Source organism: Nonomuraea sp. NPDC052634 (assembly GCF_040678535.1).
GTDB classification, from domain to species: domain Bacteria; phylum Actinomycetota; class Actinomycetes; order Streptosporangiales; family Streptosporangiaceae; genus Nonomuraea; species Nonomuraea fastidiosa.
The window spans coordinates 446,166-502,518 of the sequence record NZ_JBFATY010000003.1; the positions used below are offsets into that span (position 1 = coordinate 446,166).

General features: G+C 70.3%; 51 protein-coding genes (2 of these 51 only partly in view). 22 read left to right on the forward strand and 29 right to left on the reverse strand.

Annotated features, from left to right (window positions below; genetic code table 11):
* Nucleotides 1–245 carry the 5' portion of an alpha-ketoglutarate-dependent dioxygenase AlkB gene (locus tag AB0K67_RS17985; RefSeq protein ID WP_364060711.1) on the reverse strand. 394 nt of this gene lie to the left of the window's left edge, so only the first 245 of its 639 coding nucleotides appear in the window; it begins with the start codon at nt 243–245; the stop codon falls past the left edge of the window.
* A gap of 204 nt (nt 246–449) precedes the next feature.
* Here AB0K67_RS17985 and AB0K67_RS17990 point away from each other — a divergent pair, with 204 nt between their 5' ends.
* Entirely contained in the window at nt 450–1,268 is an 819-nt protein-coding gene (locus AB0K67_RS17990) for a lysophospholipase (RefSeq protein WP_364060714.1), read from the forward strand.
* 473 nt (nt 1,269–1,741) lie between these two features.
* Here the strand turns inward: AB0K67_RS17990 and AB0K67_RS17995 are convergent, their stop codons facing one another.
* Both AB0K67_RS17995 and AB0K67_RS18000 read right to left on the reverse strand, forming a co-directional pair.
* Nucleotides 1,742–2,152, reverse strand: coding sequence for an SgcJ/EcaC family oxidoreductase (locus tag AB0K67_RS17995; RefSeq protein ID WP_364060717.1), 411 nt, complete (start codon nt 2,150–2,152; stop codon nt 1,742–1,744).
* An 11-nt stretch (nt 2,153–2,163) separates the two neighbouring features.
* Entirely contained in the window at nt 2,164–2,499 is a 336-nt protein-coding gene (locus tag AB0K67_RS18000) for a hypothetical protein (RefSeq protein WP_364060720.1), read from the reverse strand.
* 705 nt (nt 2,500–3,204) lie between these two features.
* Between AB0K67_RS18000 and AB0K67_RS18005 the strand changes: the two genes are divergently transcribed.
* On the forward strand, nt 3,205–4,356 hold the full coding sequence (locus tag AB0K67_RS18005; protein WP_364060723.1) for a maleylpyruvate isomerase N-terminal domain-containing protein: 1,152 nt from the start codon (nt 3,205–3,207) through the stop codon (nt 4,354–4,356).
* Nucleotides 4,357–5,685: 1,329 nt separating this feature from the next.
* Here the strand turns inward: AB0K67_RS18005 and recQ are convergent.
* Nucleotides 5,686–7,512: a DNA helicase RecQ gene (gene recQ, locus AB0K67_RS18010; RefSeq protein WP_364060726.1), complete on the reverse strand. Its 1,827-nt coding sequence runs from the start codon at nt 7,510–7,512 to the stop codon at nt 5,686–5,688.
* A gap of 338 nt (nt 7,513–7,850) precedes the next feature.
* Between recQ and AB0K67_RS18015 the strand changes: the two genes are divergently transcribed.
* Together AB0K67_RS18015 and AB0K67_RS18020 are read left to right on the forward strand one after the other, a co-directional pair.
* Nucleotides 7,851–8,618, forward strand: a complete 768-nt coding sequence (locus tag AB0K67_RS18015; RefSeq protein ID WP_364060729.1) for an SDR family oxidoreductase — start codon at nt 7,851–7,853, stop codon at nt 8,616–8,618.
* 52 nt (nt 8,619–8,670) lie between these two features.
* On the forward strand, nt 8,671–8,922 hold the full coding sequence (locus AB0K67_RS18020) for a type B 50S ribosomal protein L31 (protein WP_364060732.1): 252 nt from the start codon (nt 8,671–8,673) through the stop codon (nt 8,920–8,922).
* A 266-nt stretch (nt 8,923–9,188) separates the two neighbouring features.
* Here AB0K67_RS18020 and AB0K67_RS18025 read toward each other — a convergent pair whose 3' ends face one another.
* The 4 genes from AB0K67_RS18025 to AB0K67_RS18040 form a co-directional block, all read right to left on the reverse strand.
* Entirely contained in the window at nt 9,189–9,452 is a 264-nt protein-coding gene (locus AB0K67_RS18025; RefSeq protein WP_364060735.1) for a DUF6343 family protein, read from the reverse strand.
* 10 nt (nt 9,453–9,462) lie between these two features.
* Nucleotides 9,463–10,167, reverse strand: coding sequence for a maleylpyruvate isomerase family mycothiol-dependent enzyme (locus AB0K67_RS18030; protein ID WP_364060738.1), 705 nt, complete (start codon nt 10,165–10,167; stop codon nt 9,463–9,465).
* Nucleotides 10,168–10,198: 31 nt separating this feature from the next.
* Entirely contained in the window at nt 10,199–10,900 is a 702-nt protein-coding gene (locus AB0K67_RS18035) for a DUF4344 domain-containing metallopeptidase (protein ID WP_364060741.1), read from the reverse strand.
* A gap of 174 nt (nt 10,901–11,074) precedes the next feature.
* A complete protein-coding gene (locus AB0K67_RS18040; RefSeq protein WP_364060744.1) occupies nt 11,075–11,827 on the reverse strand; it encodes a hypothetical protein in 753 nt (250 codons plus the stop codon).
* A gap of 193 nt (nt 11,828–12,020) precedes the next feature.
* Here AB0K67_RS18040 and AB0K67_RS18045 point away from each other — a divergent pair, with 193 nt between their 5' ends.
* Entirely contained in the window at nt 12,021–12,893 is an 873-nt protein-coding gene (locus AB0K67_RS18045; protein WP_364060747.1) for a sugar kinase, read from the forward strand.
* Nucleotides 12,894–12,903: 10 nt separating this feature from the next.
* Here the strand turns inward: AB0K67_RS18045 and AB0K67_RS18050 are convergent, their stop codons facing one another.
* On the reverse strand, nt 12,904–15,765 hold the full coding sequence (locus tag AB0K67_RS18050; RefSeq protein WP_364060750.1) for a CARDB domain-containing protein: 2,862 nt from the start codon (nt 15,763–15,765) through the stop codon (nt 12,904–12,906).
* A gap of 239 nt (nt 15,766–16,004) precedes the next feature.
* Between AB0K67_RS18050 and AB0K67_RS18055 the strand changes: the two genes are divergently transcribed.
* The 6 genes from AB0K67_RS18055 to AB0K67_RS18080 all read left to right on the forward strand — a co-directional run bounded on the left by AB0K67_RS18055 (nt 16,005) and on the right by AB0K67_RS18080 (nt 22,450).
* The gene (locus AB0K67_RS18055; protein WP_364060753.1) at nt 16,005–16,994 is read left to right on the forward strand and encodes a LacI family DNA-binding transcriptional regulator; all 990 of its coding nucleotides are present in this window, start codon (nt 16,005–16,007) and stop codon (nt 16,992–16,994) included.
* A gap of 160 nt (nt 16,995–17,154) precedes the next feature.
* Nucleotides 17,155–18,504, forward strand: coding sequence for an extracellular solute-binding protein (locus AB0K67_RS18060; protein WP_364060756.1), 1,350 nt, complete (start codon nt 17,155–17,157; stop codon nt 18,502–18,504).
* Nucleotides 18,505–18,510: 6 nt separating this feature from the next.
* The gene (locus tag AB0K67_RS18065; protein WP_364060760.1) at nt 18,511–19,377 is read left to right on the forward strand and encodes a sugar ABC transporter permease; all 867 of its coding nucleotides are present in this window, start codon (nt 18,511–18,513) and stop codon (nt 19,375–19,377) included.
* The gene (locus AB0K67_RS18070; RefSeq protein WP_364060763.1) at nt 19,374–20,309 is read left to right on the forward strand and encodes a carbohydrate ABC transporter permease; all 936 of its coding nucleotides are present in this window, start codon (nt 19,374–19,376) and stop codon (nt 20,307–20,309) included. The genes AB0K67_RS18065 and AB0K67_RS18070 overlap by 4 nt, the downstream gene beginning before the upstream one ends.
* Nucleotides 20,310–20,313: 4 nt before the next feature.
* Entirely contained in the window at nt 20,314–21,825 is a 1,512-nt protein-coding gene (locus tag AB0K67_RS18075; protein WP_364060766.1) for an alpha-amylase family glycosyl hydrolase, read from the forward strand.
* A gap of 97 nt (nt 21,826–21,922) precedes the next feature.
* Nucleotides 21,923–22,450 (forward strand): carboxymuconolactone decarboxylase family protein, encoded by a 528-nt coding sequence (locus AB0K67_RS18080; RefSeq protein WP_364060769.1) that lies wholly within the window; start codon nt 21,923–21,925, stop codon nt 22,448–22,450.
* A gap of 135 nt (nt 22,451–22,585) precedes the next feature.
* Here the strand turns inward: AB0K67_RS18080 and AB0K67_RS18085 are convergent, their stop codons facing one another.
* From AB0K67_RS18085 to AB0K67_RS18120, 8 genes are all read right to left on the reverse strand, one after another.
* Nucleotides 22,586–23,509, reverse strand: a complete 924-nt coding sequence (locus AB0K67_RS18085; RefSeq protein ID WP_364060771.1) for a phosphotransferase — start codon at nt 23,507–23,509, stop codon at nt 22,586–22,588.
* Nucleotides 23,510–23,574: 65 nt separating this feature from the next.
* Nucleotides 23,575–24,570: a LacI family DNA-binding transcriptional regulator gene (locus AB0K67_RS18090; protein WP_364060774.1), complete on the reverse strand. Its 996-nt coding sequence runs from the start codon at nt 24,568–24,570 to the stop codon at nt 23,575–23,577.
* A gap of 32 nt (nt 24,571–24,602) precedes the next feature.
* Nucleotides 24,603–25,973 carry a GH1 family beta-glucosidase gene (locus tag AB0K67_RS18095; RefSeq protein ID WP_364060777.1) on the reverse strand — a complete coding sequence of 457 codons (1,371 nt, stop codon included), beginning with the start codon at nt 25,971–25,973 and terminating at the stop codon, nt 24,603–24,605.
* Nucleotides 25,970–26,773: a carbohydrate ABC transporter permease gene (locus tag AB0K67_RS18100; protein WP_364060780.1), complete on the reverse strand. Its 804-nt coding sequence runs from the start codon at nt 26,771–26,773 to the stop codon at nt 25,970–25,972. Before AB0K67_RS18100 ends, AB0K67_RS18095 begins: the two co-directional genes overlap by 4 nt.
* Nucleotides 26,770–27,732: a sugar ABC transporter permease gene (locus tag AB0K67_RS18105; protein WP_364060783.1), complete on the reverse strand. Its 963-nt coding sequence runs from the start codon at nt 27,730–27,732 to the stop codon at nt 26,770–26,772. The genes AB0K67_RS18100 and AB0K67_RS18105 overlap by 4 nt, the downstream gene beginning before the upstream one ends.
* On the reverse strand, nt 27,729–29,024 hold the full coding sequence (locus AB0K67_RS18110) for an extracellular solute-binding protein (protein ID WP_364060786.1): 1,296 nt from the start codon (nt 29,022–29,024) through the stop codon (nt 27,729–27,731). Before AB0K67_RS18110 ends, AB0K67_RS18105 begins: the two co-directional genes overlap by 4 nt.
* Nucleotides 29,025–29,197: 173 nt before the next feature.
* Complete coding sequence (locus AB0K67_RS18115) at nt 29,198–30,088, reverse strand: serine/threonine-protein kinase (RefSeq protein ID WP_364060789.1); 891 nt, start codon at nt 30,086–30,088, stop codon at nt 29,198–29,200.
* Nucleotides 30,089–30,128: 40 nt separating this feature from the next.
* Nucleotides 30,129–31,958 carry an N-6 DNA methylase gene (locus AB0K67_RS18120; protein ID WP_364060792.1) on the reverse strand — a complete coding sequence of 610 codons (1,830 nt, stop codon included), beginning with the start codon at nt 31,956–31,958 and terminating at the stop codon, nt 30,129–30,131.
* Between the two features lie 76 nt (nt 31,959–32,034).
* Here AB0K67_RS18120 and AB0K67_RS18125 point away from each other — a divergent pair, with 76 nt between their 5' ends.
* Nucleotides 32,035–32,805, forward strand: a complete 771-nt coding sequence (locus AB0K67_RS18125; protein ID WP_364060795.1) for a protein phosphatase 2C domain-containing protein — start codon at nt 32,035–32,037, stop codon at nt 32,803–32,805.
* 172 nt (nt 32,806–32,977) lie between these two features.
* Nucleotides 32,978–33,898, forward strand: coding sequence for a CHAP domain-containing protein (locus tag AB0K67_RS18130; protein ID WP_364061376.1), 921 nt, complete (start codon nt 32,978–32,980; stop codon nt 33,896–33,898).
* Nucleotides 33,899–33,920: 22 nt separating this feature from the next.
* Here the strand turns inward: AB0K67_RS18130 and AB0K67_RS18135 are convergent, their stop codons facing one another.
* A complete protein-coding gene (locus tag AB0K67_RS18135; protein WP_364060798.1) occupies nt 33,921–34,970 on the reverse strand; it encodes a glucose 1-dehydrogenase in 1,050 nt (349 codons plus the stop codon).
* A 123-nt stretch (nt 34,971–35,093) separates the two neighbouring features.
* On the opposite strand from AB0K67_RS18135, the gene icmF reads away from it, so the two are divergent.
* Both icmF and tpx read left to right on the forward strand, forming a co-directional pair.
* Nucleotides 35,094–38,306 (forward strand): fused isobutyryl-CoA mutase/GTPase IcmF, encoded by a 3,213-nt coding sequence (gene icmF, locus AB0K67_RS18140; RefSeq protein ID WP_364060801.1) that lies wholly within the window; start codon nt 35,094–35,096, stop codon nt 38,304–38,306.
* Between the two features lie 352 nt (nt 38,307–38,658).
* Nucleotides 38,659–39,159, forward strand: a complete 501-nt coding sequence (tpx, locus tag AB0K67_RS18145; RefSeq protein ID WP_364060804.1) for a thiol peroxidase — start codon at nt 38,659–38,661, stop codon at nt 39,157–39,159.
* Between the two features lie 319 nt (nt 39,160–39,478).
* Here the strand turns inward: tpx and AB0K67_RS18150 are convergent, their stop codons facing one another.
* Together AB0K67_RS18150 and AB0K67_RS18155 are read right to left on the reverse strand one after the other, a co-directional pair.
* The gene (locus AB0K67_RS18150) at nt 39,479–40,384 is read right to left on the reverse strand and encodes a TIGR03619 family F420-dependent LLM class oxidoreductase (RefSeq protein WP_364060807.1); all 906 of its coding nucleotides are present in this window, start codon (nt 40,382–40,384) and stop codon (nt 39,479–39,481) included.
* Between the two features lie 4 nt (nt 40,385–40,388).
* Nucleotides 40,389–41,192, reverse strand: coding sequence for an SAM-dependent methyltransferase (locus tag AB0K67_RS18155; RefSeq protein ID WP_364060810.1), 804 nt, complete (start codon nt 41,190–41,192; stop codon nt 40,389–40,391).
* 98 nt (nt 41,193–41,290) lie between these two features.
* Between AB0K67_RS18155 and AB0K67_RS18160 the strand changes: the two genes are divergently transcribed.
* Nucleotides 41,291–42,043 carry a helical backbone metal receptor gene (locus tag AB0K67_RS18160; protein WP_364060813.1) on the forward strand — a complete coding sequence of 251 codons (753 nt, stop codon included), beginning with the start codon at nt 41,291–41,293 and terminating at the stop codon, nt 42,041–42,043.
* A gap of 79 nt (nt 42,044–42,122) precedes the next feature.
* On the opposite strand, the gene AB0K67_RS18165 is transcribed toward AB0K67_RS18160, so the two are convergent.
* From AB0K67_RS18165 to AB0K67_RS18185, 5 genes are read right to left on the reverse strand one after another with little or no spacing between them, the layout of a single operon-like run.
* Nucleotides 42,123–43,271, reverse strand: a complete 1,149-nt coding sequence (locus tag AB0K67_RS18165) for an ROK family transcriptional regulator (protein ID WP_364060816.1) — start codon at nt 43,269–43,271, stop codon at nt 42,123–42,125.
* Between the two features lie 3 nt (nt 43,272–43,274).
* Entirely contained in the window at nt 43,275–44,120 is an 846-nt protein-coding gene (locus AB0K67_RS18170; protein WP_364060819.1) for a carbohydrate ABC transporter permease, read from the reverse strand.
* A complete protein-coding gene (locus tag AB0K67_RS18175; RefSeq protein WP_364060822.1) occupies nt 44,107–45,066 on the reverse strand; it encodes a sugar ABC transporter permease in 960 nt (319 codons plus the stop codon). The genes AB0K67_RS18170 and AB0K67_RS18175 overlap by 14 nt, the downstream gene beginning before the upstream one ends.
* Complete coding sequence (locus tag AB0K67_RS18180) at nt 45,063–46,430, reverse strand: extracellular solute-binding protein (RefSeq protein WP_364060825.1); 1,368 nt, start codon at nt 46,428–46,430, stop codon at nt 45,063–45,065. Before AB0K67_RS18180 ends, AB0K67_RS18175 begins: the two co-directional genes overlap by 4 nt.
* A 32-nt stretch (nt 46,431–46,462) precedes the next feature.
* Nucleotides 46,463–47,350, reverse strand: coding sequence for a sugar phosphate isomerase/epimerase family protein (locus AB0K67_RS18185; protein WP_364060828.1), 888 nt, complete (start codon nt 47,348–47,350; stop codon nt 46,463–46,465).
* A gap of 114 nt (nt 47,351–47,464) precedes the next feature.
* Here AB0K67_RS18185 and AB0K67_RS18190 point away from each other — a divergent pair, with 114 nt between their 5' ends.
* Together AB0K67_RS18190 and AB0K67_RS18195 are read left to right on the forward strand one after the other, a co-directional pair.
* Nucleotides 47,465–48,493 carry a zinc-binding alcohol dehydrogenase gene (locus AB0K67_RS18190; protein ID WP_364060831.1) on the forward strand — a complete coding sequence of 343 codons (1,029 nt, stop codon included), beginning with the start codon at nt 47,465–47,467 and terminating at the stop codon, nt 48,491–48,493.
* Between the two features lie 2 nt (nt 48,494–48,495).
* The gene (locus AB0K67_RS18195; protein WP_364060834.1) at nt 48,496–49,281 is read left to right on the forward strand and encodes a sugar phosphate isomerase/epimerase family protein; all 786 of its coding nucleotides are present in this window, start codon (nt 48,496–48,498) and stop codon (nt 49,279–49,281) included.
* Nucleotides 49,282–50,465: 1,184 nt separating this feature from the next.
* Here AB0K67_RS18195 and AB0K67_RS18200 read toward each other — a convergent pair.
* Nucleotides 50,466–51,572, reverse strand: coding sequence for a zinc-binding alcohol dehydrogenase (locus AB0K67_RS18200; protein ID WP_364060837.1), 1,107 nt, complete (start codon nt 51,570–51,572; stop codon nt 50,466–50,468).
* Complete coding sequence (locus tag AB0K67_RS18205) at nt 51,562–52,449, reverse strand: Gfo/Idh/MocA family oxidoreductase (RefSeq protein ID WP_364061379.1); 888 nt, start codon at nt 52,447–52,449, stop codon at nt 51,562–51,564. The genes AB0K67_RS18200 and AB0K67_RS18205 overlap by 11 nt, the downstream gene beginning before the upstream one ends.
* Here AB0K67_RS18205 and AB0K67_RS18210 point away from each other — a divergent pair.
* Together AB0K67_RS18210 and AB0K67_RS18215 are read left to right on the forward strand one after the other, a co-directional pair.
* The gene (locus tag AB0K67_RS18210) at nt 52,345–52,599 is read left to right on the forward strand and encodes a hypothetical protein (RefSeq protein ID WP_364061404.1); all 255 of its coding nucleotides are present in this window, start codon (nt 52,345–52,347) and stop codon (nt 52,597–52,599) included. The genes AB0K67_RS18205 and AB0K67_RS18210 overlap by 105 nt on opposite strands.
* 153 nt (nt 52,600–52,752) lie before the next feature.
* Nucleotides 52,753–53,871, forward strand: a complete 1,119-nt coding sequence (locus AB0K67_RS18215; RefSeq protein ID WP_364060840.1) for a glycosyltransferase — start codon at nt 52,753–52,755, stop codon at nt 53,869–53,871.
* Here the strand turns inward: AB0K67_RS18215 and AB0K67_RS18220 are convergent.
* Nucleotides 53,868–54,662 carry a universal stress protein gene (locus AB0K67_RS18220; protein ID WP_364060843.1) on the reverse strand — a complete coding sequence of 265 codons (795 nt, stop codon included), beginning with the start codon at nt 54,660–54,662 and terminating at the stop codon, nt 53,868–53,870. The two genes, AB0K67_RS18215 and AB0K67_RS18220, sit on opposite strands and share 4 nt — an antisense overlap.
* 124 nt (nt 54,663–54,786) lie before the next feature.
* On the opposite strand from AB0K67_RS18220, the gene AB0K67_RS18225 reads away from it, so the two are divergent.
* Nucleotides 54,787–55,044, forward strand: a complete 258-nt coding sequence (locus tag AB0K67_RS18225; RefSeq protein WP_364060846.1) for a hypothetical protein — start codon at nt 54,787–54,789, stop codon at nt 55,042–55,044.
* A gap of 83 nt (nt 55,045–55,127) precedes the next feature.
* Nucleotides 55,128–55,739 (forward strand): phosphatase PAP2 family protein, encoded by a 612-nt coding sequence (locus AB0K67_RS18230; protein WP_364060849.1) that lies wholly within the window; start codon nt 55,128–55,130, stop codon nt 55,737–55,739.
* On the opposite strand, the gene pip is transcribed toward AB0K67_RS18230, so the two are convergent.
* A protein-coding gene (gene pip / locus AB0K67_RS18235; protein WP_364060852.1) for a prolyl aminopeptidase crosses the window boundary here: on the reverse strand, nt 55,670–56,353 show its 3' portion. It continues 282 nt past the right edge of the window; 684 of the gene's 966 nt are visible here — the last part of the coding sequence; its start codon lies off the right edge, out of view; it ends in the stop codon at nt 55,670–55,672. The two genes, AB0K67_RS18230 and pip, sit on opposite strands and share 70 nt — an antisense overlap.

Here is a 56,353-nt window from a genome sequence, read left to right on the forward strand (position 1 = left end):
GCCACCCGCCGGCCGTTCACGTCGTGGGCCAGGCGGGTGTAGCGATACGGCTGCCAGTGCCAGCCCACGCAGACCGTCTGCACCGACATGACGCCGCCGCCCGGCAGCACGGTGTGACGCATCGGCACGGGACCCTTCGCCCATTCCCGGCAGGCTTGGACGAGATGGCGCTGCTGGTCGAGGCTGAGCCAGCCGGGCACGTGCACCGCACCCGGGGCGATCTCCCTGAACGGCAGCGGGATCACGGCAGCTCCCGTTCTGGTGTCGTACGCCGCATCCCCCTATTCTCCCCGCCTGCCCGCCTCACCAGCGCGACTCTTTCGACGCCACGGGAGCGAGCGGAACCCGGGTGCGGTTCCCGGACCTCGCGCCCGCCTATTTGATCGCGAGTGCCGGACGGCGTACGCTCACCGCACTTCGGACCCAGAAGTGAGCATCCAGGAGCGGGCATGGCCACCTCACGCGAGTACACGTTCACCGGCAGCCGAGTCACCAACCACGTCCGCGAATGGCCCAACGACCGGCCGCGCTACGTCGCCATCCTCGTCCACGGGTACGGGGAGCACATCGGCCGGTACGAGTACGTGGCCGACCGGCTCGTCCGCCACGGGGCCGCCGTCTACGGGCTCGACCACATGGGGCACGGCAAGTCCGAGGGCGACCGGGTCCTCATCGCCGACTACGAGGACGTGGTCACCGACGTGCACACCGTCGAGGAGCAGGCCAGGGCCGCGCATCCGGACGTACCGGTCGTGATGATCGGCCACTCGATGGGCGGCCTGATCGCGGCCCGGTACGCCCAGCGCTACGGCACCGGCCTGGCCGCGCTCGTCCTGTCGGGCCCGGTGCTCGGCGAGTGGGCGGTCGTGCCGGAGCTGCTCGCCTACCCCGAGCCGCCCGACACGCCCATCGACCCGTCCACCCTGTCCCGCGACCCGGCGGTGGGGGAGGCGTACGCGGCCGACCCGCTGGTCTGGCACGGGCCGTTCAAGCGGACCACGCTGGAGGCGCTCGCGACCACCCTGGACGTCATCAACAAGACCGGCAGCCTCGGCCCCCTGCCCACGCTCTGGGCGCACGGCGAGGACGATCAGCTCGTTCCCATCACCGGCACCCGCGCCGGCATCGACGCCATCCGCGGGACGGACCTGACCGAGCGCATCTACCCGGGGGCGCGGCACGAGATCTTCAACGAGACGAACAAGGACGAGGTCCTGGACGACGTCACCGCCTTCATCGACCGCGCCCTGAGCGGACGCACGTCGTAACGCGCTTGCGGGTTGGCGTCGGCCGGCACTTCCGGCGGAAGGGGCGATCGGTCGGGAACGACGCGAGTCGCACGTCCGGCATCTGTGCGTGCTGATCCCGTTCGGCATGCACGGGCTCGCCCGCTGTTGGCGCGCTGTCTTCGTCCGCGTCGGTCCCGTCAGTACAGACGGGGTCCGCCTGCCGAACGTCCGCCGCCGCCTTCACCCGCGCGGATCCCGTTCCGGCGCGGACGGAGGCGGCGGGCGCAGATCAAGCGGCCGATGCGCGACGGCGGACGAGCTCCGCGCGGTGGGCTGCGCTGTCCGCCGTACCTCACCCCGGCTCCCCGCTCCTGCACCTGCGCCCGCTCCGCGCCGTCACCCGGCACCCCGTCCACCCGACGTCGTCCGCCCGCACCCGAGCTGTGGCGCGAGCGAACGGGGCCCGCCGTTCGTACCGTCCGAACCGAAGCCGTGGTGTGCCTCCAGACGATTCAGGAGCCCTGGTAGACCTGGGTGTTCTGGGCGGCCGTGATCTTCCAGACACCCTCTTCCTTGGCGAGGATGTAGAAGGGGCGTCCTTCGGGGGTGTCGGCGGGGGTGCCGTCAGGGTTGAAGGGCACCTGGTGGACGTTGACGGCGGCCACGTCCGGGCGGATGAAGAGGATGCGCACGGGGGTGTAGGCGGCGATGCCGTGCTTGGTGGCGCCGGGAAGGGCCTGGGCGGTGAAGTCGTGGATGGTCTGCCAGCCGGACAGCCGCTTGCCGTGTGCGGTCGTCCACACCGGGTCCGCCTTGCGGAACAGGCTCATAAAGGCTTCGACCTGCTCCTTCTTCCAGCGCCCCTCGCCGCACCGAGGCCCGGTAACCCGTGCTGTCCTCGTCGGCCGGGGTGAGCCGGCCATGGGCAGGGCCGTCAATGCACCGGCAGCCAGACGTGGCCCGAGCCGCGCGTACGGGTGAGCTCGATCTTCCAGCAGCCCGCCTTCGGGAACACGAAGCCCGTACCCCACTCCTGGCCGGGCCTGCGCCAACTGGACCCGCCGTGTTCCTCGGGCCCCCAGATCAGCTTGGCGCGGGTGCCGTCGGGCAGGCTTGCCCGGACCTTGAGCGGCCCCTCGCCGGTCATCCGCCACACGATCTTCACCTCGTCCCCGCGCTTCAGCGGAGTCGCCCGTACGAACAGCAACCCCCAAAGCTCGGCCCCCTCGGCCGTCCCCCGCACCTCCGGGAACCCTTCGCCGAGGAACACCGGCGTCCCCTTGCACCCTGCCCCGGCTCGTGTGGGCCTCGCCGTCGCCTGTGCGTCAGTGTCGCTCCCCGTCGCCGTCGGGCCCTCCGTCGCGGTCGCCGTGGCCGTGGCCGTTGTCGTTGGCGTGGCCGTTGGCGTGGTTGTTGGCATGGTCGGTGGCGTCGCGGTCGGCGTCACGGGCGCGTCAGTAGCCGCTTGCACACCATCAGCCGAGTTCGGACCGTCACCCGCCTCCGGGCCGCCGCTCGACTTCGCGCCGGTGCCGGCTTCCACGCCGGTACTTGCCTCGGGGCCGCCACTCGACTTCGCATCGGTGCCGGCTTCGATGCCGGCACCCGCCTTACCGCCGGGGGCCGAACTCGGACCCGCACACCCACCCACCGCCGCCACCATCGCCGCGACAGCGGCCGCGACACGCCACCACGCTTTCACCGGTCCTCCTTCGCCTCGCCCGTCCTCACCCCCACTACTCCGGATCCCGGCAGAAGGTTCCACGGCCATCGCACGAGCGGGATGAGGCACCGGCAGCGCGTGATCGGCAACGCGTGCCCGGAACCGTGTATCACCATGAAGTGCGTGCCCCGGGTCCAGGCCGCCTGCCCGGCCGGCTCCTCCCGTCGGTGACGATCCGCGAGAAGAGGGTGAGCCCCTACCGGCCCGATGAGTTCTCGCCTCCCCACGGGTCTCCATCTATGAGGAGGCGATATGAGTGAGCACGAGAAGGCCCTGAAAGCAGGGGTGGCGCTGCTGGAACGAGCCACCACGTACGCCCTCGGCAGCCTGCGCCTGGTCACCCCGGCCATCCTTCGCCGTCCGACTCCCTGCACCGGCTGGACGCTGCACGACCTGCTGCTCCACCTGAGCGACTCCCTCCAGACCCTCGCCGAAGCCGCCACCCCTGTCTGCACAAACGCGGGCGGTACGGCGAGCGCCGCCGAGAGGGCCGTCGTCTCGCTCGCGTCTCCGATGGACGGCGCCGAGGGGAGCGGTATGCAACGGCAGGTGACCAAGAGAGCCAAGCCGACCGTGATCGCCGCACCCCGGGCGGCCCCACAGCATGACCTCCGCAGCTCCGCCCCGCAACGCGAGTCCCGCGATGCAGCCGCGCAGCAGGACCGACCCACCCCGGCCCCGCAGGATGGGCTTGGCATGCCGGCCCTGCAGCGCGAGTCCCGCGATGCAGCCGCGCAGCAGGCCCGACCCACCCCGGCCCCGCAGGATGGGCTCCGCACCCGGGCTCCGCAGGATGGGCTTGGCACCTCGGCCCCGCAGCGCGAGTCTCGCGATGCAGCCGCGCAGCAGGACCGACCCACCCCGACCCTGCAAGACGGGCTCCGTGACCCGGCCGCGCAGGACAGGCTCCGTGACCCGGCTTTGCGGCACGAGCTCCACAACCTGCCACCGCAGCATGAGCAGTGCAACCCGACCCCGCAGGATGAGTTGTGCACCCCGGCTCCGCAGGATGGGCCGGGCAACTCGACCGGGCACCCCGGGCTTCGCAACCCGGCCCTCCTCCTCAGGGACAGCGCCACAGAGGTGCTCGGTCGGTGGGTGGCTCTCGCAGGGGACGATCTCGTCGCCGTCGGCGACCGGCACCTGACCCGTCCGATGGTGGCCGCGGTGGGGGCGATCGAAGTGGCCGTCCACGGCTGGGACGTCGCCATGGCGTGCGGTGAACGCCGACCATTGCCACCGCTCCTGGCCGAGGAACTGCTCGACCTGGCCCGCCTCTTCGTCACCGCCGAGGAGCGTTTCGTCCGCTTTGCCCCACCCCTCGCCGTCCCGCCGCACGCCCCCGCCCACGATCATCTCCTGGCCTACCTCGGCCGCGACCCCGCATGGACCCCTTTCCGCTGATAGCCGACAGGCCACGGCCCGCCCTGTCGGCGAGCCCTCCGGCCGTTGAGGGGAAGCTCTGAAGATCGTCAAGTGTCCGAGTGGCGGGACCCGGCTGCACATTGACCGCCGGCACGTCGTACGATCACTTCGTACGGAAATGTCAACCGCACACCTTGACGCGGCTCTTGGTAGAACCCGGCGGCGTTCCGACCGATACGGTGAGAAGATCGGTTAGGGTCACTCGGCTGCGGCTGGAATGCCACGTGAGCCACGCCATGCCGAGGAGCGGGTAAGACGTCCGGTCAAGTCCGCGAGACGACCCTTCGTCCAGCGCGGACGGGCCGGCCAACGTGGTGGCGACGACCGTTCTTCGTGCGGCCGTCGCCACCACCATCGTTCAGCACGGCCGGCGCCCCACACCCCATGCTCCTTACGCAGCCGTTCCCACGCCCTTTCGTGATCGCCCCACGCCGCGTTCGCCGTACGTTCCACGCGCGCGGGGGTTACGTCCCGTCAAGTGGTGTAGAACCGGCCCTCATCGGCGCGTCGCCTTCGACGAAAGGGGGCCATCGCGTGAGTCTCTGGGGGAAACCGCCAAGTCACACACCAAGGGAGAACCAACGCGATGGCCCTGGACCAGTCTGCCCTGTGAGAAGTCCTTTCGCTGGTCCACGCCCGTCAGCGGCTCCTCCCGCCGGCCCGTGATCGTCGCGTGCTGCTCCACGGAGGGTCGGGACTGTCCGTGCCTCTGTGATCGTCGTCGCCGCGTCTCTCTCACGAAGGCGCTCTGGTGGTCTCTTCGTGAGGGCGTTCTGGTGGTCTCTTCGTGAGGGCGTTCTGGTGGTTTCTTCGTGAGGGCGTTCTCACGGCCTCTTCGCGAGGGCGCTCTCGCGAGTGTGCGCTCGTCGTCGGCGACCTGTGCGCGCTTAGGCGGGTCGGTCTGTGTCCATACGTAGTCGTCGTCCGTACGTAGTAGTCGGCGTGCGCTTCGCGGACCGCTTGCGTGGCCGCGCGCTCGTTGTCCGCTCTCCCGTCCCTTCGCGAGCGGTCCGCGAGAGGCACGGACCGCTCGCGGACCGCGAGAGGCGCGGGCCCGTTGCGCGCGACCCGGGGGAGGTGGGAGGCAGCGTGCGGCGAGGTGCGGAAGGACGCGGGAGGGATGCTGGGGCCGACCGCGCGATGCGAGGTCGTGCCCAGCCCAGGGTGTGCGGCGGTGTGAGACCGCAAGAGGCCGGGCCGACGCTCCCCACGGTGCACCCACCCCGATACGTTTGGCCCCGGAGCGGCGCGCCCTGGGCGATTCGCCCGGTGCGCCCGGCATGGCCGGTCCGCTGCGCTTCGCCCTGGTTACACCTCCGGCGCGTCTTCGCTCAGCAGCTCCAGGACCTGTTCGCCGTACTTCGCCAGCTTGTTCTCCCCCACGCCGTTCACCCGGCTCAGCTCCTGCAAGGTCGCAGGCCGCGCGGTGGCGATCTCGCGGAGGGTCACGTCGTGGAAGATGACGTAGGCGGGCACCCCCTGCTCCTTCGCGACCGCGGCGCGCCACGCACGCAGGCGTTCGAAGATCGGGGCGGCCTCGGCGGGTAGCTCGGCGGCGGCCTTGGCGGCCTTCGCGGCGGGGGAGGACGTCTTGGCGCGGGCCGGGCGGAGGACGTCGCGGCGCAGCCGCACCTCGCGCTGCCCGCGCAGCACGTCGGCGCTGGCGTCGGTGAGGACGAGGGCGCCGTAGTCGGACTCGACCGCCAGCAGCCCCTGGGCGAGGAGCTGGCGGACGACGCTGTGCCACTCGGCGGTGCCCAGGTCGGCCCCCACGCCGAAGACCTTCAGCGTGTCGTGGTTGTGCTGCAGCACCTTGGCGGTCTTCTTGCCGAGCAGGATGTCGACGATCTGCCCCACCCCGAACTTCTGCCGCCGCTCCCGCGCCAGCCGCAGCACGGTGGACAGCACCTTCTGGGCGGGGATGGTGCCGTCCCACGACTCGGGCGGCGTCTGGCAGGTGTCGCAGTTTCCGCAGGGCTGGGAGCCCTTCTGCCCGAAGTAGTCGAGCAGCATCATGCGGCGGCAGCCGACCGTCTCGCACAGCGCGAGCATCGCGTCGAGGTGGAGCACCTGGCGGCGGCGGTGGGCTTCGTCGCCCTCCATGGCCATGCGCCGGTGCTGGACGACGTCTTGCAGCCCGTACGCCATCCACGCCGTGGCTGGCAGCCCGTCGCGCCCTGCCCGCCCGGTCTCCTGGTAGTAGCCCTCCACCGACTTCGGCAGGTCGAGGTGGGCCACGAAGCGCACGTCGGGCTTGTCGATGCCCATGCCGAACGCGATCGTGGCGACCACCACGAGCCCCTCCTCGCGCAGGAACCGGGCCTGGTGGTGGGCGCGGGTGCGGGCGTCGAGCCCCGCGTGGTAGGGGACGGCGGGGATGCCGTTGCCGACCAGGAACTCGGCGATCTTCTCGACGGACGAGCGGGACAGGCAGTAGACGATGCCGGAGTCGCCGTCGTGCTCGGTGCGCAGGAACTCCAGGAGCTGCCGCTTGGGGTCGCTCTTGGGCGTGATGCGGTAGTGGATGTTGGGACGGTCGAAACTGGCCACGAAGTGGCGGGCCTGCTCGAGGCCGAGCCTGGATGAGATCTCGGCGTGGGTGGCCGGCGTGGCGGTGGCGGTGAGCGCGATGCGCGGAACGTCGGGCCACAGCTCGTGAAGCCGGGACAGCTCGAGGTAGTCGGGGCGGAAGTCGTGACCCCACTGCGACACGCAGTGCGCCTCGTCGATGGCGAACACCGAGATCTCGCCCTTGGACAGCAGCCGCTGCGTCGCCTCGAGCCGCAGCCGCTCGGGGGCGAGATAGAGCAGGTCGAGCTCGCCGGCCAGGAACTCCGCCTCGACGAGCTGGCGTTCGTCGAAGTCCTGCGTGGAGTTGAGGAACCCGGCGCGTACGCCCAGCGCCCTGAGCGCGTCGACCTGGTCCTGCATCAGGGCGATCAGAGGGGAGATGACCACGCCGGCGCCGGGACGCACCAACGCGGGGATCTGGTAGCAGAGCGACTTGCCGCCGCCGGTGGGCATCAGGACGAGCGCGTCACCCCCGGCCACGACGTGTTCGATGATCTCCTGCTGGCCCTCGCGGAAGGAGTCGTAGCCGAACACGCGGTGCAGGACGTCGGTGGGGGTATCCATGCGGCTACCTTACGTGTTCGGCGGCGGGCTGGTGTCCGGTTCCGCCCTGGGCTGACCATGCATTCGGCGGAGGATCGCGGTTGCGGCTCCACCGTACTCAAGTGCTCGAGCCGCCGCCTCGTCCGCGTGCGTGCGGAGCCCGGTCGTCGATGGGGATACGGCGCGAAAAAGCGCGATAAATGGGCGCTCTATCCGGCTGTCCAGGTGATCGCCAATGCGCACATGAAATGCCGGTTCCGCAATCGTGTGATTACGATCTGTCCATTCTCGGGAGAATATGGTGACGCAAGTCACTTTAGCGCCAGCAATGGCGCTAAAGATCGATTAGCATCGAGAATATGCCTATTTCCTACGTGGTTACTGGTGGTGGACGAGGCATCGGCAGAGCGGTGGTGGAGCGGCTGCTACGCGACGATCGGGTCACCGTGGTCGCCCTTGAACGCGACAAGGAGGCTCTGTCCTGGGCGGACGGCCACCGGGTGGTGCCGTTCGTCGGGGACGCCTCCGACGAGGGGGTCGCCGACAGGGCCGCCCGCCTGGCCGGGGAGTCGGGTCGGCTGGCGGGCTGGGTGAACAACGCGGCCGTCTTCCGTGACGCCTCCGTGCACTCCTCGCCGATCGGCGAGGTCAGGGAGCTGATCGCGGCCAACCTCGACCTCGCGCTGGTGGGCTGCGCCACCGCCGTACGTCACTTCCTGGCCGCCGGAAACCCCGGCGCCATCGTGAACGTCACCTCGCACCAGGCCGCGAGGCCCGTGCCCGGCAGCCTGCCGTACGCGACGGCCAAGGCCGCCACGGAGGGTCTGACCAGGGCGTTGGCCGTGGAGTACGGCAAGCGCGGCATCCGGGTCAACGCGGTGGCGCCCGGCTCGGTGGCGACCGAACGGTACGAGCGGTTCCTGGCCGAGCAGAGCCCCGAGGGCGCGGCGGCCGTCGAGGCCGAGCTGGCCAAGCTGCATCCCCTGGGCCGCGTGGCCACGCCGGCGGAGGTGGCGTCCGTCGTGGCGTATCTCCTCTCGGATGAGGCGTCCTTCGTCAACGGGGTCACGGTGCCGGTGGACGGGGGCCGTGCGGTGCTGGGGCTCGACCCCGAAGCGCCGGCGTAAAGGCTCCCGAAAGCTCGGGAATGAAAACCGTTGTCATCCGGTTGCAGAGGGCATGAAGAAGAACCTGCACCCCGCCTACCGTCCCGTCGTCTTCCGCGACCCGAGCGTCGGCTACGCCTTCCTCACCCGCTCCACGCTGACCAGCGACAAGACCGTCGAGTGGGAGGACGGCAAGACGTACCCGGTCATCGATGTGGACGTGTCGTCCGCGAGCCACCCGTTCTACACCGGCAAGGGCCGCATCCTCGACACGGCCGGCCGCGTCGAGCGCTTCATGGAGCGCTACGGCCGCACCGCCTCCTGACACCCGCCGCCGGTGTCGCCCTAGGCGTCTGACGGACGCGCCGCGTGTTCCAAGGAGGCGGTACGCGTCCGGCAAGCGGTAAGCGGTGCGCGCCCGACGAGCAGTGCGCGCCCGGCAATCGGCGTGCGCCCGACGAGCGGTGCGCGCCCAGTAATCCTGCGCGCCCGGCAAGCGGTGTGCGTCCGGCAAGCAGTGCGCGCCCGGCAATCGGCGTGCGCCCGGCAAGCGGACGGTGCGCCCAGCACGACAACGCAGCGTCCACGCGTTCAGCGTCGCCGCCGGCCCTCCACCTCGCCAGAGGCCCGGCGGTGCCGCAGCACAAGCAGATCGACGGCGGCGACGACGGCCACCACCGCCGCGATCACCGCCTCCCAGATCCACACCTGCTCGCCGGTGTTCATGGCCTGGACGACGAAGAACACCGCCGCCGCCACGGCGAGCACCAGCGCGATGATCGACAGCACCCGCCGCACGCTGAGCGCGCTGCGGGCGGTGACCGGCTCGGTGCCCGAGCGGTCGCGCAACCACATGGAGTCCTCCTCAGGCCAGGCAGCGCAGAGCCGCCGCCAGGCGCGTATCGAGGTCGTACGAGGCGGGCAGCCGCCCCACGGTGGCCGTCACGAAGTCGGGGGCGGGCAGCGTCGCGCTGACCCCGTCCACTGAGGCGAAGATCTGCTCGCCCATCGGCTCGACCTGCACCTTCGCGCCCTGCTCGGCCAGCACGAACCGGCCGACGGCCACCCGCCACGCGGTCCTGCCCTCGGCCTCCTCGTCGGAGACCGGTGCGCCCACGTCGTCGGCATGGGTGGCGTACTCGGAGTCGTAGTGGAACGTCTGCTGCCCCACCGGGTAGGGCCCGGCCAGGGTCTGGAGCGCGGCGTCGTAGCCGAGCGCCCGCATGCGCGCCCTGGTCTCGCCGTTCTTGGTGCGCCACTCGTCGAGCACCTGGCCGATCGGCAGGTCCCTGCGCTGCCGCACGCACAGCTCGTTGAAGTCGTTGTAGTCGCTCACGCCCTCGGCGGCCAGCCGCGCCATGAGGTCGGGGACGGTCTCGTCGAGGCAGGCGTGGTTGTAGATCTCCTCGCCCGCGAGGTGCGCGAGCACGTCGCGGACCGACCAGCCCGCGCACCGGGACGGCCGCTGCCAGCCGGCCTCGTCGAGCCCGGAGAAGAACCGGTCGAGCCGCGCGGCCTCGGCGTCGAAGATGTCGAACGGGTTGAAGTCTTTGAGCAGGTCCTCGGCCATACCGGGGACGCTACCCGTCAGGTCCGACGAATCACGGCCCGGTGCGCACGGCTCCGCCGATCATCGACTTGACCCGCGCGTACTCGGCGGGGCAGGAGGGCGCCCGCTCCGGCGGCACCCAGCCGCCCTTGGCGATGCGGGCGTACTTGCCGGGGTCGGAGCCGTACAGCAGGCAGGCGAAGGAGGCCGACTCCTTCATGCCGTCCAGGTGGTCGGGGCCGTCGTGGCCGGCGAGCAGGTGGCGGGCCTCGGCGGCGGCCACGACGTGCTCGGGGTCGTCGGCGAGCAGCGTCAGGGCCGCGAACTGGTCGGCCTGCACGGGGCTGTCGGGCATGCCGTTGAGCCTGGTCAGCGCATGGCCGAGCTGGCGGTGGAAGAGCACGGCGAGCGCGCCGTCGGTGCGGGCGCCGGTGGTCTTCTCGTCGGCCTCCTCGGTCTGCGAGATGCCTTTGATCGTGCGGTGCACCTGATCGACGAGCGAGTAGCAGATCGTGATGCGCCGCTTGCCGTCGTTCCAGGTCGCCTTGGGGGAGTCGCAGTCGCGTGCGACGACCTCGACGGGCCGCGGCGTGCGGATGTCGGTCTTCAGCGCGCCGCTCTTCTTCAGCAGTTTCTCCGCCTGCTCGGCGCGCGCGGAGGAGGGCTGCTCGTAGCGTACGGACACCTCGGATGAGGGGGCCGCTCCCAACGTGCTCGTGATGCTCAGGACGAGGGCGATCACGGGGTGCGGCATCCGGAAGCTCCTTCACGGGGGTCGGTTTTCGCGATGGGGGTTCCCATGCGACGATCCCAAGATCACTAAACCTGTCCGAGCTGAAAAAGCCGGAAGCCCGGCCCCGAGGAGGGACCGGGCCGCCGGACTATGGCCTCACATGTGCGGGACCCTCACCGGGCCCTGCTCACGTGTTCAGTGACGGTGGTGCCAGGAGTAGACCCGCACGTAGTCGGTACGGCTCTTGGTGTCCTCGAGCCGCCGGTCACCGTCGAAGACGGCGCGGAAGGTGCCGCTCTTGTAGGCACGGGTCTTGGCGTAGAACACGCCGCTCCGCGACGTGCGGTCGGAGGCGACCCGCTTCCAGACGCTGGAGCCGGTGGCCCGGTAGTAGATGTCCACCCGCTCGTTGCGGACGCCCTCCCAGTGGCGGCCGTCGCGGGCCTCGAGACGACCGGTGAAGGTGATCGTCTTGCCCTTGCGGACCTTGGACGGGCCGGCGTTGAACCGCGTGATGCGGGTGTCGTCCTTGCCCTTGATCTGCTTCACGTAGAAGAACGCCGAGTCGGTGGCGAGCTTCCGGCCGTGACGGTCGAAGGCCACGGCGGTGGCCTTCCACTTGCCCGCGGGGTCGTTCTCGTTGAAAGCGACGGCGAAGCGCCAGCTCTCGAGGCCCTTGACGCTCTTGGCGGCCAGCGTGCGGACGCCCTCGGGCGCCACGCTCAGCTCGACGCGCTGCACGTTGCGGCTGGCGCCGACGTTGAAGTACGTCGTGGTCTCAGCGCCCCGCTTGACCAGGACCGGGTTCGGGCTGATGTCGCGGATGTAAAGCTTGGTGCCGGGCTTGTGAGGGGTGGTCGCGGTGGCCGCCGAAGCGACGCCCGCGCCCGACACCAGCATGGTGCCGCCGACCATGGCGGTCAGAATGCCTACTGCGATCTTTCTCATGAGGGTGCTGATTCCTCTCCCCGTATTGACTTCAGAGCTCGGCCTCGGGGGTGCCGGCTCCCTCTACTACTTTGAGGCACCGGATCGGGAAAAGGTTGTGTCAAAGTTCTGAAAAAAATTTGATCATGCTTCGACCAGGACTTATGTCGCAAAAATGCGATTTAGGACACGTGATCCACTACGCTCTGGGCCCATGACGGACGTCTACACCCTCGGCGAGCCGCTGGGCGTCGTCTCCAGCGGCAGGGTCCGCCACGAGAGCGAGGCCAGGCTGGACGTCTGCGGCCCCGAGTTCACCCTCGCCGTCGCGCTCGCCAGGCTCGGGCACCGCTGTGCGTACCTGGGCAAGGTCGGCGACGACGAGCTGGGCGCCAGAGCGCTCACCGTGCTGCGCGGTGAGGGCGTGGACGTCACCGACATCCGGGTGGTGGACGGCGTGCAGACCGGCCTGCTCCTTCGCGACACCCGGGTGGCCAGGCAGGTCCGCGTCTCGCACTACCGGACCTGCTCGGCGGGCTCGCTGCTCTCGCCGGGCAACGTGCCGATCGACCGGATCGGCGCCGCCAAGATGCTGCACGTGACCGGCATCACGGCGGGACTCAGCAGGGACGCGCGCGAAGCCGTCCGCGTCGCCGTCAACGCGGCGAGGAACGCCGACGTGATGATCTCGTTGTCCGTCGAGTACGTCCCCGAGCTGTGGTCCTCCGTACGCGAGGCCGAAGAGGTGCTGGGCGAGCTGGCCCGCGCCGCCCACCTGCTCTTCCTCCGCCAGGACGAGCTGGACCTGGTCAAGCCCGCCCTCACCCCGGAGCGCGAGGTCATCGTGGACAGGGGCGCGAAAGGCGCGAGCGTGCGCGCCGACCGGATGCGTTACGACGTCCAGGGCTGGCAGGTGCCGATCGTGGACACCTGCGGCGCGTTCGAGGCGTTCGCCGCCGGCTACATCAGCGCCGCGCTCGACGGCCTCACCCCGCAGGAACGCCTGCACCGCGGGGCGCTGCTGAGCGCCGCCGCGGTGACCAGCGTGAGCGACTGGCAGGGGCTCCCCACCAGGGCCGAGATCTAGTCGGCGGGATCTAGTTGATGGTCAGCGTGAACGTCGAGGTCGTGTTCCTGATGTCCTCGTGGTTGCCGCTGAAGCGCAGGTTGGTGAACGTGGCCGACCCGACGGCCGGTCCCTGACCGGGCTCGGGCAGCTCGTTCACCCAGATCCCGAAGCCGGACTTGGCGTCGAAGGCGTCACCGCTCTTCTCGGCCCCGCTGATCGACACGTTCGTGAAGACCGTGTCCGTGATCGGGTTCAGCGGCGTGCTCGGGTTCTGGTAGCCGGTCTGGAACATGATCCCGCTGTACGTCGGGTCCACGATGTCCAGATCGCTGATCCTGATGCCCTGGAACACCTTCGATGAGGAGAACAACCACATCGCCGGGAACGTCTGCTGCCCCCAGAAGTGCCCGCCCGCTCTGACCAGCGAGATGTCGTCGAACGTCGTGGGCGGGTCGGCGCCGAAGCCGTGCATCGGGTAGCCGAAGTCCAGCGAGGAGATCGTGACTCCCGAGTACACCAGCGTGTCCGCCACGTAGATGTTGCGGAAGGTGTTGCCGTAGCCGCCGTAGACCGCAAGGCCGGCGGCCCGCCAGGTCAGCAGCGAGGTCAGGTTCTCGTAGACGTTGCCGAACTGCTGGCCGGAGTTCTTGTCGGTGGCCGAGAACAGCGCGAAGCTGTCGTCGCCCGTGGACCTGGTCTCGATGTCGGTCACGCGGTTGCCGGTGCTGCCGTTGGTGAGGTTGAGCCCGTCGGCGAACACGTTCCTGATCCGCGCGTTCCTGATGGTGGAGTCGTCCACGTTCGTGCCCCACAGCATGCAGACCTGGTGCTCGACCCACACGTCGTCGATGGTGAGGTTCGCCACGTCGGTGAGGTCGAACACCTTGCCGGGGCCGTCGATGCGTTCGACGTAGTTGCCGAAGTAGGCGAAGCCGGAGAACGACGAGCCGCCCGCGGTGCCGTCCACGCGGAAGCCGATGTCGGTGTTGCTCCGGTCGGCGGGCGCGTGGAAGCGGGTGAACCAGGGGCCCGCGCCGACCACCTTGATCGCCTTGCCGTACACCTGGAACTTGCCGTCCGTCCGGTAGTCACCCGCCGGCAGGTAGACGCCGGTCAGCTCGGAGTCCATGCGGGCCTTGTCGAGCGCGTCCTGCACGTCCTGGTGGGTGAATCCGGCCGGTACGGCGTACGCCGCCGGGTCCGGGTTCTCCTTCGGGGCGACCTGCTCGAAGTCCACGAAGTCGATCGCGTACGTCGAGGTGTTGGCCGCGTCCTTCTGCAGCCGGATCTTGCCGCCCGCCGGGACGGTCTCACCGAGCAGCACGTGCGCCTCGTCGTAGATGTGCCGGGGCGGTCCCGCGTTCGGGTCGTTGACCGGGCTCGACTCGGGGCCGTACAGCCAGGCGTAGCGCGAGGTCAGCTCGATCGCCTTGCGGAACGTGCCGTTCACGTAGACGTTGAGCGTCGCGTCGATGCCGCCGCCGCCCGGCGCGTCGGGGATCGAGAACCGGGTGACCAGGGTGTTGGTCGGCGCCTTCGCGGTGAACTCGACGTACGCGCCGGTCTGGTTCAGCGTCACCGCGCGCCGGCCTGACGCCTCGCCGGCGATCGTGCCGATCTCCCTGCTGGGGCCGACGCGGGTCGCGCCGCCGCCGATGACGGCGTCCTCGGCCTCGTACGTGTCGTACGGCATGTTCGCGCCCCTGCCGACGAACAGCGGCAGCGTGCTGGTGTTGTTCTCGCGCTTGACCGGCAGCTCGTTGTCGTCGGCGGCGAGCACGGTCTTCACCGTGTACTTGCCGTTCGCGGCCGTCCACGTGCCGAGCGTGACCGGGCTCGTGGTGGCGCCGGGGGCGATCGAGCCGCTCACCGCGCCGGTCAGCGTCCTGACCACGTCGCCCGACGCGTCGGTGACGGTGAGCGTGATGCCGTGGGAGCCGCCGGCGGAGGCCACCGTGCCCTGGTTCTTGACGGCGACGGTGAACGTCACCGTCTCGCCCGCGGCCGGGTTGCCGGGCGTCCAGGAGACGGGGGAGGCGACCAGGTCGGCCGTCTCTGCGGGCCTGACGGTCAGGGTCGCGGTCGCGGTGTTGTCGGACTCGTCCTGCTCGGGGATCTCGCCGTCCTCGTCCACCGTGGCCGAGAGCCGGTACGTCCCCGCCTCGCGCGCGCCGATGTCCGCCGACACGGTCGTGCTCGCGCCCGCGGCCAGCGCGCCGACGGCGGCGGTGCCGAGCCTGTCGTCGCCCGCGTAGAAGGTCACGGACGTCGCGGGCGCGCCTTCGCTGCCCGCGTTCTTGACCGTCGCCGACAGCGTGACCTCGTCGGTCTCGGTGGGTGAGGCAGGGGAGTAGGTCAGGTCCGTGATGGTGAGGTCGGGGTTGGGGGCTGGGGTGCCGAAGATCTGGAACTCGGCGACCTGCCCGCCGGGCGCGCCGGTGTTGGCGGTGAAGCGGAGCCGCACGTCCGCCGCCCGGCCGGTGACGGGGATCGTCACGCTGTTGCCGGTGGCGGGGTCGAAGGTGTACGTGGCCTCGGGGACGAGCGTCGTGTAGTCGCCGCCGTCCCCGCCGTCCTGGGTGCGGCCCTGCACGGCGAGCGTCTGGGTGCGGCGGCCCCAGATGGGGTCGGGGTTGAGCCTGAGCGTGATGGAACTGAGCGTGACGTCCGCGCCGAGCTCGGCGGTGAGCGTGGCGGGATATCCGGCGCTCTCCCAGTACGTGGCGACGTCGCCGTCGTTGGCGTTGGCGGCGACGTAGACGTGGGTGTGCGAGGACGCGGTGATCGGCTTGCCGAGCGCGAGGTTCTCCTCGGCGGCGGCATGGGCGGCCTGATGCGGTACGGCGAGGAGTGGGACGAGTAACGAGAGGGCGGCTAACAGAGCTCTCATGGGGGTGGCCCTTCGAGGGTGAAGCGGATGGCCGCACCATAAGATGTCGAGCAGATAGCCGCAATATTTCGACGAGATTTCGCAAACGGTGAACTGACTCCTGTTGTCGGAGTTCGCCCAACCCTGCTGGTCAGTGCGGGCGCGACGAGCCCGAACCCCCGTGAGCCCCGCGCAAGGCGCGACGTCAGGTCAGCGTAAGCCGTTGCAAGCGCTTGCGCTGAAGGCCGTATAGTTTGCGCATGACACGACGACTCGCAGAGGTGGCCAAGAAAGTCGGAGTGAGCGAGGCGACCGTGAGCCGCGTGCTCAACGGCAAGCCCGGGGTGTCCGACGCGACCCGCGAGGCGGTGCTGACGGCGCTCGACGTGCTCGGCTACGAACGCCCCACCCAGTTGCGCGGCGACCGGGCCAGGCTCGTCGGCCTGGTGCTCCCCGAGCTGCAGAACCCGATATTCCCCGCCTTCGCCGAGGTCGTCGGCGGCGCGCTGGCCCAGCAGGGCTTCACCTCGGTGCTGTGCACCCGCACCGTCGGCGGCGTCTCCGAGGCCGACTACGTCGATCTCCTGCTCCAGCAGCAGGTCAGCGGGGTGGTCTTCGCCGGCGGCCTGTACGCCCAGGCCGACGCCTCCCACGGGCACTACGAGCTGCTGCACGAGCGCAAGCTGCCCACCGTCCTGGTCAACGCCGCCGTCCAGCACCTCGACTTCCCTCAGGTGTCCTGCGACGACGCGGTGGCCGCCGAGATCGCCATCGCCCACCTGCGGGCGCTCGGCCACGAGCGCATCGGCATGGTGCTCGGACCCAAGGACCACATGCCGTCGCGGCGCAAGCTGGAGACCTTCCTGGCCTCAGGCGGCGACCCCGAGCTGGTCGAGCACACGATGTTCTCGCTCGAAGGCGGCCACGCCGCCGCCACCCGCCTGGTCAGGCGCGGCGTCACCGGCGTCGTCTGCGCCAGCGACCTGCTCGCGCTCGGCACCGTGCGGGCCGCCCGCCGCGCCGGGCTCGCCGTCCCCGCCGACGTCTCGGTCATCGGCTTCGACGACTCCGCGCTGATGAACTGCACCGAGCCCCCGCTCACCACCGTGCGCCAGCCCATCGACGCCATGGGACGCGCGGCCGTGGACCTGCTGGTGGCCCAGATCGATAAGGCCGTCGTCCCCGCCGACGAGCTGCTGTTCGAGCCCGAGCTCGTCGTCCGCGCCTCCACGGCCCGCGCCAAGGTCTGAGAGCCCGCGTGACGGAGTCTCCTCCGCCCCTCCACAAAGCGTGCCAAGCTCGGAGAGCCTGCGTGATGCAGTCGTTATCTTGCAATATGAAGTCGAAATCTTGCGCCCTTCCGTCGAGGAACCTATGGTGTGGGCACCTCGCATCAAGAAGGGTCCAACCATGCAGAGATCCACCGGACTCCTGCTCGTAACCGCGTTGAGCCTCACGGCCACCGCATGCGGCTCGGGTGACGAGCCCGCCTCGTCCGCCGGCGGCGCCTCGGCCGTGTCGATCACGGTGGCCTGCCAGCCGGCCAAGTCCGCGCCCAAGGAACGCAAGGCGTGGGACGACGACGTGGCCACGTTCATGAAGGAACACCCTGGCGTGACGGTCAAGAGCACGGACCAGCAGCCGTGCTTCGACCCCAAGACCTTCGGTCCCAAGCTCGCGGGCGGCCAGATGGAGACCGCGTTCGTCGTGCCGATGACCAACTACGACGACGTGATCTCCAAGGGTCAGGCGCTGGACATCACGCCGTACACGAACCTCATCAAGAACTGGGACGACCTGCGCGCCGACCACAAGGAGCTGCTCACCAAGGACGGCAAGGTCTACGGTGTCCCCAACGTGCACTACAGCGTCGGCCTGGTCTACAACCGCGCGCTCTTCCAGAAGGCCGGGCTCAACCCCGACGCCCCGCCGAAGACCTGGGCCGAGGTGCGCGAGGCCGCGAAGAAGATCGCCGGGCTGGGCCCCGGCTACGTCGGCTACGGCGAGTACTCCGGCGGCAACACCGGCGGCTGGCACTTCACCCAGGCGCTCTACGGCCGCGGCGGCGACGTGCTGACCCCCGACGGCAAGCAGGCCGCCTTCAACTCCCCCGAGGGCAAGGCCGTGCTCCAGACCCTGCACGACATGCGCTGGGTGGACAACAGCATGGGCACCAAGCTCCTGGTCGGCTGGGAGTCGCTGATGATGGCCATGGGCAGCGGCAAGGTCGGCATGATGCTCGGCGCGCCCGACGTGATCACCGACGTGGTCACCAAGTTCAAGGGCGACGTCGACGACTACGGCATCACCGGCTTCCCCGAGGCCAAGGCGTCGCTGAGCGGCGGCGAGGCGTTCATGATCAACCCGAAGGCGACGCCCGAGCAGGCCAAGGCCGCGCTGCAGTGGCTCGACTTCCGCTACAACACCGTCGGCAAGGGCCGCTTCGACTTCGCCCGCGGCAAGGCCATCGGCAACCCGGTCGGCGTGCCGGACAACGCGGTGTACGGCGACTCGCTCACCGGCAAGGCCATCCAGGCCGAGCGGGAGAAGAACGCGACGCTGCCGGTCGCCAACTACGCGTCCTACGTGGAGGCCGCGGGCAACGTCCCGCCCAAGGCCGAGCCGCTGCATGCCCAAGAGCTGTACGCCATCCTCGACGTGCCGATGTCCGGCGTGCTGAGCCGCAAGGACGCGAACATCGACCAGTTGCTCGCCGACGCGGAGAAGAAGGCGAACGCGCTGCTGGCCTCCAAGGGCTGACCTTTCATGCGGATTCTCCGGCGCAACCTGACGGCCTACGGGTTCCTGTGCGCGGCGCTGTTCTGCTTCACGGTGTTCGCCTGGTATCCGATGGTCAGGGAGTTCATCCTGAGCTTCCAGAAGACCGACCTGATCAACGAGCCGGTCTGGGTCGGGTTCGACAACTTCAAGACGGCGATCTCCGACCCGGCCTTCGGTGAGGCCTGGCTCAACACCCTGGAGTTCACGCTCCTCGCGCTGCTGTGCGGCTACGCCGTGCCGTTCGTCGTCGCGCTCGTGCTGAACGAGCTGCGCCACGCCCGGGCCTACCTGCGGTTCGTGGTCTACCTGCCGGTCATGTTGCCGCCGATCGTCTCGGTGCTGCTGTTCCGGTGGTTCTACGACCCGGGGCCCGGGCTGTTCAACCAGGTGCTCGACGTCTTCGGCCTGCCGCCGCTCGCCTGGCTCGACAGCTCGTCCACCGCGCTGATCAGCCTGGTCATCGTCTCGACGTGGATGAACATGGGCAGCGCGACGCTGATCTACCTCGCCGCGCTGCAGAACATCCCGCCCGAGCTGTACGAAGCGGCCGAGCTCGACGGGGCCGGCATCGTCAAGCGGATCAGGCACGTCACGATTCCGCAGACCAGGATGATCCTGCTGCTCATGCTGATGCTCCAGATCGTGGCGACCATGCAGGTGTTCATCGAGCCGTACATGCTGACCGGCGGCGGGCCAGAGAACGCCACGATCACGGTGGCGTACCTGATGTTCCAGAACGCGTTCACGCTGCAGGACTACGGCTCGGCCGGGGCGCTCGGCATGATGCTCATGATCGTGCTGCTCGTCTTCGCCGCCTTCCAGCTCAGACTCACCAGGGAGGACAAGGCGTGATCTCCATCGGAGCCCGGGCGGCCGCCCGGCGCGACCGGGGCGGGAACAAGCGCGCGCCGAAGCCGATCGAGGTGCAGTTCCGCACCATCGTCTCGCCGCACCAGCTCAACAGCAGGTGGGGCCGGCGCATCTACTGGCTCGTGCTGGTCTCGGTGCTCGTGCTGTTCACGCTGGCGTTCGTCTTCCCGCTGTACTGGATGGCGACCGGCGCGCTGAAGACACCGGAGGAGCTGGCGCAGATGCCGCCCACGCTCTTTCCCGCCGACCCGTCGCCGGAGGCGTTCTTCGAGGCGTGGGACCTGTTCGACATCGGGACGCTGCTGTTCAACACCGCCTACTACTCGCTGGGCGGCTGGGTGGTCTGCATGGCCGTGGACGTGTCGGCGGCGTACGCGCTGTCGAAGCTGCGGCCGATGTTCGGCGGCGTCATCCTCGGCATGATGCTGGCCACGCTGATGATCCCGGCGATGGTGGTGCTGATCCCGCTGTACGTCACGGTCGTCGACCTCGGCCTGCTCAACAACCCGTGGGCGCTGTGGCTGCCGGCCGCGGCCAACGGCTTCAACATCTTCCTGCTCAAGCGCTTCTTCGACTCGATCCCCAGGGAGCTGATCGAGGCGGCGCAGATCGACGGGGCGGGGGCGGTACGGACCCTGCTGTCGGTGGTCCTGCCGGTCTCCCGGCCCATCCTGGGTGTGGTCTCCATCTTCACGATCGTCACCTCGTTCAAGGACTTCGTCTGGCCGCTGCTGGTCATGACGGACAGCGAGAAGATGACGATCAGCGTGGGCCTGTCGCAGACGGCCGGGGCCGTCACCCAGAACCAGGTCATGGGCGGGCTGCTGATCACCAGCATCCCCATGATCATCGTTTTCTTCATCTTCCAACGGCACATCATGGCGGGCCTGACCGCCGGAAGCATCAAGGGATGAGCGCATGTCGCAAACGTGGTGGCGGGGGGCCGCGATCTACCAGGTCTACCTGCGGAGTTTCGCCGACGGGAACGGCGACGGCGTCGGCGATCTCGCCGGCCTGCGCTCCCGCCTGCCGTACCTGAAGGACCTCGGCATCGACGCCATATGGCTCAACCCGTGGTACCCGTCGCCGATGGCCGACGGCGGCTACGACGTGGCCGACTACCGCGACATCGAGCCGGTCTTCGGGACGCTGGCCGAGGCCGAGCAGTTCATCGACGAGGCGCACGGGCTCGGCATCAAGGTCATCATCGACGTGGTGCCGAACCACAGCTCGGTCGAGAGCGCCTGGTTCAAGGAGGCCCTGGCGAACCCGGCGGCCCGCGACCGGTTCTGGTTCGCCGACGAGCCGCTCAACGACTGGCAGTCGATCTTCGGCGGCCCGGCGTGGACGCAGGTCCCCGACGGCCAGTGGTACCTGCACCTGTTCGCCCCGGAACAGCCCGACTTCAACTGGACGAACCCCGAGGTGCACCGGGAGTTCGAGGACGTGCTGCGGTTCTGGTTCGAGCGCGGCGTGGACGGCTTCCGCATCGACTCGGCCGCCCTGCTGATCAAGTCGGACACCGCGTACGAGGATCTCGACGAGGTGCACGACGTCTACCGCAGGTGGCGCAAGATCGCCGACGAGTACGGCGGCCGCGTCCTCATCGGCGAGGTCTGGCTGCCGGACCAGGAGCGCTTCGCCCGCTACCTGCGCCCCGACGAGCTGCACACCGCGTTCAACTTCGACTTCCTGTCCTGCGCGTGGGACCCGCGCGACCTGCGCAGGTCGATCGAGCTGACGCTGGCCACGCACACCCCGATCGGCGCCCCGCCCACGTGGGTGCTGTCCAACCACGACGTGACCAGGCCGGTCACCAGGTACGGCCGCGCCGACACCTCCTTCGCCCACGGCGGCGCCCTGCACGGCAGCCCGACGGACCTGGAGATCGGCTACCGCCGCGCCCGCGCCGCCGCGCTGCTCGCGATGGCGCTGCCCGGCTCGGTCTACGTCTACCAGGGCGAGGAGCTTGGCCTGCCCGAGGTGGAGGACCTGCCGGACGAGGTGCGCCAGGACCCGATGTATCGCCGCTCGGGCGGCAAGAACCCGGGCCGCGACGGCTGCCGCATCCCGCTGCCGTGGTCGGGTGACGAGCCGCCGTTCGGCTTCGGCACCGGCACGCCGTGGCTGCCGCAGCCGGAGAGCTGGCGCAAGCTGACCGCCGAGGCGCAGCGTACGGACCTGGGTTCCATGCTCAACCTCTACCGGTCGGCGCTCGCCATCCGCAGGGAGCTGCTCGGCGACGGGACGCTGACCTGGCTGCCGATGGGGGAGGAGGTGCTGGCCTTCACCCGCGACTCGGGCCTGACCAGCGTCACGAACCTGGGCGCCGCACCGGTCGCGCTGCCGGAGGGCCGGGTGGTGCTGGCCAGCGGCCCGCTGGAGGACGGCCTGCTCCCCACCGACACCACGGCCTGGCTGACCGCCTGAGCAGCCGGCGTCGCGGTCCGGCTCGACCGCCTGAGCCGGCCGTTTCATGCGGCTGCCTGACCACCGCCGCGCCCATGCTCCCGTTACGATCGGCGGCATGGCACGGCTGCGTCGGACACCACCGCAGGACCTGGACCCCGAGGCCCGGGCGCTCTACGACTCGATCACCTCGGGGCCGCGCGGCCGGTTCATGGTGGACGAGCATGGCGGGCTCACCGGGCCGTTCAACGCCATGCTGCTCAGCCCGCCGGTCGGCGACCCGCTGCAGCGGCTCGGCGCGGCCATCCGTTACCGCTCCACGCTGCCCGACCGGGCCAGGGAGCTGGCGATCCTCGTGGTGGCCGGGCACCAGGACAGCGCGTTCGAGCAGGCCGCGCACGAGCCGGTCGCGCGCGAGCTGGGCTTCACCGACGAGCAGCTCGCCGCCCTGCGCGCCGGCGACGCGCTCCGGCTCGACGACCCGGTGGAGGCGGCGGTGCTGCGCGTCGCCCGCGCCCTGGTCACCAAGGGCGACCTGGACGACGAGGAGTACGCGCTGCTGGGAGAGCGCGAGCTGTTCGAGCTGACCACGCTGGTCGGCTACTACACCACGCTCGCGCTCCAGCTCCGCGTCTTCCGCGTCTGACCGCGACCCGGCCCGGCGATAGCCGGGTTTCCGGCGCATGGCGGGGCAGGGGAGAAGATCCCAGCGGTCCGGCGGTGGGGCGGTCCGCGGCGGTCCGGCGGTGGGGTGGTTCGCGGCGGTCCGGCGGTGGGGCGGTCAGCGGGTTTCGCCGGTCGGGTCGCGGAGCCAGGCGTCCAGCGCCGCGCGGGCCTCACCGGCCCGCTCGGGGAACCGCAGCGCCCAGAGCAGCACCCACAGCGTGCCCTGCAGGCCGCGCGCCGCCAGGCACGCCCGCAGCAGCGGATCCTCCGGGTCGGCGCCGTACGCGCGCACGGCCGCCCGCCCGTCCAGCCGCCTGGTGCGCAGCAGGCAGGCGAGGTCCCACGCCACGGGCGCGGCCATGCACTCCTCGAAGTCGTTCCACCGCAGGCCGCCCGGCGTCGCCAGCAGGTTGCCCGGGTGCGCGTCGCCGTGCACGACCTGCGCCTGCGCCGCCGCGCCGGAGAACCGCTCCGCCAGCTCGGCGTGCGCCTCGCGCAGCCGCGCCAGCGTTCCGGGGTCGAGGGTCGCCGAGAGCAGGTCGAGCAGCCGCAGCGGCTCGTCCAGCACGGGCCCGAGCAGCGGCAGCCCGCCGGGGTGGCCGCGCAGCGCGGTGTGCAGCTCGGCCAGCATGCTCCCGAACGTCGCGGGCGTCACCTCGCGCTCCGGGTCGTGCTCGGCGTACGCCCAGAAGGAGAGCGTCACCCCGTCGCGTACGTGCGGCCCAGGCGGCAGCAGGTCGCTGGGCGGGACCACCGGCGCGCCCGCCTCGGCCAGGAACGACACGACGGAGAGCTCGCGCGCCAGCGCGTCCTGCGGGCGGGCCCGGCCGAGCGCGGTGACGGTGGGCACCCGGGCCACCACGGGCGCGGGCCGCAGGTGGACGCGGACGTTGAACGAGTCGTTGAGCACCACGGGCTCCCGCACCCGCACCCCGTGCTCCTCGGCCACCGCGACCGCCGCCGCCACCGCCGCCTCGGTGGACACCGGAACGGCGGCCACGGCCGCATCGGCGGCCCCGGGCACATCGGCTTCCGGCACGGCCGCACCGCCTCCTGGCACGGCGGCACCGTTGTCCCGCACGGTCACCTCGGACATCTCGCCGTTCAGGCCGACTCCCTGATCACCAGCTCGGTCGGCAGGATGACCGGGTCGGTCGGCCCGCCCTCGAACAGGTTGAGCAGCAGGCGCACCATGGCCGCCGCCTGCTCCGCGATCGGGTGGCGGAGCGTGGTCAGCGGCGGCTCGGTGTATTTGGCCGCCTCGATGTCGTCGAACCCGACCACCGCCACGTCGTCCGGCACCCGCCGCCCGGCCTGCCGCAGCGACTGCAGCGCCCCCACCGCCATGAGGTCGTTGGCCACGAACACCGCGTCGAGCTCGGGGTCGTCGCGCAGCAGCTGCCGCATCGCGACGGCCCCCGACTCGCGGGTGAAGTCGCCGACGGCCACGATGGAGCGCCGGTCGGAATCGCGCAGCACGTTGCGGTAGCCGGCCAGGCGGTCCTGACCGGCGATCATGTCCTGCGGCCCGGCGATGGTGGCGATCCTGCGCCGCCCGCTCTCTACCAGGTGGCGTACGCCCGCCTCGGCCCCGCCGACGTTGTCGTTGTCGACGTACGGGATGTCGACCGGCACCGCGGGCCGCCCGTAGGAGACCACCGGCACCCGCAGCCGCGACAGGGCCGACGGCAGCGGGTCGGCGCCGTGCATGGACAGCAGCATCACGCCGTCGACGTGGCCGCCGGCGATGTAACGCTCCACCCTGGCGTGGCTCTTGGGCGAGGACACCAGCATGAGCACGACCTGCTTGTTGACGGCCTCCAGCTCCACCGACGCCGACCTGATCGCGGTGGAGAACATCGGGTCCTCGGAGAAGACCCGGTTGCCCGGCTCGCTGACGACCAGGGCGATCGAGTCGGTGCGCTGGGTGACGAGGCTGCGCGCGGCGGAGTTGGGGACGTAGCCCAGCTCGTCGATCGCACGCAGCACGGCGTCGCGGATGTCGGGCGCGACCGTCGTCTGCCCATTGACGACGCGGGAGGCCGTGGCACGCGAGACACCCGCCCGGGCGGCGACCGCCTCCAGGGTCGGGCGTCTCATGACTGCACCGATAGGAAGACCACGGTAAAAATCTACAGGCCGTTCCTGACGATCACGTCCCTGTACCAGAACGCGCTGTCCTTGGGCAGCCGCTCCTGGGTGGCGTAGTCGACGTGCACGATGCCGAAGCGCCGCCGGTAGCCCTCGGCCCACTCGAAGTTGTCGAGCAGCGACCAGACCAGATATCCGCGCAGGTCGACGCCCGCCTCGATGGCCCGGTGCACCTCGCGCAGGTGCCCGTCCAGGTACGCCACCCGGTCGTCGTCGTGCACCCTGCCGTTCTCGACGACGTCGTCGAAGGCCGCGCCGTTCTCAGTGACCATGAGGCCGACCTGCGGATAGTCCTGCGAGAGCCGGATGAGCAGGCGGGACAGGCCGTCGGGGACGATCGGCCAGCCCATCGCGGTGGTGGGCGCGTCGGCCTCGGCGAACCTGACGCCCTCCGAGCCCGGCCACGCGGGGTCGGCGGGCAGCCCGGGACCGGCCTCGACCACGCACGGGTTGTAGTAGTTGATGCCGATCAGGTCGAGCGGTGCGTTGATGAGCGCGAGGTCGCCGTCCCGGATGTGCGCGGTGCCGCCGTTGCGCTCGGCCGCCGCGACGACCTCGTCCGGGTACCTGCCGTACACGGCGGGGTCGAGGAACTGCCGGGTCAGCAGCGCGTGGACGCGGTCCACCGCGGCCGCGTCCTCCTCGCTCGCCACCGCCGACGGGTCGTTGACCTGGGCGGGGGTGAGCACGGGCGCGGAGTTGACGACGAGCATCACGGCCCCCGCACCAGAATCGCGCAGCCGCCTGGCCGCGAGCCCGTGGCCGAGCAGCAGGTGATGGGCCGAGCGCAGGGCCTCGGCGGGGTCGCGGCGGCCCGGCGCGTGCACGCCGTTGCCGTAGCCGAGGAACGCCGACACCCACGGCTCGTTGAGCGTGGCCCAGTTGCGGACACGGTCGCCGAGCCGGTCGTGCACGACCTGGGCGTAATCGGCGAATCGGTACGCGGTGTCGCGATCGGTCCACCCGCCCCGGTCCTCAAGCGCCTGGGGGAGATCCCAGTGGTAGAGGGTGATGTACGGCGTGATGCCCGCGGCCAGCAGCTCGTCCACGAGCCGGTCGTAGAAGGCCAGGCCGCGCGGGTTGATCGCTCCATGGCCGTCCGGCTGGACGCGCGGCCAGGCCACCGAGAACCGGTAGGCGCCCAGCCGCAGCTCCCGCATCAGGGCGACGTCGTCGCGGAAGCGGTGATAGTGATCGCAGGCGACGTCGCCGGTGTCGCCGTCGGCCACGTTCCCGGGGGTGTGGGAGAAGGTGTCCCAGATCGACTGGCCCCGCCCGTCCTCCTTGACCGCCCCCTCGATCTGATAGGAGGCCGTGGCGGCTCCCCAGACGAAGTCCTCGGGAAAGATCATCCCTTAACAGCTCCTTGCATGATTCCGCCGATGATTTGCTTGCCGAACAGCGCGAAGACGGCCACGAGCGGCAGCGTGCCGATCGCGGTGCCCGCCAGGCCGAGCACGTAGTCGTTGACGTAGCCGCTGGCCAGCGTCGACAGCGCCACCTGCACGGTCGGATTGTCGGGGGTGAGCACGACCAGGGGCCAGAAGTAGTCGTTCCACGCCGACATGAACGTCAGCATGCCCAGCACCGCCGCCGCGGGCCGCGCGGCGGGCAGCACGACGTGCCAGAACAGCCCCCAGGTCGTGCAGCCGTCCACCCGGCCGGCCTCCAGCAGCTCGGTGGGCAGCGCGCGCTGGAGGTACTGCGTCATGAAGAACACGCCGAACGCGTTGACCAGCGCGGGCACGATGAGCGCGTAGTTGGTGCCGGTCCACTCCAGCTTCACCATGAGCATGTAGAGCGGGATGATGCCGAGCTGTGCGGGGACCATCATGGTCGCGACCGTGATCACCAGCATGATGTTCTTGCCCCTGAAGCTCAGCTTGGCGAAGGCGAACCCGGCCAGCGTCGAGAAGAACATCACCGCGATCGAGATCGAGCCGGCCACGATGACGGAGTTCAGCAGCGCCAGCCCGAACGGCACGGTGTCGAAGACGCGGGCGACGTTGGCGAAGAAGTTCCCGCCGGGCAGCAGCGGCGGCGGCACCTGGGCCAGCGCGGAGTTGTGCCTGGAGGCCACCACCACGCTGTAGTACAGCGGGAAGGCCGAGAAGAACGCCACCGCGATGAGGGTCAGGTAGCGCAGCCTCATACCAGACCGCCCTTCATGCGACGGGTGATGAGGAAGTTGATGCCGGCGACGATCACCACGGCGACGAACATCAGCCAGGAGGCCGCGGAGGCGTAGCCGAAGTCGAACGTCGAGTTCGCGAAGCCCTGCTCGTAGACGAACAGCGCCAGCGTCTGGAACTGCCGGTCGGGCCCGCCCGTCGCGATGCCGCCGCCGCTGCCGCTGCTCTGGCCGAACAGCATCGGCTCGGCGATGATCTGCATCGCGCCGATCGTCGAGACGATGACCACGAAGATGATCGTGGGCCTGATCATGGGGATGGTGATGCGGCGGAGCTGGGTGAAGCTGCTCGCGCCGTCGAGGGTGGCGGCCTCGTACAGGTCGCGCGGCACGGCCTGCATGGCCGCGAGGAAGATCAGCGCGTTGTACCCGGTCCAGCGCCACATGATCATCACTGAGAGCGCGACGTGCGAGGTGGCGGTGCCCGCCGCCCAGTCGATGTGGCCGACGCCGAACCAGGACAGGATCCAGTTGATCAGGCCGAAGTCCCGGCCGAAGAGCTGACTGAAGATCACGACCACCGCGACGACGCTGGTGACGTTCGGCAGCAGCAGCGCCACGCGGAACAGCGTCTGGAACCGCAGCCTCCTGTTGAGCAGGTGCGCCAGCCAGATGGCCAGCGCGAGCTGCGGCACGGTGGACAGGATCCCGATGGACAGGGTGTTGAACGTGGCGTTCCAGAAGTAGGAGTCGCCCAGCAACGTCGTGTAGTTGCCGAGGCCGATGAACTCCTGCGTCTCCGACAGCAACGTCCACTCGTGCAGGCTCACCCAGGCCGTGTAGACCAGCGGGAAGAGCCCGAAGGCGCAGAACAGCAGGAAGAAAGGGGCCACGTAGGCGTACGGCGACACCCTCATGTCGAGGGTGTGCCGCACGCTGCGCCTACGCCTCTGCGTGACCGCGAGAGGAAGAGAGCTCATTTGATCTTCTTGACGTCCTGGAGCACCTGGGCCCACGCCTCGTCGGGCGTCTGCTTGCCCTGCTCGACCCGGCCGAGGCCGTTGCCGATGACGGTCCGCACGTCGGCCTCCTTCGGGCCGAGGTGCTGCGGCTTGAGCGCCTTGGCGGCGTCGGAGTAGATCTTGCCGATGGGGGCGTCACCGAAGAACGGCTTGGTGAAGTTCTGGATCGACGGGTCGTCGTACAGCGACGGGATCGACGGGAACGTGCCCTCCTCCTTGAAAACCTTGGCCTGGTTCTCCTTGGAGGTGAGGAAGTCGATCAGCTCGGCCGCCTCCTTGGGGTGCTTGCTCTGCTTGGGCACCATGAGGTGCGAACCGCCGCTGTTGCCCGAGCCGCCGGGGACGGCCGCGATGTCCCACTTGCCGGCCGAGTCCTTGGCCTGCTCCTGGATGAAGCCGGTCATCCAGGCGGGGCAGATGATCGTGGCGAACGAGCCCTTGGCGAAGCCGGTGTTCCACGGCGGGGAGAAGGCGGCCAGCTTGGCGGTCAGGCCCTCCTGGGTGAGCCGGTTGGACAGGTCCCAGGCCTTCTTCACCTCAGGGTTGGTCTCGACGATGATGTTGTCCTGCTCGTCGTACAGGCCGACCGGGGCCTGGTTGACCATGGCGCGGAAGATCTCACCGGGGGAGTCCACGAACTTCGCGCCGGGCACGTTCGCCGCGGCGAACTTCTTGCCGATCTCGATGTAGTCCTCCCAGGTCGGCCAGAGCGCCGAGACCTTGTCGCGGTCGTCGGGCAGCCCGGCCTTCTTGAACAGGTCCTTGCGGTAGCACATGGCCAGGCCGCCGACGTCGGTGCCGAGGCCGAGCACCTGCTGCCCGTCCTTGCTGAGGCCCTGCTGCCACTTCCAGTCGAGGTACTCGGACTGGCGCTTGTCGAGGCCGTACTGCTTGAGGTCGACGAACTTGCCGGGCTGGGCGGTGAAGGTGCTGATGTAGCCGACCTCGACCGCGACGACGTCCCCCGCACCCGCGTTGGTGGCCAGTCGCTTGACCAGGTTGCTGTGGTGGTCGTTGAACTGGGTGACGTTCTCGACGATCTCGATGTTCGGATGCGTCTTCTTGTATTCCTCGTAGAGAGGCTGGAAGCCGAAGTCGCCGAACAGGTCGACGGTCAGCTTGATCTTCTCGCCGGGCTTGGCGCTCGACTCGGCCGCGGTGCCTTCGCCTCCGCCGCCGCAGGCCGTCGCCAGTGCGAGGACGGACGCGGTGAGCAGGGGCAGGCCGAGCCGCCGGATGCGAGGGGCCATCGAAACCCTCCTGGGTCTCCGTGCAAAGTGGTGACTAAGAGAGCGCTCTCTCAAGAGATTCGCGGCGCTCACATGGCTCTGTCAACGGAGGTTACATAACGATGGTGTTATTCGAGAGAGCGCGATCTCGCGAGGTCGGCGGGGTTTCGCAGCTCGCGTGCGACGGAACCGGTTCAGCCGGTGAGGGCGCGGCCGGCCATCCTGGCGTACATGCGGCCGGGGCTCGGGTCGGTGGTGAGGAAGCCGGGCAGCATGGGCAGCCCGACCGCGAACGGGTCGAGCCGCTCGTACAGCTCGTCGGCGTCGGCGGGGCGGTCGTCGGGCTTCTTCTCCAGCAGTTGCGCGAGCAGCTCGCTCAGTGGCTCGGGCAGCCCGGGAATGGTCGGAGGGCGCTCCTTGACCTGCTTTTCGAAGACCACGTAGTCGGTCGGCCCGGTGAAGAGCTGCTCGCCGGAGAGCATCTCGTGCAGCACGCAGCCCAGCGAGTACAGGTCGCTGCGCGGCTCGGTGATGCCGTGCTGGATCTGCTCGGGCGCCATGTACGCCGGCGTGCCGAGGATCTGCCCGATCCTGGTGAAGGTGGTGACGTCGGGCTCCCTGAGCATCGCCAGGCCGAAGTCCAGCACCTTCACGCTGCCGTCGGGGCAGAGCATGAGGTTGGTCGGCTTGAGGTCGCGGTGGCAGATCGACAGGGCATGCGCCGCCGACAGCACCGCGCACGCCTGCGCCGCGATCGCCGCCGCCCACGGCACCGGCAGCGGCCCGTGCTCGTGCACCACGTCGGCCACGGTGACACCCTCGATGAACTGCATCACCTGGTAGAGCCGCTGCTCGTGGGTGCCGAAGTCGTAGAGCACGGGGGCGCCGGGATGCTCCAGCCTGGCCAGGATCCTGGCCTCCCTGATGAACCGGCGCTCCAGCTCGTTGTCGGGCCCGCTGGGCAGGCGCAGCAGCTTCACCGCCACCCTGCGGTCGAGGTGGCGGTCATGGCCCGCGTAGACGGCGCCCATGCCGCCCTGACCGAGAGGAAGGTCGTCGAGCTCGTAGCGGTCACCGATGACCATAAACCCCCTCTCCCGCAGCCTTCCGGAGAAAACTACACCGTCAGGACTGCGGGTGCAGGTGGCCGTCGGCGAGGCCGTCGAGACCCAGCCGGATCAGCGTGTGCCCCAGCGTGGAGGTCTCGCGGATGGCGTCCTCCAGCACGGCCAGTTGCCGGAACGCCGCGCCGTACGCCTTCTGCTCGCGCAGCGACAGCCGGGGCAGCTTGGTGCGGCGTACGTCGAACCTGCTGGAGCCGGTCGTCACCCGCCCGCCGGCGGCCCGCAGGAACCCGGCGAGGAAGTCGGGGTCGAGCCTGCGTCCGTCCACGCGGTAGAGCGTCAGATGGGGACCTAGCACCGCGCCGCCGTCGGCCATCACGCGTACGGCGGAGTAGGAGGCCACGACGTCGCCCGGCTTGATCGGGACCAGGCCCTGCTGCATCGTCGTCGAGCCGGACGGCGCGCCGCCGTTGAGCAGGTCGTCGGAGGTCAGCACCGGGATGTCACCGCCGTCGGCGGCCATCTTGGGCGGCGCCTGCGAGGCCGTGACCAGGCCCTCCTTGATGAGGTCGCCGAGCGTGGTTGCGGGCTGGTCGAGCGGCTGGTCGAGCACCTTGAGGTCGGGCGGCGGCACCGCCGTGGCGGCGAGGAAGCGGTCGCGCGCCTCGGCGAAGGCCCGGCCCACGTCGTCGCGCCGCTGGTGGCGGGCCGGGGTCATGTCGACCTCGTCGGCCAGCAGGTCGATGATCCGCACGGTCTGGTCGCAGCGGTCCTCCATGTACGCCTGCCAGGCCGGCTCGACCGCCGACAGGTCGGCCGTGGCGTCGAGGATCAGCACCTCAGACGGCGGGCGCTCACCTGCCGCCGGGCGGCGCAGCAGCCACAGGTCGCTGCCCGGCAGCGCCACGACGGCCCGCAGCGCGCCCGCGCGCAGCAGGTTGGCGCGGATGCGGCGGCCCGCCTTGCGGCTGGCGGCGGCCGGCGGCATCAAGATGGCCACCAGGCCGCCCGGCTTGACGTGGGTGAGGCAGTGCTGGACCCAGGCCAGCTCGGGCTCGCCTCTGGGCGGCAGGCCGTACTCCCAGCGCGGGTCGCCGGTCAGCTCCTCATAACCCCAGGCCCGCTCGCCGAACGGCGGGTCGCACACCACCGCGTCGGCCCGCTCGCCGGCGAAGCCGTCGCGCCGCATGGAATCGCCCGGCACGATCGTGGCCTCGACGCCGCGCAGGCGCAGCCGGGAGGCGGCGATGGCGGCCGAGGTCTCGCTGAGCTCCTGGCCGAGGATGCGCGAGGCGCGGCTGGAGGCCAGCAGCAGCGTGCCCACGCCGCACGCGGGGTCGAGCACGGTCGCGCCCTCGGTGCCGACCAGCCGGACCATCAGCCCGGCGATGTCGTCGCGGGTGACCGAGAGCCGGCGCGAGTGCGCTTCGAGATAACGCTCACACAGGAACTCGTACGCGCGCAGCGGCCCGAGCTCCCTGCCCAGTTCGAGTATGAGGTCGGTCAGCTCGGGATCGAGCGTTACGGGGCCGTCGTGACCTGCGCTTTCACCGCCGGGACCGGCGTCGGGCGACGGGCTCTCGCCGTCGCCCGCGACCTGGGCCGCCTTGGTCAGCAGCGCTCCGGCCTGGGCCACCAGCTCGCCCAGATGCAAATCTCCCGCCGCTTTCAGGCGTTGCCAGGCACGATCTCCCAGGGAGACCTGGTAGGACTTCCCATAGCGACGTAGCCATGACTCGACCTGCCGCAGCGAGAACAGCGGCTGATTGGCGGTGCCGCCGATGGGCTGGGGGAAGTCGTCGTGGCGACGGCGCCAGTTGCTCACCGCGGCCCGCCCGACGCCGGCGAGCCGGGCGATGTCCCCGGCGTTGACGGTCGGGTCGTGGCTCATGGAGCCCACAGTAGTTCACAGGAGTCTTCAGCGCATCTGCTTGTGAAGTCTTTCAACCAATGATTTACTGCAGGGTATGAAGCACAACATCCGCTATGCCGCCGGATCAGACGTGGGCCGCCGCCGGGAGCAGAACGAGGACTCCGGCTACGCGAGCGGCCGGTTGCTCGTGGTGGCTGACGGGATGGGTGGACACGCGGCCGGCGAGCTGGCGAGCTCGGCGGTGATCGCCGTCATGCGCGAGCTGGATGCCACGCTTCCCGAGACGGGCTCCGACCTTGAGGCGGCCCTTGAGGGCGCCGTGCACGAAGCGGGGCGCAGGCTGGTCGAGCTGGCCGACATCGACCCGGCGCGCAGAGGGATGGGCACCACGGTGACCGCCATGCTCTGGGACGGCTACCGCTTCGCTCTGGCTCATCTCGGTGACTCCCGCGGATATCTGCTTCGCGACGGTGCTCTCTACCAGATGACCAAGGATCACACACTCGTGCAGTCGATGGTGGACGAAGGGCGGATCACGGAGGACCAGGCCGCCGTCCACCCCCGCCGGTCGATGGTGCTGCGCGTCCTGGGCAGCGAGGGCAGGGCGGAGCCGGACATGGCGCTGCGCGAGGCCGAGCCTGATGACCGCTACCTCCTTTGTTCCGACGGGCTCACGACGGTGCTCGGGCCCGAGGTTCTGCACGAGGTCCTGACCACGGTGGCAGAACCTGCGGCGGCCGTCCAGCGGCTCATCGATCTCGCCAACGAGGGCGGCTCGCCCGACAACGTGACCGTGATCGTGGCCGACGTGGTCGCGCCGGGCGCGGGCGATGTGAACGTCTACCGCGTGGGCGCCGGCTCCTAAAAGACGTAGTAGGCCGTCACATCCGTCCCGGGAGCAACACAACCGAAATTTCGGCTCATAGGACGACACTTTCCAGGTGACCCGCGCGCTTCCGCGATGGCGCTACTACAGTCCATCGTGATTCGCCTGTCTTCTGGGAGGAGTCACTCTGGACCCGATCGCGGACAAGCTGCTGAAGACGGTTCGGCAGGAACTCGGATACAAGGAGAAGAAGGGCCAGTACACCAAGTTCGGCCAGTGGTACGCCGATCGCGTCCAGGACAGCCAATACCGCGACGCGCCGTGGTGCGACATGTTCCTCGCCTGGGCCGCGAACAAGGCCGGCGTCTCCGAGTACGTCGGGGAGTTCGCCTGGACGCCCTCCCACGCCGCCTGGTTCATCCAGAAGGGCGCGTGGAGCAAGAAGCCGGAGCCCGGCGCGCTCGTCTTCTTCGACTGGCGCGGCGGCAAGAGCTACAAGGGCATCGACCACGTCGGCATCGTCGAACGGGTGGCCGGCAAGAAGATCCACACCATCGAGGCGAACGTCGACCGCGTCTGGCTCAAACGCAAGGTCAGAGAGACCGACAAGGTCGTCGGCTACGGCATTCCGCGCTTGGTCAAGGCCAACGCCGATCTGAACGAGATCCGCTCGACCGAGCAGCCCTTCATCTCGCCGCCCAGATCGCAGACGGGGCAGGGCTCGCCGCTCGACTTCTTAGGCACGCCGGTCGCGTTACTGGCCGCGATGGTGCTCACCACGATCGTCCTCTCCCTGCGGCTGACCCGCCGCCGCGGCGCACACCGCCGGCTCTCCTGGCCGTGGTTCGCGCGTTCCCGCTCCTCCTCCGCTCAAGACGTACGGCGCGTCCCGACTCCCAGGAATCCCTTCGCGGGCGAAAGTCCCCCCGAGCGCAGGCCCGCCGGCTCCCGGCCCAGGACCGCGGCGCCGCCCCAGACCTTCCAGACGTCCCAGATCGTCCGGCCCGCCCAGACCGCCCGTCCCAAGCCGCAGAGCGCCCCGCAGGCCGCCCGTCCCGCGCGTACGCGGGTCGCCGCCGGATCCGTGCCCGAGCCCGCCTCCAGGCGGCGCAGGCCGTACGAGCGGAGCTGAGGCCCGGTCTGAAGGCCCCGCGTCAGGCCGTCAGATCGATCACCGCCTTGACGTCCTCGGCCGGCTCGAACGCCTCCAGCGCCCGCGTCAGCGGCACCCGCCGGGTGATGAGCCGTCCCAGCCACTCCCTGTCGGCCTCCGCCAGAGCCGCCGCCGCGGCCCGGAAGTGCCGCAGGTTCGCGTTCACCGTCCCGAAGACCACGTCGTTCTCCAGCACGATCTCCCGGTTCATCACGCCCGCGTCCACCCGGTGCGCCCGCCCGCCGGGAGCCAGGCCGCACAGGCACACGATGCCGGCCGCCGCCGTGGTCGTGAGCGAGTCGATGACGAGCTGCCCGGCCCCGGTGCACTCGATGATGATGTCCGGCTTGGCCTCTCGGAAGTCCTCCAGCGTCGAGGACGAGTGGTAGATCGCGCCCAGCTCCTCTGCCAGGCTCGACTTGAGCCCGTGCGGTGAACGGTCGAGCACGTGCACCTCAAGGCCGCGCTGCCGCCCGAGCAGCGCCGCCAGCAGCCCGATCGGCCCGGCCCCCGTCACCAGCAGCGTGCGCGGCTCGAACCAGGCCCGCGAGCCGATCCGCTCGATCTGCTCCCACGCCTTGGCCACCACGGAGGCGGGCTCCACCAGCACGCCGAGCTCGCCCAGGGCGGGATCGACGCGGACGGCGTAGGCGGCCTCGATGGTCCACAGTTCGCTGCCGAAGCCGTCGAGCTCCTTGATGCCCCGCTCGGTGTAGCGGCCGTTACGGCACATGTCGAACTCGCCGCGCCGGCACGCGCCGCACGGCTCGGGGTCGGGGCGGCGTACGACGCCCACCACCAGGTCGCCGGGCGAGAACGCCGAGCCGTCCGGCGCGCGCAGCACCCGGCCGAGCGACTCGTGCCCGATGACCATCCGCTCTTCGCCGGGCGGCGGCCAGCCGTAGTCGCCCTCTGCCAGCTCCCTGTCGGTCCCGCAGATGCCCAGGGCGAGACCCTGGACGAGCAGCTCGCCCTGGCCGGGCTCGGGGTCGGGCACCTCCCGCACCTCCAGCGTGCCCTTGCTCCCCGGCACGAACGTCAGCGCGCGCATCGCGTCACCTCCTGCCAGCCCCTTACCCCGGACACTGTCGGGAAATAGTAGGACGTCCTAGTATCAAGAAAGTAGGACGTCCAATTATCTGGGGGAGAAGCCTCCACGAAGGAGTGATCAGGCGTGCACGTCCCGGTACACCCCGTCCGCTTCGTGACCGCCGCGGCCCTGTTCGACGGGCACGACGCGGCGATCAACATCATGCGGCGCATCCTCCAGGCCCAGGGGGCCGAGGTCATCCACCTCGGGCACAACCGCTCGGTCGACGAGATCGTCACGGCCGCCATCCAGGAGGACGTCCAGGGCGTGGCGATCAGCTCCTACCAGGGCGGGCACGTCGAGTTCTTCACCTACCTGGTCGAGCTGCTGCGCGAGCGCGGCGCGGGCCACATCAAGGTGTACGGCGGCGGCGGTGGCGTCATCGTCCCCGAGGAGATCGAGCTGCTGCACTCGCGCGGCGTCGCGCGCATCTTCTCGCCCGAGGACGGGCAGCGCTACGGCCTGCCCGGCATGATCAACCAGCTCATCCAGGAGTGCGACGTCGAGCTGGGCGACCCGCCGCAGGCCGAAGCCGTGATGGCGGGCGACCAGGCGGCGCTGGCCCGCGCCATCACCCTCATCGAGAGCGGCAGGGCCCCCGCAGAGCTGCTGGAGGGCATCAGGAACGCCACCGACCGCCGCGCGCCCGTCCTCGGCATCACCGGTACGGGCGGCTCCGGCAAGTCCTCGCTCACCGACGAGCTGGTCCGCCGCTTCCGCATCGACCACGACGACAAGCTGCGCATCGCGATCATCGCCATCGACCCCACCCGCAGGCGCGGCGGCGGCGCGCTGCTCGGCGACCGCATCAGGATGAACAGCCTGGGCCCGCAGACCTACTTCCGCTCGCTGGCCACCAGGGGCGCCGCCAACGAGGTGCCCGCCTGCATCGACGACGTCATCGCCGCCTGCCGGGCCGCCGGCTATGACCTGGTGATCGTCGAGACGCCCGGCATCGGCCAGGGCGACGCGGGCATCGTGCCGCACGTGGACGTGCCGATCTACGTCATGACGCCCGAGTTCGGGGCGGCCTCGCAGCTCGAGAAGATCGACATGCTCGACTTCGCCGAGGCCGTGGTGATCAACAAGTTCGAGCGGCGCGGCGCCGAGGACGCCCTGCGCGACGTGCGCCGCCAGCTCGTACGCAACCGCGAGGCGTTCGGCGTCTCGCCCGAGGACATGCCGGTCTTCGGCACCATCGCCGCCCGCTACAACGACACCGGCGTCACCGCCCTCTACCACCACCTCAAGCCGCTGCTGCCGACCGGCGCCTCCGGCCCCGGGCTGCTGCCCAAGGTCGAGGGGCGCACCTCGAAGGTCGCCGAGGCCATCGTGCCGCCGTCCAGGAGCCGCTACCTGGCCGAGATCGCCGAGACCGTGCGCGCGTACCACGCGGAGACGCGGGCGCAGGCCGAGGTGGCCAGGCGCAGGCAGCAGCTCGCCGCCGTACGCGAACTGCTGGGCGAGGACGCCCCCGAGTCGGGCCGGCTCGCCGAGCTGGCCGAGCAGGCCGAGCGCGAGCTGAGCGACGAGAGCCGCGCGCTGCTCGACGCCTGGCCGGGCATCAAGGAGCGCTACTCCAACGACGAGCTGGTGGTGAAGATCCGCGACCGGGAGATCCGCACGCCGCTGTGGCGCGAGACGCTCTCCGGCAACCGCATCCCCCGGGTCGCCCTGCCGCGCTACACCGACCACGGCGAGCTGCTGCGGTTCCTGCGCGGCGAGAACCTTCCGGGCATGTTCCCGTTCACCGCCGGCGTGTTCCCGTTCAAGCGCGACGACGAGGATCCGACCAGGATGTTCGCCGGCGAGGGCGACCCGTTCCGCACCAACAGGCGCTTCAAGCTGCTCTCGGAGGGCCAGCCCGCGACCCGGCTGTCCACCGCGTTCGACTCCGTCACCCTGTACGGCCACGACCCCGACCCGCGGCCCGACATCTACGGCAAGGTCGGCACCTCCGGCGTCTCCATCGCCACCCTCGACGACATGAAGGTGCTCTACGACGGGTTCGACCTGTCCGCGCCCAACACGTCGGTGTCGATGACGATCAACGGCCCCGCGCCGACCATCCTCGCCTTCTTCCTCAACACCGCCATCGACCAGGCCAGAGACCGCTTCCGCGCCGAGCACGGCCGCGAGCCCGACGAGCGCGAGGACCGTGAGCTGCGCGCCCGCACCCTCGCCACCGTCAGGGGCACCGTGCAGGCCGACATCCTCAAGGAGGACCAGGGGCAGAACACCTGCATCTTCTCCACCGAGTTCTCGCTGCGGATGATGGCCGACATCCAGGAGTGGTTCATCCGCAACAGCGTCAGGAACTTCTACTCGGTCTCCATCTCCGGCTACCACATCGCCGAGGCGGGGGCCAACCCGATCAGCCAGCTCGCGTTCACGCTGGCCAACGGGTTCACGTACGTGGAGGCGTACCTGGCCAGGGGCATGAAGGTGGACGACTTCGCGCCCAACCTGTCGTTCTTCTTCTCCAACGGCATGGACCCCGAGTACAGCGTGCTCGGCCGGGTGGCCCGCCGCATCTGGGCCATCGCCATGCGCGAGCGGTACGGCGCGGGCGAGCGCTCGCAGAAGCTGAAGTACCACATCCAGACCTCCGGGCGGTCCCTGCACGCCCAGGAGATGAACTTCAACGACATCCGCACCACGCTGCAGGCGCTCATCGCCATCTACGACAACTGCAACAGCCTGCACACCAACGCCTACGACGAGGCCGTCACCACGCCGTCGGCCGAGTCCGTGCGCCGCGCCATGGCCATCCAGCTCATCATCAACCGCGAATGGGGCCTGGCCAAGAACGAGAACCCGCTGCAGGGCTCGTACATCATCGACGAGCTGACCGACCTGGTCGAGGAGGCGGTGCTGGCCGAGTTCGAGCGGCTGTCCGACCGCGGCGGCGTGCTCGGCGCCATGGAGACCGGCTACCAGCGCGGCCGCATCCAGGACGAGTCCATGCTGTACGAGACCCGCAAGCACGACGGCTCGCTGCCCATCATCGGCGTCAACACCTTCCGCAACCCCGCCGGCTCCGACGACTCCGATCCGCACAAGCTGGAGCTGGCGCGCGGCACCGAGGAGGAGAAGCGCTCCCAGCTCGAACGGCTGCGCGCCTTCCACGAGCGGCACCGCTCCGAGGCGCCCGCCCACCTCGCCCGGCTGCGCGAGGCCGCCATGTCGGACGGCAACGTCTTCGAGGTGCTGATGGAGGCGGTCAGGCACTGCTCGCTCGGCCAGATCACCGACGCCCTCTTCGAAGCCGGCGGCCAGTACCGCCGCAACGTCTGACCGCACCCACCCCGGCCCGGCCCGGCCCACCCCTGCCCGGCTTGCGCCGCCCGGCTTGCGCCGCCAGGTCCGCCCGCCCCTGTCAGCGCCGCCCGCGCCGACCGGGGCGGTGCGCGGGCTCTGATCAGGGGCGTTCGCGTGGACCGGTTTGCGGCGTTGGCGCGGGCCGGAAAGGTTGGTGCGCGTAGGGTCGAATTCGCGGCGTTCGCGGTGGCCCCGCCGGGCGGCGCGAGGGGCGGCGGCGCAATCATCGGCGGGCGGTGGCGGGCTGCGGCGGGATCACCGACGACGGGCGCCGATAGGATCGCGCTGCTGGGCACGATCTCGGCACCATCGCTAACAGGAGGTTTTCATGTCCGACGTCACGTTCAAGGGCACCCCGATCACGGTCGGCGGCACCTTCCCGCAGGCCGGCGACACCGCGCCCGCGTTCCGCCTGGTGGGCAAGGACTTGTCCGAGCGCACGCTCGACGACTTCGGCCAGAAGACCAAGGTGCTCAACATCTTCCCGAGCATCGACACGGGCGTCTGCGCGGCCTCCGTGCGCCGCTTCAACGAGATCGCCGCCGAGCACCCCGACGTGGCCGTGCTGTGCATCTCGGCCGACCTGCCGTTCGCCCAGGGCCGCTTCTGCGGCGCCGAGGGGCTGGAGAACGTCACCACGCTCTCGCTGATGCGCGGCCGTGAGTTCCTCACCGACTACGGCGTGGCGCAGGAGTCCGGCCCGCTGGCCGGTCTCGCCGCCCGCGCGGTGATCGTGCTCGACGGCGACAACAAGGTCGTCTACTCCCAGCTCGTGCCGGAGATCACTCAGGAGCCTGACTACGACGGCGCCCTCGCCGCCCTCAAGTGACCCCGTCGCGGTAACCACCCGAGCCCGCCTGCCCGTTTGAGAGAAGCAGGCGGGCTTTCCACACCCCAGCCTTCCCGCCGGGCCTTCCGGCCCCTCACCGTCCGGTCTTCGCCTCTTCTATCCAGCCTCCGGTACCTTCTGCCCGGCTCCTTCCCCGGCCCTTCCGGCAGGAGAGGGCGAGCGCGGAGCTCGGCCGATGCACGGGTCGGCCGACGCAATCGTGTGGGGCGGCTGGGAGGCCGAGCGCGGCGGGTCAGCTCATGCGCGCGAGGCAGCCGGGGCGGCCGCGCGGGGCCGGCAGGGGCGAGCGCGCGCGGGGTCAGCCGAGGCGGGCGGTGAGTTCGTCCTGGAAGGACTTGGCGAGGTCGAGCATGTGCCGGTCGTCGGTGGCGGTGTGCTGGAGGTCGATGATCAGCTCGTGCGCCCCCGCCTCCACGGCCTCGGCGAGGTAGGCGCTGATCTCGGCCACCGTGCCGCTCCGGGGCGGCCTGCCGTCGTCGGTGATGATCGGGTTGGCGCGCAGGATCATGCGCAGCGCGCCGGGGTCGCGCCCGGCCTCCTCGGCGGCCTGGCACACGGTCTGCCACATCGAGGTCAGCACGGGGATGGGCAGCGTGGCGGTCAGCCAGCCGTCGCCGCGCCTGCCGATGCGGCGCAGCGCGGGCCCGGCGAAGCCCGCGAGGTAGAGCGGCGGGCGGCGGGCCGGCTTGGGCTCGATGTGGCTGGGCGGGATAGACCACAGGTCGTGGTCGAACGACACCGGGTCGGTGGTCCAGATGGCCTCGAGCGCGTCGAGGGTGGCCTCGTAGCGGCGGGCGCGGTCCTTCCACGGCACGCCGGCGGCGGCGTACTCGTCGGAGGACCAGCCGAGCCCGAGCCCCGCGTCGAGCCGGCCGCCGCTCAGGTGGTCGATGGTGGTGAGGGAGCGGGCCAGCACCGCGGGGGCGTACCAGCAGGCGTTCAGAGCGCTGGTGCCGAGGCGTACGGACGTGGTGACGGACGCGGCGACCGACAGCACCGAGAACGGGTCGAGGAAGGTCCGGTGCGCCTCGGGGATGGAGCCGTCGCCGCCGGGATAGCGGTCCTTCGGCTGGACGGGGGTGAGCAGCCGGTCGCCTGCCCACAGGCTGTGGAAGCCCATCGCCTCGGCCGCCCGCGCCACCTCCAGCACGCTGGAGAGCGAGGCGAACCTGCCGTACTGCGGGACGGCCAGCCCGACGCGCATGTTCTCAGCCCTTCCTGCCGACGCCGCACAGGATGAGCGACGAGGCGGGGTTGTCCATGAAGTCGATGACGTCGGCCTGCTCGGGCCGCCACTCGGGCAGCCACACCAGGCCGGGGTCGATGAGCGTGAACCCGGAGAACAGCTCGCGGATGCGCTCCCTGTCGCGCAGCACGAGCGGGGCGCTGGCGCTCTGGTAGACCTCGGTGCCGCGATCGACGGCCTCGGCTCTGGCCTCGCTCGTGCCGTGGGACATCACGAGGTAGCTGCCGGGCGCGAGCGCCTCGCGCAGCGTCGCCATGATCTCGTCGGGCCGCTCCTCCTCCTTGATGAAGTGCATGATCGCCACCAGCAGCAGGCCGACGGGCTTGCTGAAGTCGATGGTGGCGCGCACCTCGGGGTGGGAGAGGATGGCCGCGGGCTCGCGCAGGTCGCCCTCGATGACCGTGGTGTCGCCCTGGCCCGCGAGCAGCGCCCTGGCGTGCACGAGCACCACCGGGTCGCGATCGACGTAGACCACCTTGGCGTCGGGCACGACCTTCTTCGCCACCTCGTGGACGTTGCCCTGGGTGGGCAGGCCGGTGCCGATGTCGAGGAACTGCGTGATGCCGGCCTCGGCGAGATGGCGCACGGCGCGGCCGAGGAAAGCGCGATTGGCCCTGGCGGCGGCCCGCAGCTCGGGGGCGACCTTGAGGATGCGCTCGGCAGCCTCGCGATCGGCGGGGAAGTTGTCCTTGCCGCCGAGGTAGTAGTCATAGAGCCGGGCCACGCTTGGCGTGTTGGGGTCGAAACCGAGCGACTCGTGCTCCAACCGTCGTCCCCCCGATCATCGAGTGGAAGATCTTCAGCTTGAGTCTACGGCCCACAGCCGACAAATTGATCACGAAGCCATGGATCTAGGCTGTCAATGTGGATGACACCGGCACGGTCGTCAAGATTCCCGGCGAAGTACGGCGAATCGTCTCGCTGGTGCCGTCGCTGACCGAGTCGGTGGCGGCCACGGTGCCGCACGCTCTGGTCGGGGCCACGAAGTGGTGCACGCACCCGGCGGATCTCGACGTGGCGAGGGTGCGCGGCACCAAGAACCCCGACCTCGACGCGATCAGGCGGCTGCGGCCCGACGTGGTGCTCGCCAACGCCGAGGAGAACCGCCCGTCCGACATCGAGGCGCTGCGGGAGTCGGGCATCGCGGTCTGGGTGACGAAGATCGCGACGCTGGAGGAGGCGTTCGCGTCGCTTGAGCGGATGTTCGTGCACGCCTGCCGTACGGACCCGCCGGACTGGCTGGCTCAAGCGCGCGAGGCGTGGCGGGAGCCCTGGGACGGCCCGAGGCGTACGGCGATCGTCCCCATCTGGCGGCGGCCCTGGATGGTGGTGGGCCGCGACACGTTCACCGGCGACGTGCTCAGGCACCTCGGCGTGGACAACCTGTACGCCGGCCACCCCGAGCGCTACCCCAAGATCCCGCTCGACGAGCTGAACGCCCGCCGCCCCGACCTCGTGGTGCTGCCCGATGAGCCCTACGCCTTCAGCGAGACCGACGGCCCGGAGTCGTTCCCCGGCCTGAGGTGCGTGCCGGTGAGCGGCCGGCTGCTCACGTGGTACGGCCCGTCGCTGGTGGAGGCCGCGGGGGAGCTGCGCCGCACCCTTGCGGCCGCCTGACGCCCCGGCGGCCGCCGATCTCAAGGGCGACGCGCCTCGGCGGCTGACCGGCCTCGGTGGCTGACCGATCTCGGCGGGCCTAACCGGCTGCGGCGGCCAGCGCGGTGTCCACGGCGGCCGCCGACAGGACGTGCTCCATGACGAGCACCGCCATGCCGACGATGCCGGCCCGCTCGCCCAGCGAGCCGGTGACGATCGGCAGGTTGCGGGTCGTGTACGGCAGGCTGCGCCGGTAGACGCTCTCGCGGATGCCGGTCAGGTAGTGCTCGCCGGTGCGCGCCATGTCGCCGGACAGCACGAGCACGGCGGGGTTGAGCAGGCTGACCGCCGTGGCGAGGACGACGCCGAGCGTGCGCCCGGCCTCCTGCACGCGGGCGATGGCGGCCGGGTCGCCCGCCTGCACGAGCTTGACCACCTCGCGGCTGGAGCCCACGCCGAGGTCGGCGGCCAGGGCGCGGCCGCTGGCCAGCGAGGCCACGCAGCCGCGCGAGCCGCAGGTGCAGACCCGGTCGTCGGTCTCGCTGAGGCGCACGTGGCCGATGTTGCCCGCCGCGTCCTCGACGCCTCGGTGGATCCGGCCGTCGAGGACGATGCCGGCGCCGATGCCGGTGGAGACCTTGACCAGGACGAGCGCCGCGGTGTCGCGCCATGACGACCACCATTCGCCGAGCGCCATCGCGTTGGCGTCGTTCTCGACCAGGATGGGCACGTCGTACGACTCCTTGATGGCCTCGCGCACCGGATGGTCGTCCCAGCCGGGCATGAGGAACGACCTGATGACGTGCCCGGTGGCGTGGTCGACCGAGCCGGGCACGTCGAGCCCGATGCCGCATACGTCGCGGGCGGGCCGCCCGGCCCTGTCGAGCATGCGCTGGAACGCCTCGCGCACCCATGACAGCACCGCGTCGGGCCCCAGCTCGATGCGCATCTCGGCGTGCTCTTCCGCCATGGGGCGGGCGGCCAGGTCGGTGAGCGCCACCGTGGCGTGGGCGGCGCCCAGGTCGGCCACCAGGATCAGCCGCCTGGCGGCGTGCACCTCGAGCACCGACGGTGGCCGCCCGCCGCCGGAGGCGCCGACGCCCGACTCGTGGATGTATCCGGCGGCGATCAGCCGGTCGACCCGCTCGGTGATGGTCGAGCGTGACAGGCCGGTGTGCTCGATGAGCTCTTTGCGGGTGCGGCAGGAGCCATGGCGGATGAGCTGGAGGATCTGCCCTGCCGTCAGCATGGTCTATCCCTTCTCCGCTCCTGCGGTGAGGCCCTCCGTCAGCAGCCGCTCACTGGCGAAGAACACGATCACGATGGGCAGCGTGAGCACCACCGACCCTGCCATCAAGACCGTGGTGGGGATCTCGATGCTCCCGGCGAGCTGCGAAAGCCCCAGGGACACCGTCCAGCTCTCCCTATGGTCCACGAGGAAGAGCAGGGCGAACAGGAACTCGTTCCACGCGATCATGAACGCGTAGAGGCCGGTGGCCATCAGGGCGGGCTTGGACAGGGGCAGCACCACCCGCCAGATGGTCGACAGCCTCGAACATCCGTCGATCGCGGCCGCTTCCTCCACGCTCTGCGGCACGGTCTCGAAGTAGTTGCGGAGCATGTATACCGTGACCGGCACCGTCTGCGCGATATAGACGAGGATCAAGCCCACGAGGGATCCGCGCAGGCCGATCATGGTGAAGAACACGAACAGCGGGATGGCCAGCACGATCGCGGGAAACAGGTAGACCGCGAGGAAGAGGAAGTGCACCTGGCGGCGGCCGAAGAAGCGCAGCCGCGCCACCGCGTACGCGCCGGGTATCGAGACCAGCAGCGTGACCGCCACCGAGACGACCGCGACGATCGTGCTGTTCTTGAGGAACGTCAGGAAGCCCTGCCGGGTGAGCACGTCCACGTACGCGTCGAGGGTGAAGGCGGACGGCCAGAGCGAGCCGGGCTCCAGGATCAGCTCCTGGATGTCGCGTACCGAGAGCATCACCATGTAGAGGAACGGAAACGCGGTGATCAGGAAGAGGAACGCGATCACCAGCGGCCTGAGCGCCCGCAGCAGCGCCCGTTCGAACCTATCCCTGCTCACGCTCGCCTCCCGCGAAGAACCTGAGGTAGATCGCCAGGAAGACGACCAGGAACACGGCCAGCACGATCGCCTGCGCGGCGGCGGCGCCGATGTCGTCGCGCGAGGTGAGGAAGTTGTAGACACGCACGCTGACCACCTCGGTGCCGGCGCCGCCGCCGGTCAGCAGGTAGACGTCGTCGAACTTGGTGAAGGTGAAGACGAACCGCAGCACCGACAGCAGCGCGATGATGCGCCACAGTTGCGGCATGATCACGTAGCGGAAGCGCTGGGTGGGGGTCGCGCCGTCCACGATGGCGGCCTCGTCCAGCTCCTTCGGCAGCGCCTGCAGGCGGGCCAGGATGAACAGGAACGCGAACGGGAAGTACCGCCACGTCTCGAAGGCGATGACGGTGAGCAGCGCGACCGGCACCCGCACGCCGAGGAACTCGCCCCTGGCCTGGGTGAGGAACGCGATCGGCTCGGCCAGCCAGGTGTTGACGATGCCGTACTGCGGGTTGAGCATCGTCTCCCACAGGAACGTGACGGCCACCACCGGGGCCACGTACGGGATGAGGATCGCGGCCCTGACCAGCGTGCGGCCCCTGAACCTGTCGCGCAGCGCCAGCGCCGTGACCAGCCCGATGGCGATCGACAGCGCCGTGCCCGCGACGGTGTAGACGAGCGTGTTGACCAGCGACGACCAGAAGCCCGGCTCGGAGACCACGTACGCGAAGTTCTCCAGCGTGTAGTTCCCGAACAGGCCCGCCTGCCTGATGTTGATCAGCCGCACGTCCTGGAACGCCAGCATGATCGCCCACAGCAGCGGCAGCACCACCACGACCAGCGTGATGATCAGCGTCGGCGAGATGAGCGCGGCCCCGGCGCGGCCCTCCTGCTGCCGCAGCGTGCGCCCGCGGGGCCGGGGAGCGGGGGAGCCGGGCGGCTCCTCGACGCGGGCGGCGGTCACTCGCGGATCCCGCGCTTGATGCTCTCGACCTCGCGCTTGGCCTGCGCGGCGGCCTGCTGCGGGGTCAGCGACCCGTCGACGAGCATGCTGAGCGCCTTGGGCACGGGCAGCTCTCCCATGGTGGCGCCGACCAGCTTGCCCTGGCCCTGCGAGATGCCCCAGCGGGCGATGGTGTCGGGGCTCTTGCGCAGGGCGTCGAGCACGTCGTCGGGGTAGACGTCGGAGAGCGGCTTTTTGGTGTCGACGCCGGCGGGCAGCGCGTCCCACTTCTCCTCGAAGCCCTTGCGGGTGGGGACCTTGCCCTCGGGTGCCATGCCGATCCAGCGCTCGTAGCCCTCGTTCATCATGTACGTCACGAACGCGCTCGCCGGTTCCTTGGCGGCGTCGCGGGTGATGGCCCAGGAGACGATCTCGCCGTACTGGGCGGGGGCACTGCCGTCGGGACCCTTGAGCGCGGTGACCACGCCGGTGTTCTCGGCCAGCCACTGGGGGTTCTCACGGCACTGTGGGCAGCTCGGCAGCGCGTCCTTACGCAGGCCCGCGAGCTCGTCGAGGATGAACGACGACCAGATCGTCATGGCCGCCTTGCCGGAGAAGTACGTGGCCCTGGTGGAGTCGACGTCCTGCTTGCCCTTGACCGACAGGTTCCTCGCCAGGCCGGCGTAGAACGCGAACGCCCTGGTGCACTGCGGCGAGTCGAGCGTGACGTTGCCGGAGCCGTCCACGAGCTCGCAGCCGTTGGCCTGGGCGATGTGCTCGAAGCTCTGCGCGGTGAAGGTGTCCTTGGGCGCGATGGCGAGCGTGATGCCGGCGACCCCGCCGGTGTTGAGCTTGGTGGCGGCCTCCTGCAGCGTCTCGTAGGTGTCGGGCGGCTTCAGCCCGGCCGCCTCGAAGAGGTCCTTGCGGTAGAGGATGAGCTGCGCCCAGCCGTCGCTGGGCACCGCGAGCAGCGTCCGTCCCGAGCTGTCCAGCTCCAGTGCGCGTGGTGAGAACGCATCGCGGCCCAGCCGGTCGACGATCTTCCCCGGGGTCTCGGTGTCGAGCAGGTCGTTGGCCTCCAGCTCGCGTACGGAAGCCAAAGGCAGCGCCCCGATCACGTCCGGCAGGTCGCCCGCCGCGGCGGCGGCCGTGATGGTCTGGCTGAACTGGTCCTCGGCCACGCCGACCAGCTTCACCTTGATCCCGGTCTTCCTGGTGAACTCGGTGGCGATGGCGTTCTGCACGGCCATCCGGTCCTCGAGGTTCTCCTCGGTCCAGACCGTGATCTCGTCGCCCGCCGATCGCCCACCGTCGTCGCCGCAGGCCGCGAGCGAGACGGCGGCCAGCAGGGCGACGGAGAGGACGGCGGTCACCTTCGTCGGCATGGCACGCTCCTCTGATCGGGGATAAGCCGCACTTACCCCTGCACGAGATGACGCAACGTGCGGTAAGCGATACAGAGCCCGGCCTGCACTTTTTCCGGGCTTCCGCTCCACACCGGATCCTCGTGCTCGACGGAGACCACGCCGTCGTAGCCGCCCTCGTACAGCGCGTCGATCACGCGCGTCCAGTCCACCTGGCCGAGTCCGGGCACGCGGAAGCGGTACCAGCCCTTCGCGCCGCTGATCGGGCCGTGGTAGCCGTACCTGTCGATCGCGCCGGGCAGGATCTGGGTGTCCTTGGCCTGTACGTGCGCGATATGCGGGATGTACGGGGTCAGCGCGGCCACCGGGTCGATGCCGAGCGCCACCAGGTGGGAGGGGTCGTAGTTGAGCTTCAGCCCGAGCCCGAACATCCACTCCCACAGCTCGGGGGAGTAGGCCAGGTTGCCCGGATAGCCGTCTGGGTGCCAGCTCTTCATCACGCAGTTCTCGATGACCAGCTCGACGCCGCGGGCGGTGGCGTATTCGACGAGCGGGCCGAAGACGTCCTCGGCGCGCTTGAGGTTGTCGCGGACCGTCAGCCCGGGGTCGCGGCCGATGAACGTGCCGACCGTGGGGCAGCCCAGCGCGGCGGCGGCGTCCACGCAGCGCCGTACATGCGCGTTCACCTCCGGCCCTCGCTCGGGGTGGAGATTGTTCTCGTAGTACGCGATCGAGGAAAGCGTCAGTCCGGTCTCCGCGAAGATTCTTCGCACGCGCTCGTTCTCGGCTTCGTCAAAAGAATCTACCTTGATGTGATTGCGATCATCGGATGCCGGCCAACCCGCTACTTCCAGGGCTTCGTAGCCCTGCCGGGCCGCCCAGCGGGCTATGTCGGTAAGACCGCTTTCCGGAAGACACGCAGTCAGAAACCCCAATTTCATCAGTAACCCCCGATGGAAGTCGTAGACTTAAGCGTGTTTCCGGCGCAACTAGTGCTTGCAAACAATCACTAAATCTTTGTCTTTTGTTTGATCATTAAGCGTAAGTGTTGGGGAATGCGCGTCATCACCTTCGAAGAGCCAGGCCGTGTCCGCGTCAGCCTGGAGGAGCCCGCCGATCTCGTCCCGGGCACCGTGCGGGTACGCACGCTCTATTCGGGAGTCTCCGCGGGCACCGAGCTCACCGCCTACCGCGGCACCAACCCCTACCTCACTCGCAAGTGGGACACTGAGCGCCGGCTCTTCGTCGAGGGACAGACGTTCGCCTACCCGCTGGCCGGATGGGGCTACCAGGAGGTCGGCGAGGTCGTCGAGGCCGCACCCGATGTGGCCGGCCCGCCCATCGGCAGCATGGTGTGGGGCATCTGGGGCCACCGCGCCGAGGCCGTCGTCCCCGCCGCCAAGCTCGAAGGTCACCTGCTGCCGCCCGGCGCCGACCCGCTGACCGGCGTCTTCGCCCGCGTCGGCGCCATCGCGCTCAACGCCGTGCACGCCGCCGACCTGCACCTCGGCGACCAGATCGCGATCTTCGGGCAGGGTGTCATCGGGCTGCTCGCCACCCGGCTCGCCGTGCTCAGCGGCGCCCGCGTGGTCGCCGCCGACGCCATCCCCGGCCGCCTTGAGCTGGCCAGGCGGTTCGGCGCCGCCGAGACCTTCGACATCGCCTCGGGCTCGGTGGCCGAGTTCATGCGCAAGCGGGTCGAGGGCGCCGACAGCGTCATCGAGCTGAGCGGCAGCAACGCCGGCCTGCACGAGGCGATCAGGACCGTGCGCAGGGGCGGCAGGGTGGTCGCCGCCGGGTTCTACCAGGGCGACGGCGTCGGCCTGCGGCTCGGCGAGGAGTTCCACCACAACCAGGTCCAGCTCGTCTCCGCGCAGATCGGCGGCGTCGCCTCGTGGCTGGCGCACCGGTGGGACGTCGAGCGGCTGCAGCGCACGTTCATGGAGCTCGTTCACCGCGGCGAGGTGGACGCGCGGGCCCTGGTCAGCCACGTCGTGCCCGTCGACGCGGCGCCCGCGGCCTTCGACCTGCTCGACAAGCACCAGTCCGAGGTGCTTCAGCTCGTCTTCGAATTCAAGGAGTGACCGTGAAGCTCGCCGTACAGGAGCAGCTGCTGCCCGGCCGCAGCCTGCAGGAGAAGTTCGCCTTCGCCCTCGACGCCGGCTTCGACGCGATCGAGTTGCGCGGCAAGGGCGATTTCCACTTCGCCGGCAGGCTCACCGAGCTCAAGCGCGCGCGGGCCGACGGCGTCGTCATGCCGACGGTCTGCGTGGACATGCCCCACTTCATCGGCGACTTCGACCCGGCCAAGCGCAAGGACGCCATCCAGCAGCTCAGATCGCAGCTCACGGTCATCGCCGAGCTGGGCGGCATCGGCGTCATGACCCCGGCCTCCTGGGGGCAGTTCTCCCGCAGGCTGCCGCCGTTCGAGCCGCCGCGCAGCCCCGATGAGGACCGCGAGGTGCTGGCCGAGGCGCTCGGCATCCTCGGCGAGCACGCGCACCGCAACGGCGTGCTGATCATGCTGGAGCCGCTCAACCGGTACGAGAACCACATGGTCAACACCCTGGCCGAGGCCGTCTCGTACTGCTCGATGGACTCGATCAGGATCGTCGGCGACACGTACCACATGAACATCGAAGAGGACGACCCCTGCCGGGCCCTCATCGACGCCGCGCCCTATCTCGCGCACATGCAGATCAGCGAGTCCAACAGGAACCAGCCGGGCACCGGCCACCTCGACTGGGGCGCCCAGCTCGCGACCCTCGACGCCGTGGGCTACGACGGTTATCTCGCGCTCGAATGCCGCCTGCGCGGCGAACCCGAGATCGTCCTGCCCCAGACCGCCGCCTTCATCAGGAAATACCTATGATCCTCCGCGACGCCGTGCGCGTCCTGGTCAGCAACTGGGACGGCAGCTACACGGTCCCTTCCCGTCGCCTCTACCCCCACCAGTGGAGCTGGGACTCCGCGTTCGTGGCGATCGGCAACGCCCGCCTGTCGCCGCGCAGGGCCAGGGCGGAGCTGCTGACCCTGTTCGGTGCGCAGTGGAGCGACGGCCGGGTGCCGCACATCGTGTTCAACCCCGAGGTGCCCGAAGGCGCCTACTTCCCCGGTCCCGCCTTCTGGGCCGCGCGGGCGCCGTCCGGCGTGCGCACCTCGGGCATCGTGCAGCCTCCCGTGCACGCGCTGGCCGCGTGGAAGACGTATCTCGCCGAGCCCGACCACGCCTTCCTGCGGCGCATCTACCCGCGGCTGGTGGCCCAGCAGGAGTTTCTGCGGGCCCAGCGGCGCTCGGCTGACGGGCTGATCGCGATCGTGCACCCCTGGGAGTCGGGCATGGACAACAGCCCGGCCTGGGACGTGCCGCTGGCCGCGGTGGACGCGCCGTCCGGCGGCTTCGTGCGCAGAGACCTGGAGGCGGTCAGCGCCGACGAGCGGCCGACCGACCGCGACTACGCCCGCTACATCGCGCTGGCCGAGTCCTACCGCGAGTCCGGCTACACCGACCCCGGGGCGTTCCAGGTCGAGGATCCGCTGTTCAACGCCGCGTACGGGCTGGCCGAGTCGGCGCTCGCCGACATCGCGCGGGTGCTCGGGCTCGATCCCGGGCCGCACGAGCGCGAGGCCGCCGCCGTCACCTCCGCCATGGTCGAGCACCTGTGGGACGGCGGGCTCTTCCAGGCCCGCGACGTGCGCACCGGCAAGCGGGTCGAGTCCGCGAGCGCGGCCGGGCTGACCCCGCTCGTGCTGCCAGATCTGCCCGGCGAGGTGGCCGACGCGCTGATCACGACCGCGCTCGACCGGTTCCGGCTGAAGGACATGCCGCTGCCCAGCTACGCCCTCGACGCGACCGAGTTCGACCCCGCCCGCTACTGGCGCGGCCCGAGCTGGATCAACCTGAGCTGGCTCGTCTGGCACGGGCTCAAGGACCGCCGCCCCGACCTCGCCGCCTCGCTCGCCGACGCGATGCGGCGCACGGTGTGCCGGTCGGGCTTTCGCGAGTACTTCGACCCGTTCACCCTGCGCGGCCACGGCTCCCGCGACTTCAGCTGGTCAGCCGCCCTCATCCTCGACCTCGTCGCAGAGCACAGCCTGCACGCAGCCGAGCCGGCCGGCCGCGAGCTCTGTGAACAGGCCTGGAGCTTCGCCGAACGCGACGAGGTGGGTCACCAGGTGCCGGCGTAGCGCCGTACCGCGCCGCCTGAGCAGCTCGATCGTCTCGTGCGAGAGCCGCTCCCTGTCCCAGGCGTGCGCCAGGCCGCGCGGCACCCGCCCGATCTGGGCGCAGCGCACGCTCAGCCCGTTGTGGTGGAACTCCTCGCCGAGCCGCACCTCCTCCGCACCGCCGGTGTAGAAGGCCAGGTCGATCAGCGTGCCCTGGGGGCGCAGCAGGCGCAGGCCGAGCGCCAGCGCCCTGGCCTGGCCACGGCACTGGAAGACCACGTCGGCGCCGCGATCGTTCGGGCCGTGCCGCCAGCGGCGCTTCAGAACCACGGCCGGGTCCTCGCCCGCGTGCAGCGTCTCCGCGCCGAGCGCGGCGGCGATCTCCAGCCGCGACGGGGTCTCGTCCACCACCACGACCTCGGCCGCGCCCGCCGACATGGCGAAGCAGGCCGTCAGCAGCCCGACCACCCCCGCGCCGGCCACCGCCACGCGCCGGCCGCGCACGCCGTCGCCCAGCTCGCGCACCGCCGGGCCGTGCAGGTCGTGTGCGGCGTGCAGCAGGCCGTTGGCGCAGATCGGGCCCATGTGGGCGACGTAGATGCCGAGCAGCGGGTCGAGGTCGTCGGGCAGCTCCACGAACCTGTCGGTCATCGGGTCGGCCACGTACGCGGTGCGGTGGCCGTACGCCATCGCGAGCAGCGCGCCTTCGCGCACCGCCCGCGTACGTGTCTCGACCACCAGCCCCACCTGCATGTAGCCGATGCCGCGCACCGGGTACGTCACCGACGGCGCGCCGTCGCGGAACAGCCCGAGCGCCGGGTCCCAGCTCGCGCCGAGGTAGGGGTTGGTGCCCTTGACGTAGGTCAGCTCGGTGCCGGCCGAGACGCCGCTGTGGGTGGTCGCGACCATGAAGCCGCCCTCCGGCAGGTCGGGCAGCTTCTCCTCGACCAGGCACACCTCGCCGGGCGCCTCGATGCTGAGCGTCTCACTGGTCATCGAGCGTCACCGGCCTCTGCTCGGCTGCGGATCGGGCGAGTGCCAGCGCCAGGCGGTGGGTGCGCAGCGCCTCCTCGTACGGTACGCGCACGTCGGCCGCCTTGCCCTGCACCGCGTTGATGAACTCGCGGTCCACCCGGACCTTGGCCCGCCCGTCGTCCTCGATGGCGCGGTGGCCGTCCACCAGCAGCCTGGTCTCGCTCAGCTCCAGCGCGATGCCGTCCGCGCACACCTCGAGGCCGACCCGGTGCTTGCGGGTGAGCAGGCAGGACGTGGCGAGCAGCCCGGCCGCGCCCCCGGCGAAGCGCATGACGGCGGAGGTGGCCCGGTCGATCTCGCCGTCCTCGCGGGCGCCGCCCGGCACCGCGTGCACCATCGACACCTCGCCGACCAGCGCCCGAGCGAGGTCGAGCACGTGCACGGCCTGCTCGATGATCTGGCCGCCCGACCGGACGGGGTCGAGCCACCAGGAGACGGGCGGCACCTTGTCCAGCCAATGGCCGAGCGCCAGGTGTACGGGACGTCCGGCGAGCAGGTCATGCGCTTGCCCGACTATGTCTAGATATCTCCAATGATGTCCTACGGCGGAGGGCAGAGATCTCCGCTGTATTTCTGCTGCGATGTTTTCGGCGGTCCGCAGGTCAAGAGATAGTGGCTTTTCCACGAAAACCGGGATATTGCACGACAAAACATCGAGTTCTGGGTCGCCGTGCGCGAAAGGCGGCACGCAGACGTACACGGCGTCGAGACCGCCCGCGTCGAGCAGGTCGGCATGGCCGCCATAAGCGGGGGAGCCGTGCTTGGCGGCGAGGGCCCCGGCCCTGCGGGAATCGGTGTCGGCGATTCCGGCGATCGTGACATCGGGGAGGCCGGACAGGACATCGGCATGGCGAGCGGCGACATTTCCGGCACCGATGATGCCGACACGCGTTTTCGGGGACACGATCCGGCATATGCCACCTGTGGCCCGAATCAAACGGACATGTTCGAGGGCCTGGGGCTCGGGCAGAGGCTTGGACCTCTTTGAGATTCGGGGCTGATGCATGGAGAAGATCCGCGCGCCTTCGCCAGGGTCCGTGAATGGTACGGGCCGCATTCGAACACGGCCGCGAAATGGCCGGTCGACGGCCGGCCTGCGGCGACCGGCACGCTCGTGCCCGGGGTTTCCTCGGAGGTTTCGATGAAAGTCCTGGTGAACGCCGGACCGTGGCTGGAGGTCCCGCCCGCGGGCTACGGCGGCATCGAGAACGTCGTGGCCACGCTGGTGCCCGCGCTGCGCGAGCGCGGGGTCGGCGTCGTGCTCGCCTCCGTCGGCTCAAGCACCCTGGAGGCGGACGAGCTGATCCACGCCTACGACGAGGGTCAGTTCGGTGAGCTGCAGAAGCCGTACAACCAGGTCATGGGCATCACGCACGCCCATCTCGCCAGGGTCGTGTCCGAGCTGCGCGGGCGCGACGACATCGACCTCGTGCACGACCACGTGGAGGTGGTCGGCCCCGCGGTGCTGTCGGCGTGCGGCGGGCCGCCCGTCCTGCACACCCTGCACTGGGACCTGCGCAAGCACCCGGCCTTCTACGGCGCGTTCCCCTCCTCGATCGCTGTCAACGGCGTGTCGCGGTCGCAGCTCGCCCGCGCCCCCGAGGCCCTGCGCGCCGCCTCACTGGGCGCGATCCACCTCGCCACCCCGCTCGCCGGCCGCGACGTCCGCGTCCCGCGCGGCGAGCACCTGGTCGTGATGGGCCGCATCTGCTCCTTGAAGGGCCAGCACGTGGCCGCCAGGATCTGCCAGAAGCTGGGCCTGCCGCTGGTGCTCGCCGGCCCCGTGAGCGCCCGCGACTCGCAGGCCGAGCTGGACGACGTCGCCCAGAACCCCTACCACCCGCTGCACGGCCACCCCGACGTCCGCTACCACCTCGACCAGGTCGCCCCCTACCTCGACGGCGAGGTCGTCCGCTGGGCCGGCGCGGTGGGCGGGCAGGAGCGCGACGAGCTGTACGGCTCCGCCCGCGCCGCGCTCTTCCCCATCCAGTGGGACGAGCCCGGCGGCACCGCCGTCGTCGAGGCCCTGGCACTCGGCGTGCCGCCGATCGGGCTGCGCCGCGGCTGCCTGCCGGAGCTCATCGACCACGGGCGTACCGGCTTCCTCGCCGGCACCGAGGAGGAGCTGGCGGAGTGGATCCTTCGGGCCGACGAGATCGACCCTGAGGAGTGCCGTCGCGAGGCCCGCCGCCGCTTCTCGCCGTCCGTCATGGCCGACCGGTACCTGGAGCTGTACGAGCAGGTGATCGGACGCCGTTAGCCGAACCCGCGCGGCAGGACGGCGACCGGGCGCGGGGAGGCGCGCAGCACCTTCATCGCCAGCTCGCCCAGGAACACCCGGTGCGGCTGGGCGTCCTCGCTCGCCGCGCATACCAGCAGCTCGCCGTCCAGCCACTCCACGCCGGCGAGCGCGGCGGCGACGTCGTGGCCCTCGGCCACCTCGGCCTCCGCCTCGATGCCGGTGCTCTCCCAGGCCAGCCGTACGGCCAGCGCGAGATCGTCGCGGAGCCTGCCCTGGTCGTCGGTACGCAGGTCGAGCGTGATCAGCCGCAGCCGCACGCCGAGCCGCAGCGCGGCCTGCGCCACCTGCTCGACCGCCGCGTCGCACTGCGGCCGATGAACGTAGGCCAGCGTGAGCCTGGCCGGCTCCTCGGGCGGCAGGTAACCCGCGGGCGCCAGCATCACCGCCTCGGGCGACATGTGCAGCAGGTGGTCGGCGGTCGAACCGATCGAGATGCGGCCGTGCTGCCCGCCGTCCGCCGACCCGACCACGATCAAGTCGGCCCTGATCCTGCTGGCCAGCACCGCGAGCCCGCGTCCCGTGCCCCGGCTCTCGAACGTGATGAACTCGGCCGGCACCGGCCCCAGCTCCTCGGCCGCGTGCGCCAGGTTGGCCTGCGCCTCGACCGCCAGGCCCGGGCTGTTCGGCGGGTAGATCGTGGCGACCGTCAGCTCGCCACCGGTGACACGGGTGATCGCGGCGGACAGGGCGAGCGCGTCCCGCCCGCCCGGGTCGTTCGCATATCCGACGATCACGTGCGCTCCGATCACGAAGGCCCTCTTACCCGCTCTCACCTGGGAATACGCGACCTTGATCCGAATGTTTCACACATTCGGAGGCGTAAAGAACGTGAAGATCACTCTTGATACCCGTTTCAACGGGTCTCTTGGCCCCGTGACCCTTCGTGAAGCGGTTCAGCAGCTCAGGGAACGGGATCTGGCCTGCACGGTCGCCGCCGACGAGGTCGACAAGAAGGCCACCGTCTTCGCCGACTGTGTCGAGCGCGGCTTCACCCCGCTGCGCAGCGAGATCATGGCCGCCTACTACGTCGCCGAGCGCGACGCCGCCACCGAGGCGTTCGACCGCGGGCTGATCACCCGCGCCGAGCTGGAGGCGAAACAGGAGGCTCTGGCGCGTCAGCTCCTCACTTGACGACATTCACCCTTATGGTGGAGGCGTCGGCGGCTTCCTGTTCGTAAGGTGCTGTCCATCGGATATTCATCGATTGGACAGGCGTGTACCAGGACATCGTCGACTTCGCTCTCAGCACCCCCGCATGGCTGCACACCGTCGCCGAGATAGGCACGGACGCGGGACTCTTCGTGTTCGCGTTGCTCTTCGTCGTGGCCGCGGTGCGGGCCTGGCGCGGGCCCGCGCGTGACCTGGCGCTCGTCGTCGCCGGGCCGGCCGGGATCGTGCTCGCGTACGTGCTGAGCGAGGTCATCAAGGTGTTCGTGAAGGAGGACCGGCCGTGCCGGGGCGGGATCGCGACGATCGCCGCCTGCCCGCCGCCGGACGACTGGTCCTTCCCCAGCAACCACTCCGTGATCGCCGCCGGCGCCGCGGCCACCCTGATGCTGTGCTGGCGCGCCCTGGCCTGGGTGGTGTTCCCGCTGGCCGCCGTCATGGCGTTCTCGCGGGTCTTCGTGGGCGTGCACTACCCGCACGACGTGGCCGCCGGCTTCCTGCTCGGCGTGACCTTGGCGCCGCTGTTCGCGCTGCTCGTGGTGGGGGCGGTCACCCCCGCCGTACGGCTGTTGCGCGCCCGGCTGCCCCGCTACTTCCCCGAGTCCGCGAACCCGTCCGTGGCGGCGATCAACCGGTCGAGGATGCCCGGCTCCGAATAGGCGTGCCCGGCCCCGGCCACCAGGTGGAACTCCGCCTCGGGCCACGCCTTGTGCAGGTCCCAGGCCGTGGCCACGGGCGTGCACATGTCCTGGCGGCCCTGGACGATCACCGCGGGGATGTGGCGGATCTTGTGCACGTCGCGGATGAGCTGCTCGGGCTCGAACCAGCCGCCGTGGGTGAAGTAGTGGTTCTCGATCCTCGCGAAGGCGACGGCCTTGCGCGCCTCGCCGAAGTCGTCCACCAGCTCAGGATCGGGCAGCAGCGTGACCGTGCCGCCCTCCCACTGTGACCACGCCCTGGCCGCGGCCAGCCGGGCCGCGTCGTCGTCGCCCTCCAGCCGCCTGCGGTAGGCGGCCATGAGGTCGCCCCGCTCGTCCTCGGGAATCGGCTCCAGGAATCGCTCCCACAGGTCGGGGAAGACGTACGAGGCGCCTTCCTGGTAGAACCAGTGCAGCTCCTGCGGGCGCAGCGTGAAGATGCCGCGCAGGATCAGCTCGGTCACCCTGCCGGGGTGCGTCTGGGCGTAGGCCAGGGCCAGCGCGCTGCCCCACGACCCGCCGAACACCTGCCACCGCTCGATGCCCAGGTGCTCGCGCAGCCGCTCCATGTCGGC

Excerpts from the sequence above, each read along its gene's own strand:
- AB0K67_RS17990 (WP_364060714.1), top strand. The coding sequence starts at position 450 with ATGGCCACCTCACGCGAGTACACGTTCACCGGCAGCCGAGTCACCAAC.
- AB0K67_RS17995 (WP_364060717.1), bottom strand. The coding sequence starts at position 2,152 with ATGGCCGGCTCACCCCGGCCGACGAGGACAGCACGGGTTACCGGGCCT.
- AB0K67_RS18005 (WP_364060723.1), top strand. The coding sequence starts at position 3,205 with ATGAGTGAGCACGAGAAGGCCCTGAAAGCAGGGGTGGCGCTGCTGGAA.
- recQ (WP_364060726.1), bottom strand. The coding sequence starts at position 7,512 with ATGGATACCCCCACCGACGTCCTGCACCGCGTGTTCGGCTACGACTCC.
- AB0K67_RS18015 (WP_364060729.1), top strand. The coding sequence starts at position 7,851 with ATGCCTATTTCCTACGTGGTTACTGGTGGTGGACGAGGCATCGGCAGA.
- AB0K67_RS18020 (WP_364060732.1), top strand. The coding sequence starts at position 8,671 with ATGAAGAAGAACCTGCACCCCGCCTACCGTCCCGTCGTCTTCCGCGAC.
- AB0K67_RS18025 (WP_364060735.1), bottom strand. The coding sequence starts at position 9,452 with ATGTGGTTGCGCGACCGCTCGGGCACCGAGCCGGTCACCGCCCGCAGC.
- AB0K67_RS18030 (WP_364060738.1), bottom strand. The coding sequence starts at position 10,167 with ATGGCCGAGGACCTGCTCAAAGACTTCAACCCGTTCGACATCTTCGAC.
- AB0K67_RS18035 (WP_364060741.1), bottom strand. The coding sequence starts at position 10,900 with ATGCCGCACCCCGTGATCGCCCTCGTCCTGAGCATCACGAGCACGTTG.
- AB0K67_RS18040 (WP_364060744.1), bottom strand. The coding sequence starts at position 11,827 with ATGAGAAAGATCGCAGTAGGCATTCTGACCGCCATGGTCGGCGGCACC.
- AB0K67_RS18045 (WP_364060747.1), top strand. The coding sequence starts at position 12,021 with ATGACGGACGTCTACACCCTCGGCGAGCCGCTGGGCGTCGTCTCCAGC.
- AB0K67_RS18050 (WP_364060750.1), bottom strand. The coding sequence starts at position 15,765 with ATGAGAGCTCTGTTAGCCGCCCTCTCGTTACTCGTCCCACTCCTCGCC.
- AB0K67_RS18055 (WP_364060753.1), top strand. The coding sequence starts at position 16,005 with ATGACACGACGACTCGCAGAGGTGGCCAAGAAAGTCGGAGTGAGCGAG.
- AB0K67_RS18060 (WP_364060756.1), top strand. The coding sequence starts at position 17,155 with ATGCAGAGATCCACCGGACTCCTGCTCGTAACCGCGTTGAGCCTCACG.
- AB0K67_RS18065 (WP_364060760.1), top strand. The coding sequence starts at position 18,511 with ATGCGGATTCTCCGGCGCAACCTGACGGCCTACGGGTTCCTGTGCGCG.
- AB0K67_RS18075 (WP_364060766.1), top strand. The coding sequence starts at position 20,314 with ATGTCGCAAACGTGGTGGCGGGGGGCCGCGATCTACCAGGTCTACCTG.
- AB0K67_RS18080 (WP_364060769.1), top strand. The coding sequence starts at position 21,923 with ATGGCACGGCTGCGTCGGACACCACCGCAGGACCTGGACCCCGAGGCC.
- AB0K67_RS18090 (WP_364060774.1), bottom strand. The coding sequence starts at position 24,570 with ATGAGACGCCCGACCCTGGAGGCGGTCGCCGCCCGGGCGGGTGTCTCG.
- AB0K67_RS18095 (WP_364060777.1), bottom strand. The coding sequence starts at position 25,973 with ATGATCTTTCCCGAGGACTTCGTCTGGGGAGCCGCCACGGCCTCCTAT.
- AB0K67_RS18100 (WP_364060780.1), bottom strand. The coding sequence starts at position 26,773 with ATGAGGCTGCGCTACCTGACCCTCATCGCGGTGGCGTTCTTCTCGGCC.
- AB0K67_RS18105 (WP_364060783.1), bottom strand. The coding sequence starts at position 27,732 with ATGAGCTCTCTTCCTCTCGCGGTCACGCAGAGGCGTAGGCGCAGCGTG.
- AB0K67_RS18110 (WP_364060786.1), bottom strand. The coding sequence starts at position 29,024 with ATGGCCCCTCGCATCCGGCGGCTCGGCCTGCCCCTGCTCACCGCGTCC.
- AB0K67_RS18115 (WP_364060789.1), bottom strand. The coding sequence starts at position 30,088 with ATGGTCATCGGTGACCGCTACGAGCTCGACGACCTTCCTCTCGGTCAG.
- AB0K67_RS18120 (WP_364060792.1), bottom strand. The coding sequence starts at position 31,958 with ATGAGCCACGACCCGACCGTCAACGCCGGGGACATCGCCCGGCTCGCC.
- AB0K67_RS18125 (WP_364060795.1), top strand. The coding sequence starts at position 32,035 with ATGAAGCACAACATCCGCTATGCCGCCGGATCAGACGTGGGCCGCCGC.
- AB0K67_RS18135 (WP_364060798.1), bottom strand. The coding sequence starts at position 34,970 with ATGCGCGCGCTGACGTTCGTGCCGGGGAGCAAGGGCACGCTGGAGGTG.
- tpx (WP_364060804.1), top strand. The coding sequence starts at position 38,659 with ATGTCCGACGTCACGTTCAAGGGCACCCCGATCACGGTCGGCGGCACC.
- AB0K67_RS18150 (WP_364060807.1), bottom strand. The coding sequence starts at position 40,384 with ATGCGCGTCGGGCTGGCCGTCCCGCAGTACGGCAGGTTCGCCTCGCTC.
- AB0K67_RS18165 (WP_364060816.1), bottom strand. The coding sequence starts at position 43,271 with ATGCTGACGGCAGGGCAGATCCTCCAGCTCATCCGCCATGGCTCCTGC.
- AB0K67_RS18180 (WP_364060825.1), bottom strand. The coding sequence starts at position 46,430 with ATGCCGACGAAGGTGACCGCCGTCCTCTCCGTCGCCCTGCTGGCCGCC.
- AB0K67_RS18185 (WP_364060828.1), bottom strand. The coding sequence starts at position 47,350 with ATGAAATTGGGGTTTCTGACTGCGTGTCTTCCGGAAAGCGGTCTTACC.
- AB0K67_RS18190 (WP_364060831.1), top strand. The coding sequence starts at position 47,465 with ATGCGCGTCATCACCTTCGAAGAGCCAGGCCGTGTCCGCGTCAGCCTG.
- AB0K67_RS18200 (WP_364060837.1), bottom strand. The coding sequence starts at position 51,572 with ATGACCAGTGAGACGCTCAGCATCGAGGCGCCCGGCGAGGTGTGCCTG.
- AB0K67_RS18210 (WP_364061404.1), top strand. The coding sequence starts at position 52,345 with ATGGCCGCCATAAGCGGGGGAGCCGTGCTTGGCGGCGAGGGCCCCGGC.
- AB0K67_RS18215 (WP_364060840.1), top strand. The coding sequence starts at position 52,753 with ATGAAAGTCCTGGTGAACGCCGGACCGTGGCTGGAGGTCCCGCCCGCG.